General features: G+C 69.0%; 55 protein-coding genes and 1 pseudogene (2 of these 56 running past the window's edge). 33 read left to right on the top strand and 23 right to left on the bottom strand.

Going from position 1 to position 56,406, the window contains the following annotated elements; genetic code table 11:
* Positions 1-106 carry the end of an arginase family protein gene (locus ACWD0F_RS17545; RefSeq protein ID WP_449876525.1) on the top strand. The gene continues 782 nt to the left of window position 1, outside the view, so only the last 106 of its 888 coding nucleotides appear in the window; the start codon falls outside the window, past its left edge; it ends in the stop codon at positions 104-106.
* Here the strand turns inward: ACWD0F_RS17545 and ACWD0F_RS17540 are convergent.
* Positions 103-1,719 carry a hypothetical protein gene (locus ACWD0F_RS17540; protein WP_449876523.1) on the bottom strand — a complete coding sequence of 539 codons (1,617 nt, stop codon included), beginning with the start codon at positions 1,717-1,719 and terminating at the stop codon, positions 103-105. The two genes, ACWD0F_RS17545 and ACWD0F_RS17540, sit on opposite strands and share 4 nt — an antisense overlap.
* 109 nt (positions 1,720-1,828) lie before the next feature.
* Between ACWD0F_RS17540 and ACWD0F_RS17535 the strand changes: the two genes are divergently transcribed.
* Positions 1,829-2,746 carry an SDR family NAD(P)-dependent oxidoreductase gene (locus ACWD0F_RS17535; RefSeq protein WP_449876521.1) on the top strand — a complete coding sequence of 306 codons (918 nt, stop codon included), beginning with the start codon at positions 1,829-1,831 and terminating at the stop codon, positions 2,744-2,746.
* Positions 2,664-2,936, top strand: coding sequence for a GntR family transcriptional regulator (locus ACWD0F_RS17530; protein ID WP_449876834.1), 273 nt, complete (start codon positions 2,664-2,666; stop codon positions 2,934-2,936). The genes ACWD0F_RS17535 and ACWD0F_RS17530 overlap by 83 nt, the downstream gene beginning before the upstream one ends.
* Here ACWD0F_RS17530 and ACWD0F_RS17525 read toward each other — a convergent pair.
* A complete protein-coding gene (locus tag ACWD0F_RS17525) occupies positions 2,920-3,825 on the bottom strand; it encodes an alpha/beta fold hydrolase (RefSeq protein WP_449876519.1) in 906 nt (301 codons plus the stop codon). The two genes, ACWD0F_RS17530 and ACWD0F_RS17525, sit on opposite strands and share 17 nt — an antisense overlap.
* A gap of 230 nt (positions 3,826-4,055) precedes the next feature.
* On the opposite strand from ACWD0F_RS17525, the gene ACWD0F_RS17520 reads away from it, so the two are divergent.
* The 7 genes from ACWD0F_RS17520 (at position 4,056) to ACWD0F_RS17490 (ending at position 11,809) form a co-directional block, all read left to right on the top strand.
* A complete protein-coding gene (locus ACWD0F_RS17520; protein ID WP_449876517.1) occupies positions 4,056-5,600 on the top strand; it encodes an alpha/beta fold hydrolase in 1,545 nt (514 codons plus the stop codon).
* Between the two features lie 169 nt (positions 5,601-5,769).
* Positions 5,770-6,864, top strand: coding sequence for an ABC transporter ATP-binding protein (locus ACWD0F_RS17515; RefSeq protein WP_449876515.1), 1,095 nt, complete (start codon positions 5,770-5,772; stop codon positions 6,862-6,864).
* Entirely contained in the window at positions 6,857-7,966 is a 1,110-nt protein-coding gene (locus tag ACWD0F_RS17510) for an ABC transporter ATP-binding protein (RefSeq protein WP_449876513.1), read from the top strand. The genes ACWD0F_RS17515 and ACWD0F_RS17510 overlap by 8 nt, the downstream gene beginning before the upstream one ends.
* The gene (locus ACWD0F_RS17505; protein WP_449876512.1) at positions 7,963-8,916 is read left to right on the top strand and encodes a carbohydrate ABC transporter permease; all 954 of its coding nucleotides are present in this window, start codon (positions 7,963-7,965) and stop codon (positions 8,914-8,916) included. Before ACWD0F_RS17510 ends, ACWD0F_RS17505 begins: the two co-directional genes overlap by 4 nt.
* 73 nt (positions 8,917-8,989) lie before the next feature.
* Complete coding sequence (locus ACWD0F_RS17500) at positions 8,990-9,742, top strand: carbohydrate ABC transporter permease (protein ID WP_449876510.1); 753 nt, start codon at positions 8,990-8,992, stop codon at positions 9,740-9,742.
* 2 nt (positions 9,743-9,744) lie between these two features.
* Positions 9,745-10,020 (top strand): DUF2160 domain-containing protein, encoded by a 276-nt coding sequence (locus ACWD0F_RS17495; RefSeq protein ID WP_449876508.1) that lies wholly within the window; start codon positions 9,745-9,747, stop codon positions 10,018-10,020.
* A 19-nt stretch (positions 10,021-10,039) separates the two neighbouring features.
* A complete protein-coding gene (locus ACWD0F_RS17490) occupies positions 10,040-11,809 on the top strand; it encodes an ABC transporter substrate-binding protein (RefSeq protein WP_449876507.1) in 1,770 nt (589 codons plus the stop codon).
* Position 11,810: 1 nt separating this feature from the next.
* On the opposite strand, the gene ACWD0F_RS17485 is transcribed toward ACWD0F_RS17490, so the two are convergent.
* The 6 genes from ACWD0F_RS17485 to ACWD0F_RS17460 all read right to left on the bottom strand — a co-directional run bounded on the left by ACWD0F_RS17485 (position 11,811) and on the right by ACWD0F_RS17460 (position 18,513).
* On the bottom strand, positions 11,811-12,842 hold the full coding sequence (locus ACWD0F_RS17485; RefSeq protein ID WP_449876505.1) for an alpha/beta hydrolase family protein: 1,032 nt from the start codon (positions 12,840-12,842) through the stop codon (positions 11,811-11,813).
* A 69-nt stretch (positions 12,843-12,911) separates the two neighbouring features.
* Positions 12,912-14,192, bottom strand: coding sequence for a Gfo/Idh/MocA family protein (locus tag ACWD0F_RS17480; RefSeq protein WP_449876503.1), 1,281 nt, complete (start codon positions 14,190-14,192; stop codon positions 12,912-12,914).
* Between the two features lie 10 nt (positions 14,193-14,202).
* Positions 14,203-15,489: an extracellular solute-binding protein gene (locus ACWD0F_RS17475; protein WP_449876501.1), complete on the bottom strand. Its 1,287-nt coding sequence runs from the start codon at positions 15,487-15,489 to the stop codon at positions 14,203-14,205.
* A 44-nt stretch (positions 15,490-15,533) separates the two neighbouring features.
* Positions 15,534-16,400, bottom strand: a complete 867-nt coding sequence (locus ACWD0F_RS17470; protein WP_449876499.1) for a carbohydrate ABC transporter permease — start codon at positions 16,398-16,400, stop codon at positions 15,534-15,536.
* Positions 16,384-17,343: a carbohydrate ABC transporter permease gene (locus ACWD0F_RS17465; RefSeq protein WP_449876497.1), complete on the bottom strand. Its 960-nt coding sequence runs from the start codon at positions 17,341-17,343 to the stop codon at positions 16,384-16,386. The genes ACWD0F_RS17470 and ACWD0F_RS17465 overlap by 17 nt, the downstream gene beginning before the upstream one ends.
* 213 nt (positions 17,344-17,556) lie before the next feature.
* The gene (locus tag ACWD0F_RS17460; protein WP_449876495.1) at positions 17,557-18,513 is read right to left on the bottom strand and encodes a LacI family DNA-binding transcriptional regulator; all 957 of its coding nucleotides are present in this window, start codon (positions 18,511-18,513) and stop codon (positions 17,557-17,559) included.
* Positions 18,514-18,705: 192 nt separating this feature from the next.
* Here ACWD0F_RS17460 and ACWD0F_RS17455 point away from each other — a divergent pair, with 192 nt between their 5' ends.
* From ACWD0F_RS17455 to ACWD0F_RS17440, 4 genes are read left to right on the top strand one after another with little or no spacing between them, the layout of a single operon-like run.
* Positions 18,706-19,593 carry an NAD-dependent epimerase/dehydratase family protein gene (locus tag ACWD0F_RS17455; RefSeq protein ID WP_449876493.1) on the top strand — a complete coding sequence of 296 codons (888 nt, stop codon included), beginning with the start codon at positions 18,706-18,708 and terminating at the stop codon, positions 19,591-19,593.
* Positions 19,593-20,465: a 5-dehydro-4-deoxyglucarate dehydratase gene (locus tag ACWD0F_RS17450; protein ID WP_449876491.1), complete on the top strand. Its 873-nt coding sequence runs from the start codon at positions 19,593-19,595 to the stop codon at positions 20,463-20,465. The genes ACWD0F_RS17455 and ACWD0F_RS17450 overlap by 1 nt, the downstream gene beginning before the upstream one ends.
* Entirely contained in the window at positions 20,462-21,517 is a 1,056-nt protein-coding gene (locus ACWD0F_RS17445; protein ID WP_449876489.1) for a mandelate racemase/muconate lactonizing enzyme family protein, read from the top strand. The genes ACWD0F_RS17450 and ACWD0F_RS17445 overlap by 4 nt, the downstream gene beginning before the upstream one ends.
* Positions 21,514-23,439: a DUF6807 family protein gene (locus tag ACWD0F_RS17440; protein WP_449876487.1), complete on the top strand. Its 1,926-nt coding sequence runs from the start codon at positions 21,514-21,516 to the stop codon at positions 23,437-23,439. Before ACWD0F_RS17445 ends, ACWD0F_RS17440 begins: the two co-directional genes overlap by 4 nt.
* Before the next feature lie 94 nt (positions 23,440-23,533).
* On the opposite strand, the gene ACWD0F_RS17435 is transcribed toward ACWD0F_RS17440, so the two are convergent.
* On the bottom strand, positions 23,534-24,187 hold the full coding sequence (locus tag ACWD0F_RS17435) for a TetR family transcriptional regulator (protein WP_449876486.1): 654 nt from the start codon (positions 24,185-24,187) through the stop codon (positions 23,534-23,536).
* 86 nt (positions 24,188-24,273) lie between these two features.
* On the opposite strand from ACWD0F_RS17435, the gene ACWD0F_RS17430 reads away from it, so the two are divergent.
* From ACWD0F_RS17430 to ACWD0F_RS17390, 9 genes are all read left to right on the top strand, one after another.
* Entirely contained in the window at positions 24,274-25,899 is a 1,626-nt protein-coding gene (locus ACWD0F_RS17430; protein WP_449876484.1) for an ABC transporter substrate-binding protein, read from the top strand.
* Complete coding sequence (locus ACWD0F_RS17425) at positions 25,896-26,834, top strand: ABC transporter permease (RefSeq protein ID WP_449876482.1); 939 nt, start codon at positions 25,896-25,898, stop codon at positions 26,832-26,834. Before ACWD0F_RS17430 ends, ACWD0F_RS17425 begins: the two co-directional genes overlap by 4 nt.
* Complete coding sequence (locus ACWD0F_RS17420; protein ID WP_449876480.1) at positions 26,827-28,710, top strand: dipeptide/oligopeptide/nickel ABC transporter permease/ATP-binding protein; 1,884 nt, start codon at positions 26,827-26,829, stop codon at positions 28,708-28,710. Before ACWD0F_RS17425 ends, ACWD0F_RS17420 begins: the two co-directional genes overlap by 8 nt.
* Positions 28,700-29,671: an ABC transporter ATP-binding protein gene (locus ACWD0F_RS17415; protein ID WP_449876478.1), complete on the top strand. Its 972-nt coding sequence runs from the start codon at positions 28,700-28,702 to the stop codon at positions 29,669-29,671. The genes ACWD0F_RS17420 and ACWD0F_RS17415 overlap by 11 nt, the downstream gene beginning before the upstream one ends.
* A gap of 19 nt (positions 29,672-29,690) precedes the next feature.
* Positions 29,691-30,914, top strand: a complete 1,224-nt coding sequence (locus tag ACWD0F_RS17410) for an acyl-CoA dehydrogenase family protein (RefSeq protein WP_449876476.1) — start codon at positions 29,691-29,693, stop codon at positions 30,912-30,914.
* A gap of 123 nt (positions 30,915-31,037) precedes the next feature.
* Positions 31,038-31,565, top strand: coding sequence for a hypothetical protein (locus tag ACWD0F_RS17405; RefSeq protein ID WP_449876474.1), 528 nt, complete (start codon positions 31,038-31,040; stop codon positions 31,563-31,565).
* 168 nt (positions 31,566-31,733) lie between these two features.
* Positions 31,734-32,936 (top strand): sensor histidine kinase, encoded by a 1,203-nt coding sequence (locus ACWD0F_RS17400; protein ID WP_449876472.1) that lies wholly within the window; start codon positions 31,734-31,736, stop codon positions 32,934-32,936.
* A complete protein-coding gene (locus ACWD0F_RS17395) occupies positions 32,927-33,589 on the top strand; it encodes a response regulator (RefSeq protein WP_449876470.1) in 663 nt (220 codons plus the stop codon). The genes ACWD0F_RS17400 and ACWD0F_RS17395 overlap by 10 nt, the downstream gene beginning before the upstream one ends.
* Before the next feature lie 273 nt (positions 33,590-33,862).
* Positions 33,863-34,348: a hypothetical protein gene (locus ACWD0F_RS17390; RefSeq protein WP_449876468.1), complete on the top strand. Its 486-nt coding sequence runs from the start codon at positions 33,863-33,865 to the stop codon at positions 34,346-34,348.
* Positions 34,349-34,583: 235 nt separating this feature from the next.
* On the opposite strand, the gene ACWD0F_RS17385 is transcribed toward ACWD0F_RS17390, so the two are convergent.
* Positions 34,584-35,312 carry a MarR family transcriptional regulator gene (locus ACWD0F_RS17385; protein ID WP_449876466.1) on the bottom strand — a complete coding sequence of 243 codons (729 nt, stop codon included), beginning with the start codon at positions 35,310-35,312 and terminating at the stop codon, positions 34,584-34,586.
* Between the two features lie 326 nt (positions 35,313-35,638).
* Here ACWD0F_RS17385 and ACWD0F_RS17380 point away from each other — a divergent pair, with 326 nt between their 5' ends.
* Positions 35,639-36,805, top strand: coding sequence for a serine hydrolase domain-containing protein (locus tag ACWD0F_RS17380; protein WP_449876464.1), 1,167 nt, complete (start codon positions 35,639-35,641; stop codon positions 36,803-36,805).
* Between the two features lie 252 nt (positions 36,806-37,057).
* Here the strand turns inward: ACWD0F_RS17380 and ACWD0F_RS17375 are convergent, their stop codons facing one another.
* Positions 37,058-37,663 carry a DUF6879 family protein gene (locus ACWD0F_RS17375; protein ID WP_449876463.1) on the bottom strand — a complete coding sequence of 202 codons (606 nt, stop codon included), beginning with the start codon at positions 37,661-37,663 and terminating at the stop codon, positions 37,058-37,060.
* A 392-nt stretch (positions 37,664-38,055) separates the two neighbouring features.
* Here ACWD0F_RS17375 and ACWD0F_RS17370 point away from each other — a divergent pair, with 392 nt between their 5' ends.
* From ACWD0F_RS17370 to ACWD0F_RS17360, 3 genes are read left to right on the top strand one after another with little or no spacing between them, the layout of a single operon-like run.
* On the top strand, positions 38,056-38,448 hold the full coding sequence (locus ACWD0F_RS17370) for a PadR family transcriptional regulator (protein WP_449876462.1): 393 nt from the start codon (positions 38,056-38,058) through the stop codon (positions 38,446-38,448).
* Positions 38,445-39,161, top strand: a complete 717-nt coding sequence (locus ACWD0F_RS17365) for an RDD family protein (RefSeq protein ID WP_449876461.1) — start codon at positions 38,445-38,447, stop codon at positions 39,159-39,161. Before ACWD0F_RS17370 ends, ACWD0F_RS17365 begins: the two co-directional genes overlap by 4 nt.
* The gene (locus ACWD0F_RS17360) at positions 39,158-39,823 is read left to right on the top strand and encodes a CPBP family glutamic-type intramembrane protease (protein ID WP_449876459.1); all 666 of its coding nucleotides are present in this window, start codon (positions 39,158-39,160) and stop codon (positions 39,821-39,823) included. Before ACWD0F_RS17365 ends, ACWD0F_RS17360 begins: the two co-directional genes overlap by 4 nt.
* Positions 39,824-39,831: 8 nt before the next feature.
* Here the strand turns inward: ACWD0F_RS17360 and ACWD0F_RS17355 are convergent, their stop codons facing one another.
* The 5 genes from ACWD0F_RS17355 to ACWD0F_RS17335 all read right to left on the bottom strand — a co-directional run bounded on the left by ACWD0F_RS17355 (position 39,832) and on the right by ACWD0F_RS17335 (position 44,317).
* Positions 39,832-40,350, bottom strand: a complete 519-nt coding sequence (locus ACWD0F_RS17355) for a pyridoxamine 5'-phosphate oxidase family protein (protein WP_449876457.1) — start codon at positions 40,348-40,350, stop codon at positions 39,832-39,834.
* 272 nt (positions 40,351-40,622) lie between these two features.
* Positions 40,623-41,480: a polyphosphate polymerase domain-containing protein gene (locus ACWD0F_RS17350; RefSeq protein ID WP_449876455.1), complete on the bottom strand. Its 858-nt coding sequence runs from the start codon at positions 41,478-41,480 to the stop codon at positions 40,623-40,625.
* Between the two features lie 146 nt (positions 41,481-41,626).
* Positions 41,627-42,184, bottom strand: a complete 558-nt coding sequence (locus ACWD0F_RS17345) for a DUF4956 domain-containing protein (RefSeq protein ID WP_449876453.1) — start codon at positions 42,182-42,184, stop codon at positions 41,627-41,629.
* A gap of 70 nt (positions 42,185-42,254) precedes the next feature.
* Positions 42,255-42,917, bottom strand: a complete 663-nt coding sequence (locus ACWD0F_RS17340) for a response regulator transcription factor (RefSeq protein ID WP_449876451.1) — start codon at positions 42,915-42,917, stop codon at positions 42,255-42,257.
* Positions 42,914-44,317: an ATP-binding protein gene (locus ACWD0F_RS17335; protein ID WP_449876449.1), complete on the bottom strand. Its 1,404-nt coding sequence runs from the start codon at positions 44,315-44,317 to the stop codon at positions 42,914-42,916. The genes ACWD0F_RS17340 and ACWD0F_RS17335 overlap by 4 nt, the downstream gene beginning before the upstream one ends.
* 737 nt (positions 44,318-45,054) lie before the next feature.
* On the opposite strand from ACWD0F_RS17335, the gene ACWD0F_RS17330 reads away from it, so the two are divergent.
* Together ACWD0F_RS17330 and ACWD0F_RS17325 are read left to right on the top strand one after the other, a co-directional pair.
* On the top strand, positions 45,055-45,840 hold the full coding sequence (locus ACWD0F_RS17330; protein ID WP_449876447.1) for an SDR family oxidoreductase: 786 nt from the start codon (positions 45,055-45,057) through the stop codon (positions 45,838-45,840).
* 50 nt (positions 45,841-45,890) lie between these two features.
* Complete coding sequence (locus ACWD0F_RS17325) at positions 45,891-46,745, top strand: SCO6745 family protein (protein ID WP_449876445.1); 855 nt, start codon at positions 45,891-45,893, stop codon at positions 46,743-46,745.
* A gap of 45 nt (positions 46,746-46,790) precedes the next feature.
* Here the strand turns inward: ACWD0F_RS17325 and ACWD0F_RS17320 are convergent, their stop codons facing one another.
* The 4 genes from ACWD0F_RS17320 to ACWD0F_RS17305 form a co-directional block, all read right to left on the bottom strand.
* A complete protein-coding gene (locus ACWD0F_RS17320) occupies positions 46,791-47,249 on the bottom strand; it encodes a DUF4190 domain-containing protein (RefSeq protein ID WP_449876443.1) in 459 nt (152 codons plus the stop codon).
* 32 nt (positions 47,250-47,281) lie between these two features.
* Positions 47,282-48,316, bottom strand: coding sequence for an IS630 family transposase (locus ACWD0F_RS17315; RefSeq protein WP_449876441.1), 1,035 nt, complete (start codon positions 48,314-48,316; stop codon positions 47,282-47,284).
* A gap of 132 nt (positions 48,317-48,448) precedes the next feature.
* Positions 48,449-50,128: a protein kinase domain-containing protein gene (locus ACWD0F_RS17310; RefSeq protein ID WP_449876439.1), complete on the bottom strand. Its 1,680-nt coding sequence runs from the start codon at positions 50,126-50,128 to the stop codon at positions 48,449-48,451.
* A gap of 136 nt (positions 50,129-50,264) precedes the next feature.
* Positions 50,265-51,200, bottom strand: coding sequence for an NADP-dependent oxidoreductase (locus ACWD0F_RS17305; protein WP_449876438.1), 936 nt, complete (start codon positions 51,198-51,200; stop codon positions 50,265-50,267).
* Positions 51,201-51,249: 49 nt separating this feature from the next.
* Here ACWD0F_RS17305 and ACWD0F_RS17300 point away from each other — a divergent pair, with 49 nt between their 5' ends.
* The gene (locus ACWD0F_RS17300; protein WP_449876436.1) at positions 51,250-51,876 is read left to right on the top strand and encodes a TetR/AcrR family transcriptional regulator; all 627 of its coding nucleotides are present in this window, start codon (positions 51,250-51,252) and stop codon (positions 51,874-51,876) included.
* Positions 51,877-52,181: 305 nt separating this feature from the next.
* Here ACWD0F_RS17300 and ACWD0F_RS17295 read toward each other — a convergent pair whose 3' ends face one another.
* Positions 52,182-52,700 (bottom strand): ATP-binding protein, encoded by a 519-nt coding sequence (locus ACWD0F_RS17295; RefSeq protein WP_449876832.1) that lies wholly within the window; start codon positions 52,698-52,700, stop codon positions 52,182-52,184.
* Between the two features lie 195 nt (positions 52,701-52,895).
* On the opposite strand from ACWD0F_RS17295, the gene ACWD0F_RS17290 reads away from it, so the two are divergent.
* Both ACWD0F_RS17290 and ACWD0F_RS17285 read left to right on the top strand, forming a co-directional pair.
* Positions 52,896-53,753, top strand: a complete 858-nt coding sequence (locus tag ACWD0F_RS17290; protein WP_449876830.1) for a helix-turn-helix domain-containing protein — start codon at positions 52,896-52,898, stop codon at positions 53,751-53,753.
* A 19-nt stretch (positions 53,754-53,772) separates the two neighbouring features.
* The gene (locus ACWD0F_RS17285) at positions 53,773-53,982 is read left to right on the top strand and encodes a DUF397 domain-containing protein (protein ID WP_449876435.1); all 210 of its coding nucleotides are present in this window, start codon (positions 53,773-53,775) and stop codon (positions 53,980-53,982) included.
* 186 nt (positions 53,983-54,168) lie between these two features.
* Here ACWD0F_RS17285 and ACWD0F_RS17280 read toward each other — a convergent pair whose 3' ends face one another.
* Positions 54,169-54,468, bottom strand: a complete 300-nt coding sequence (locus tag ACWD0F_RS17280) for a hypothetical protein (RefSeq protein WP_449876433.1) — start codon at positions 54,466-54,468, stop codon at positions 54,169-54,171.
* A gap of 234 nt (positions 54,469-54,702) precedes the next feature.
* Here ACWD0F_RS17280 and ACWD0F_RS17275 point away from each other — a divergent pair.
* Positions 54,703-54,889 (top strand): annotated as a pseudogene (locus tag ACWD0F_RS17275) (DUF397 domain-containing protein); the annotation flags it as partial.
* A 91-nt stretch (positions 54,890-54,980) separates the two neighbouring features.
* Here the strand turns inward: ACWD0F_RS17275 and ACWD0F_RS17270 are convergent.
* Positions 54,981-56,406: the 3' portion of a caspase, EACC1-associated type gene (locus ACWD0F_RS17270; protein WP_449876431.1), read on the bottom strand. The gene runs 227 nt beyond the window's last position; the window shows 1,426 of its 1,653 coding nt (coding positions 228-1,653); its start codon lies beyond the right edge, outside the window — the gene reads right to left on this strand; its stop codon occupies positions 54,981-54,983.

Genomic DNA, 56,406 nt, shown 5'->3' with positions numbered 1-56,406 from the left:
AGCCGCCGGTCTGCAGGTGACGATCCTGGACCCGGACCTGGACGACGAGGACGGCAGCCAGGCGGAGCTGCTGGCCGACATCATCGTGTCGGCGCTGAAGGCTTAGCGCATCGCGTACGCGCTCGCGCTGGACTGGCCGGCGCCGTTCACGGCCGTGATGGAGGTCCAGGCGCCCGAGGGCACGTACGGAGCCCAGGCCGACTCCAGCCGCTCCTTCCCGTACCACTCCTGCGCCACGGAGACCTCCCCCGCACCCCCGGGAGCGAACCGCAACGTGCCACCGCGCAGGTTGTAGCCCTCGACGAGGATGCCCGCGCGCCCGTTCAGCTCCTTGCGGACGGCGTTGACGATGATCGGCTGCTGCCATCCGGCCGCGATGTCGTCGGCCAGCGAGGGCGTGTCATGACCAGCCTGACAGGTGAAAAACGGATCCCACCCATAAGAGATGATTTTTCCGGCATAGGGCCCAGTCGCCATCACCTGCCGATCAAGCCGCTCCTTCGTCGTACGCCCCCGCAACGGCATCGGCTCGACCCGCCCGCACTCCCCATCCGCCTGCGTCGGCTCGAACCCCTCCACGTTCACCCACATCTCCACCCCGTCAGGCACCCGCCGGCCCGCCGCCTCGATGTAGTCCCGGGTGGCCCCGTAATAGGCCTGCCCATAACTCACCTCCCCCACAACAGGCACTAACCGCTCATCAACCCGGGCATCCCCCTCCTGAACCCCGTACACCGGCACCTTCCCCGTCCCCCGCCCATCCTGAACGGCGATGGCCATCGGCGCCCCGGCCCGCGTGCCCGCGATGTCCGCCATCCCCTCCTCCACCTGCTCAGGCGGGAACCCGCGCCCTCTCCGCGCGTCGATGTACGGGCTGACCAGGATCTTCTTGCCCGGCAACGCGGCGGCGACCACCGCGTGCTGGGCCGCGTACAGCGCGATGATCGGATCCTGCTCCGATCGCGCCCGCATGGCCAGCTCGAACGACTGATACACCCCGCCGAACGCCGCCGACCCCCCGAACCGCGCCCGGTAGTCGGCGAGCACCCGCGAGGTGAAGGCGTTCAGCGCGGCGAGGTGCGCCAGATCGGGCTCCCACGACTTGCCGGCCAGTTGCGGCGCGGCCGGCAACCCGGGAAAGACCGTCATCCCGTACGCCGCCGCCTCCGTCATCAGGTTGCCCAGCCCGTCGCCGTCGGTGGCGACGAGGACGAGATCGTGCACCGGCGCGTCGCAGGACCGCGCCAGCGACACCCGGTAGAAGACGCGGCCCTCGCTCTCGATCCGCCGGTCGATCCCGGAACACCGCAGCAGCCCCGCCCCGAACTCCTCGCTGCTCGTGTAGCTGTAGACCTGCCGGATCCGCTTCCCGGCGACCTGCGCGCACGGGAGCCCGTCCTCCCGGCAGCCGGCCACGTCGGGATCCTCGCCCACGCTGAACCTCGGCCCGAACGTGACGAGCGTGTCCCCGCCGATCGCGTGGATCGCCTCGACCATCCGCCGCGACACGCACGGGTCCGCGCGCGGCATGACCCAGTAGCCGGTGACCGCGTACGGCGCGACGACCCGCTTGTCGCGTGCCTGGCACCCGTCGTGGTCCTCGGCCTTGTCCCCCGAACGGTCCGGCATGACACAACCCACCACGAAGGCGACCGCCACAACGATCCACAGGACCCGGTGCACCCACACCCCTTCCACCGCCACCCACACCCTACGCATCGATCCCTGCCCTGAGCCGGGCCGCGAAGGCGTACTTGAAGGGAGGACGACCCCGGTGTCACCCAGCGTGACCTGATCAACGACAATGGCGAACAAGGGGGAGAACATCGTGCGTATCGATCTCAGCGGCAAGACCGCGCTGGTCACCGGCTCGACCCAGGGCATCGGCGCGGCCATCGCCACCGGCCTGGCGCGGGCGGGGGCCCGCGTCGGCGTGAACGGCCGCAGCGAGAGCTCCGTGGCGGCGGCCATGGAACGCATCGAGAGCGAACGGCCGACCAGCGACCAGCCGGACGACGAGCGGACCGGCGGCAAGGGGACCGGCGGCGTGCGGGGCGGTGACGAGCGGACCGGCGGCAAGGGGACCGGCGGCGTGCGGGGTGGCGACGAGCGGCCGGTGAACGGCGGGCTGGTCGCGGTGCCCGGCGACCTCGCCACGGACGAGGGCTGCGCGCGGGTGCTGCGCGAGCTGCCCCACGTGGACATCCTCGTCAACAACCTGGGCATCTTCGGGGCCAAGCCCGCGCTGGAGATCGGCGACGACGAGTGGCGGCGCTACTTCGAGGTCAACGTGATGACCGGGATCCGCCTCACCCGCGCCTACCTGCCCGGCATGATCGAGCGCGGCTGGGGCCGGATCCAGTACATCGCCAGCGACTCCGCCATCGTCACCCCCGTCGAGATGATCCACTACGGCATGACGAAGACGGCGCTGCTCTCCGTCTCCAGGGGGTTCGCCAAGGAGGCGTCGGGCAGCGGGGTGACGGTCAACTCGGTGATCGCCGGCCCGACGCACACCGAGGGCGTCGAGGACTTCGTTTATCAGCTCGTGGACAAGAGCCTGCCGTGGGAGGAGGCGCAGCGGGCGTTCATGCGCGAGCACCGTCCCCAGTCGCTGCTCCAGCGTCTGATCGAGCCGGAGGAGATCGCGAACATGGTCGTCTATCTCAGCTCCCCCCTCGCCTCGGCGACGACGGGCGGCGCGCTCCGCGTGGACGGCGGCTACGTCGACGCGATCCTGCCCTGAACCCGAGAGCCTGGCCGAGCAGATCCGGAGCGGTGCGCTGCCGCCGAGGCAGGCGCTCCCGTCGCAGGCCAGGCCGGCTCGCGACTACGGCGTCAGCCGGGAGCGCGGCCGCAAGGTGATCCAGTTGCCGGAGGCGGGCATGGTGGAGACGGCACGCGGACGCGGCGCCTTCGTCAGGCCGGTTGTCTGAGGATCAGCTCGGCCACCCGGCGGGGCAGGCCGGGCGAGAAGAACGCGTGGCCCATCCCGGAGACCGTCTCCAGCCGCGCGTGTGGGATCGCGGCGGCGACCGCCTCGCCGTGGGCCGGCGGCAGGATCGGGTCCTCGGTGCCGTGCACGACCAGCGTCGGCGCCTTGATCGAGGACAGCGGCGCGCGCCGGTCCTCCGTCATCAGCCGTCCGGCCCTGTCGTGGTTGAGCGCCGCGGCGGGATCGGCGGCGCGGTCGTAGGACTCCGCGATGAACCACCGCGCGGCGTCCTCATCGAACGGCAGCACGTCGCCGTTCAGCTCGCGCCAGGTGTCCAGGTTGGCGGCGATGTGCTCCTCGCGCGTGGTGCGCGGCATGGCGGCCGAGCGGACCAGATGCTCCAGGAATCGGGGCACGGGCGGCGGCAGGTCATCGGGGTCGGGCTCCTGCCCGGCCAGCGCCCGCGCCCACGCGGGGCCCGCGTCGGCGCCCATCGGACCGGACATGATCACCGTCAGCGCGGTCACGCGCTCCGGGCGGTGCACCGCCAGCCACTGGCCGATCGCGCCGCCCAGCGACGCGCCCACGACGTGGGCGGCGGCGATGCCGTACCCGTCGAGTACGGCGAGCGCGTCGGCGGCCATGTCGGCCAGCGTGTACGGGTGGGCGGCGAAGTCCACGCAGCTCGACAGCCCGGTGTCGCGGTGGTCGAACCTGATGACCTGCCGCCCGCCGGCCACGAGCGTCTCCGCCAGTTCGTTCGGCCAGCCGATGCCCGGCGCGGAGGTGCCCATGACGAGCAGCACCGGGGGGTCCGCGGGATCGCCGAATCGCTCGGTCCACAAGTGTAATTCTCCGGAGAGGACGAATTTCTCCTCTGTCGCAGTCATGGCCGCCAATATAGCAATTAGCGCGCGTTTATCAATAAGTGCGGAATTCAATTATTCGTGGTATAATACTAATTACCAGGACCGAGTGGACACAGGCGAGTCGGCCGGATGAGCACGCGGTACGGCTTTGGCTCGCGTACCGCCATCAAGCCGATCCTCCCCTGAAAGAGAGCGTCCGCTCCCACGCTCGGGGGATGTGCCCGGCGAGGCCCCCGGCCAGCCTTGACCCCATGATCTTACAAACGCTGCTGGCGAGCGCCCTGGCGCTCGCCCCACTCAGCGCCCCCGCCCACCGCCCGCCGCCCATCACCTGGCACGACTGTCCCGAATACTCCGACGACGTGCTGCGCTCGCTGGGCCTCGGGGACGCGGACCTCCCGGCGTTCAGGAGCCTGTACGAGCGGACGGAGTGCGGCAGGCTCAGCGTCCCCCAGAACTACGGCGACCCGGACGGCAAGCAGATCACCATCGCCCTGACCAGGCTGAAGGCCACGAAGAAGCGGATCGGCAGCCTGGCGGTCAACCCGGGCGGCCCGGGCGGCAGCGGCTACCTGATGCCGATCGACCTTGTCATGTCCGGCGTGGCGCTGAACGACCACCACGACCTGATCGGTTTCGACCCCCGGGGAGTCGGCTACAGCACGAAGGCCCAGTGCCCGGGAGGCGGGCCGGAGCGACCGCCGCCGGGGCCCGTCACGGAGGAGGCCGCCAGGAAGGTCTACGACCAGGTGGTCGCGGGCAACCAGGCGTGCGGCAGCTCGGATCCGGGCTTCCTCGGGCAGCTCACCACGGCGAACACCGCCCGCGACCTCGACCGCGTCCGCGCCGCGCTGGGCGAGCAGCAGATCAGCTTCTTCGGCGTCTCCTGGGGCACCTGGCTGGGCACGGTGTACCGCGATGTGTTCCCCGCCAGGGTGCGCCGCATGTGGCTGGACAGCGTGGCGCTGCCCACGCCCCGGCTGGACGTCTTCACCGAGGGACGCGCCAAGGCCACCGATCACGTCTTCCAGCGGATGGCGGCGTGGATCGCGGAGCGGGACGGCACGTACGGGTTCGGCACGACCACGGCGCAGGTGGTGGCGGCGCTGACCGAGTTGCGCCGGTCGTACGACGCCCATCCGCTGACCTTCACCGACGTCGAGCTCACGGTGGACGGCGCGCTCATCGCCGACGCCGCCGGCCAGCCGAGCCCGGCCTGGCCCGAGGTGGCCGAGGTGCTGCACGAGCTGGTGGGCGCGACCGGCCCCACCGCCCCGCCGGCGATCAAGCGCATCTTCGACGAGGGCGAGCGCCCGCCGCCGCCCCCCGGCACGCCCGAGCGTAACAACCCCGTGGCCAACGCCGCCTACCACTGCAACGAGGACACCGGCTCGCGGACCTTCGAGGACGCCTGGAACGCCTACCAGCGGCGGCTGGAGAGCTATCCGGTGACGGGCGCGGCCTCGATCTTCTTCCCGAGGTGCGCCGGCTGGCCACTCCCGGCCCAGCCCGTCGCCCTGCGGCGCGGCGGCGGCTCGCTGATGTTGTCGGGGCATCTGCACGAGAGCCCGTCCCCGTATGAGTGGACGCTGCAGACCCGGGCGGCCGTCGGTGGCACGGTCGTGACCATCGACGACGACGTGCACGGCTCGGCGCTCCGGGTGCCGGGGTGCGCGGCGAAGGTGGTCGCCTACTTCGACACCGGCCGGTCCACCAGCACCTGCCCGGGAGTCCCGGTCCCGGCGGCCGCCACGGGAAAGGCCCTATCTCATTATTCACTGGTCCAGCCTGAATAGCTGTCAGGACCAGCGAATAGACCCTCATGGCGATAGGCCGGTCCATTCACGGTGCGCCCGATCTCAAATCGTGACGCACAACCGTCACCTAGATCACATGCACACCACGTGCCCTCTTTGCACACACATTCAGATCATGTTAGATGGGGGGTAAGCAGAGAGGACCAAAGTGACGCTGATTCTCGATGGCGTCTTCGTACGGCGGCGCGGGGAGACCTGGCTCGACGACATTCGCCTGGAATTACCGAATGGACTGACCACGCTGGTCGGCCCGATGGCCGCTGGGAAAACGACGTTGATGCGCGTCGCCGCCGGTCTGCTCCCGCCGGATTCGGGCCGTGTGCTGGTCGGCGGAAAAGACGTCACCACCATTTCCGTGCGAAAGCGATCGGTCGCCTTCGTCTATCAGCAATTCATTAACTATCCGTCGCTGACGGTCTACGAGAACATCGCCTCCCCGCTCCGCCTGGACCCCGAGTTCCGGGGCGGCGCGCAGGTCGACCGGCGGGTGCGGGAGGTCGCCGAGCTCATGGGCATCACGGGGCTGCTCGCCCGCCGGCCCGCCGAGTTGTCGGGAGGCCAGCAGCAGCGCACCGCCATCGCCCGGGCGCTGGCCCGGCCGGTGGACGTGCTGCTGCTCGACGAACCCCTCGCCAACCTCGACTTCAAGTTACGCGAGCAGCTCCGCGCCGATCTGAAGAGCATGTTCGCCGCCTCCGACGGCGTGGTCCTCTACTCCACGGCCGACCCCAACGAGGCGCTGACGTTCGCCGCGCCCACCGTGGTCCTCGGCGAGGGCCGGATCCAGCAGATCGGCGACGTCGCCGACATGTACGCGCACCCGCCGACGCTGGCGGTGGCGGCCACGCTCAGCGATCCGCCGCTCAACCTGCTCCCCGGCATCGTCCAGGACGGCCGGATCGAGTGCCTCGGCACCTCGTTCCCCGCGCCCCGCGCGCACGCCCCGGGCCAGCACGTCATCCTCGCCGTCCGCCCCCACCAGGTCACCATCGGCCGCGACGGCCCCGGTGCGCTGGAGCTGCCGGCCGAGATCAGGCTGGCGGAGGTGACGGGCAGCGCGACGTTCCTGCACCTGCTGCTGCAGGGCACCCGCCACCTGGTCGCCCACCTGCCGGGCACCCAGCTCTTCACGCCGGGCGAGTCCACGGTCGCCTACGTGGATCCCGCGCACATCTTCGTCTTCGACGAGACCGGGGGCCGCCTGCTCGCCACCAGCGCCGCGGAGGTCGACCTGCATGGCTGACATCCGGCTGGACGGCGTGGGCCACAGCTACGACGGGGGCGAGACGTGGGCGCTCAAGCCGATGACGTGGACATGGCAGAGCGCACGGGCGTACGCGCTGCTGGGTCCGAGCGGCTGCGGCAAGACGACGCTGCTGAACATCATCTCCGGGCTGCTCACGCCCACCGTGGGCCGGGTCTGGTTCGACGACCGCGACGTGACGGACGTGCCCCCGGCGGGCCGCAACATCGCGCAGGTCTTCCAGTTCCCGGTCCTGTACGAGGAAATGTCGGTGTACGACAACCTGGCCTTCCCCCTCCGAAACCGGAAATTTCCGAAAAAGGAGGTAGACCTGCGTGTCCGCCAGGTCTCCGAGCTCCTCGGCCTCGACCAGGTCCTCCGCCGCCGATCCCGCCGGCTCGACCCGGGCCGCCAGCAGATCGTCAGCCTGGGCCGCGGCCTGGTGCGCCCCGAGGTGGCGGCGGTCCTGCTGGACGAGCCGCTCACCGTGGTGGACCCGGCGCTGAAGTGGACCCTGCGCAGCAAGCTCAAGGAGATCCACCGCGACACCGGCCACACGCTGGTCTACGTCACGCACGACCAGACGGAGGCGCTGACGTTCGCCGACGAGGTGGTGGTGCTCAACGAGGGGGCGATCGTGCAGACCGGTGAGCCGGCGGAGTTGTTCCTGTCGCCCGCGCACGAGTTCGTCGGGCACTTCATCGGCTCGCCCGGCATGAACATGTTGCCCGCCGAGGTCGTCGGCGACGTCGTCCGCGTCGGCCAGGCGGACGTGGGCCTGGTCAGCGCGGACGACGTCGGCGGCGAGCTGCCGCCGGGGCCGGTGCGGATCGGGGTGCGCCCCGAGTTCGTGCGGATCTCCGGCGCGCACACCTCCCCCGGCGTGTCCGCCCAGGTCACGGGCGTGGACCGGATGGGCGCCTACGACCTCGTGCACGCCCGGGTCGGCGAGCACGCGATGATCGCCAAGACCGAGGCCGGCTCCTCCTACGTGCCGGACGCGGTCGCGTTCCTGCACTTCCCCGCCGAGCGCACGTTCCTGTTCAGGGACGCGGTCAGGTGCGGGTCCCTCGCCCCGCTCGGCGGAAGGGGGCAGCGGTGACCGACCAGCACACCGTCGCGGGCAGCCAGGTGAGCGGCGAGGTCGTCACCGCCGCGCCCGCCGAGGCCAGGGAGGAGGCCCGCCCGGAGCTGAAGCGCAAGGACAACCGGGCCTGGTGGCTGGTCCTGCCGGTGGTCGTGTCGGTGGCGTTCACGGCCGTGATCCCGCTGATGACCGTGGTCAACTTCAGCGTCCAGGACGTCTTCAGCCCCACCGACCGGGTCTTCGTCGGCCTGGACTGGTTCTACGAGGCCCTGCGCAACGAGGAGAACCGCGCCGCGTTCGTCCGGACGTTGTCGTTCTCGGCGCAGGTGCTGCTGGTGGAGATCCCGCTCGGGGTGGCCATCGCGGTGGCGATGCCGCGGCGCGGCTTCTGGGTGTCGGTGGCGCTGGTGCTGGTCGCGCTGCCGCTGCTCATCCCCTGGAACGTGGTGGGCACGATCTGGCAGATCTTCGCCCGCGCCGACATCGGGCTCGGCGGCTGGACGATCAACAACGTGCTCGGCGTCGGCTTCAACTACACCCTCGACTCCACCGACGCCTGGATCACGATCCTGCTCATGGACGTGTGGCACTGGACGCCGCTGGTGGCGCTGCTGGCCTACGCGGGGCTGCGCTCGATCCCCGAGCCGTACTTCCAGGCGGCGCAGATCGACGGCGCCTCGGGCTGGTCCACCTTCCGCCACATCCAGCTTCCCCGGCTGCGGGGGGTGCTGACGATCGCGATCCTGCTCCGGTTCATGGACAGCTTCATGATCTACACCGAGCCGTTCGTGGTGACGGGCGGCGGGCCGGGGAACGCGACCTCGTTCCTCAGCATCCTGCTGTCGAAGATCGCCGTCGGCCAGTTCGACGTGGGCCCGGCGGGCGCGTTCTCCCTCATCTACTTCCTGATCGTGCAGATCCTCTGCTACGTCTTCTTCACCGTGCTGACCAGGTCGGGGAGGTAACGCGATGGCCCGGCACACCGGACGGCGGCTCCCCTGGGCCCGTGCGGTCTTCTGGCTCTACGTGGCCACGCTCATGCTGCCCATCCTGTGGATGTTCGGCATGTCGATCCGGCCGAACGAGGACATCCTCGGCAGCTTCTCGCTCTTTCCGCAGCGCGTGACGTTCGACAACTACGCCACCTTCTTCACCGACGTGTCGTGGTATTCGAGCTATCTGAACTCGATTATCTACACCTCGCTGAACGCGGTGATGTCGCTCATCGTCGCGCTGCCCGCCGCGTACGCTTTCTCGCGGTTCCGGTTCGCCGGCGACAAGCATCTCTTCTTCTGGCTGCTGACGAATCGCATGGCGCCGCCCGCGGTCTTCCTGCTGCCGTTCTTCCAGATTTACCAGAGTGTCGGCCTCTTCGACACGCATCTCGGCGTGGCCATCGCGCACATGCTTTTCAACGTGCCGCTCGCGGTCTGGATACTCGAAGGATTCATGTCCGGAATTCCCCGGGAAATAGACGAGACCGCGGCGATCGACGGCTATTCGCTGCCCCGGTTCTTCGTCAAGATCTTCTTGCCGATGATCCGCTCGGCGATCGGCGTCACCGCGTTCTTCTGCTTCATGTTCAGCTGGGTGGAGTTGCTGATCGCCAGGACGATCACCTCGGTCGACGCCAAACCGATCGCCGCGACGATGACGCGGACGGTGAGCGCGGCCGGCGTGGACTGGGGGCTGCTGGCGACGGCGGGCGTGCTCACGATCGTCCCGGGCGCGATCGTCATCTGGTTCGTCAGGAACTACATCGCCAAAGGGTTCGCCTTGGGGAGGGTCTAGCCGTGCTGGACTGGATGGTCTGGACCCTGCCCACGGCGCTGGTGTTCGCGGGGCTCGCGCTGCTGCTGGTGGTCATGTCGATCTGGGGCCACCTCTCCCCTCCCGTGGCCAGGCGGGGCTGGCTGCGCATCGAGACCGATCGGGGCGACCGGCTGTACATCGGCCTGATCAGCGCCGCGGTCGTCCTGGCCGGATGGATCGCCGTCACCGACCTGTCCATGTGGCTCGCGCTCGGTTGCGCGGCGCTGGTGGCGGTCGTGATCGGGATATGGGGTTAACCAGAAGAGGAGCCAAGCGATGGAGCATCGGGCAGGCAGGTCAGCGGCGGTAGGTTTCGCCGTGCTCGTCCTGATAGCGGCCGGTTGCGCGCAGGGCACGGAGCAGCCCTCCAGCGACTTCAGGGAGGCCGACGGCAAGGCGGCGGCCCAGCGGTGGGTGACGCAGGAGTTCACTCCCAGCACGCTGCCGAAGGATCAGCAACTGGCGGAGATGGACTGGTTCACCAAGGCCGCGGCCCCCTATCGGGGCAGGCAGATCAACGTGGTCTCCGAGACGATCACCACCCACGAGTACGAGTCGCAGAAACTCGCCAAGGCGTTCACCGAGATCACCGGGATCAGGGTCAAGCACGACCTGATCCAGGAGGGTGACGTCATCGAGAAGCTCCAGACCCAGATCCAGGGCAACCAGAACATCTACGACGCCTACGTCAACGACTCCGACCTCATCGGCACCCACTCGCGCGGCGACTACGTCGTCCCGCTGTCGGACTACATGGCGGGAGAGGGCAAGAGCGTCACCTCGCCCACGCTGGACCTGAACGACTTCATCGGGATCAGCTTCACGACCGGCCCCGACAAGAAGGTCTACCAGCTTCCCGACCAGCAGTTCGCCAACCTCTACTGGTTCCGCTACGACTGGTTCACCGACCCGAAGATCAAGAAGCAGTTCAAGGACGCCTACGGCTACGACCTGGGCGTCCCGGTCAACTGGGCGGCCTACGAGGACATCGCCGACTTCTTCACCAACAAGGTCAACGGCAACGGGACCGTGGACGGCAAGAAGGTCTACGGCCACATGGACTACGGCCGCAAGGACCCGTCGCTGGGCTGGCGCTTCACCGACGCCTGGTTGTCCATGGCCGGCAACGGCGACCCCGGCATCCCCAACGGCCTGCCGGTGGACGAATGGGGCATCAGGGTGGAGGGCTGCCGCCCGGCCGGCTCGTCCGTCACCCGTGGCGGCGACACCAACGGCCCCGCCTCGGTCTACGCGCTCACCAAGTACGTGGACTGGCTGAAGAAGTACGCCCCCAAGGAGGCGGCGGGCATGAACTTCAGCGAGGCCGGCCCGGTCCCGGCGCAGGGCAACATCGCCCAGCAGATCTTCTGGTACACCACGTTCACGGCCGACATGACCAAGCCGGGGCTGCCGGTCGTCAACGGCGACGGCACGCCCAAGTGGCGCATCGCGCCGAGCCCGCACGGGTCGTACTGGAAGACCGGCAACAAGCTCGGCTACCAGGACGCCGGCTCGTGGACGCTGCTGAAGAACACGCCGAAGGAGAGCCGGGCGGCGGCCTGGTTGTACGCGCAGTTCGTCACGTCGAAGACGGTCTCGCTGAAGAAGTCGATCACCGGGTTGACGTTCATCCGCGACTCCGACATCAAGAGCGACTATTTCGCCGACAACGCGGCCAAGTACGGCGGCCTGATCGAGTTCTACGGCTCCCCGGCCCGCAAGCAGTGGACGCCGACCGGGACGAACGTGCCGGACTATCCGAAGCTGGCCCAGCTCTGGTGGCAGAACGTGGCCACCGCGGTGACCGGTGAGACGACGGCCCAGCAGTCGATGGACAACCTGGCCAAGCAGCAGGACGACATCCTGTCCCGGCTGGAGCGGCGCGGCTACGGCGGCGCCTGCGCGCCGAAGCTGAACCAGGAGCAGCCCGCGCAGCACTGGCTCGACCAGCCGGGCGCGCCCGCGCCGAAGCTGGCCGACGAGCGCGGCAAGCCGGAGACCCTCGACTACGACAAGCTGATCGCCCAGTGGAAGCAGGGCAACTGAGTCAGCCCGTCAGGTGGCGGGCCAGCCAGTCGAAGGCCCGCTCCTGCCGGGGCACGTCGAAGCTGTGCGGCACGTCGGCGAAGACCGCCTCGTAGGCGTCCGGGGCGTCCCGGTACCGCTCGCCGATCATGGTGTGGGCGCGGCGCATGCCCTGCTCGGGGAAGAGGCGGTCGCGCAGGGCGTACTGCACCATGAGCGGCTCGGGCGCGCGGGCGGCCACCAGGTCGGGCCAGTCGCCCAGCCGCGGCAGGCCGGGCGGGTAGAACATCCAGGTGTGCTTGGCGACGTATCCGTCGATCATGTCGCGGTAGGAGGAGACCATCGCGGCCACCACGACCGCGCGCATGCCGGGGTCGAACGCGCCGAGCAGCGCGGCCCGCAGCCCGCCGCCGGACAACCCGGCGCAGCCGACCGCCGCGACGTCGGGCCGGGAGCGCAGGTACGCCGCCGCCGCCAGGTCCTCGCCCGCGACCACGCCAGCGAACGAGGTGCCGAGCACGGCGCAGTGTTTGGCCACCACGTGCTCGTGCTCCTTGGCGGCCAGGTCGTAGCGGTCGGCCTCGCTGAGGGGCCCGTCCGCGATCTCCAGCGGGAACCGCCGGCTGCCCCAGGCGAAGGCGTCGTGCGCCAGGACCACGAAGCCGCGCCTGGCCAGCGCGTTCACGAAGGGCCGCCCGCCGTAGATGGCCTCCCGCGCCCGGACCACCTCGGGTGAGGGCGCTTCGGGACCGTCGGCGATCTTCTCCTTGCCGGCCCACTTCATGCCGCCGTGGCAGTGCAGCGCGACCACGCCGGGCAGCGGCCCGCGCGCGTCCTTGGGCCGCAGCAGGAAGGCGCGGGTACGCGGCCCGAACCCCACCGACCAGGAGAGCTCCTCGCCCGCCAGGTCGCCGTCGGTCCAGGCGCGCTCGACCCGCACGTCCCCGGCGGCCAGGTCGAGCACCCCCATGGCCTCCCGCGCCGCCACGCGCAGCTCAGGGCCCGCTTCGGCCCGGAGCTGCGCACCGGCGATCCGGTCCAGCTCAGCGAACACGCGGGCCGCCGCTGAGTCGCCGGTCCAGCTCAGCGAACACGCGTGCCGTCCCTGACGTGCCGGTCCAGCTCAGCGGACACGCGTGCCGCCGTCCGCCAGGAGCACGGGCACGCCGGTGGCGGCCGAGACGTTGGCCGCGTGGCCGGTCAGCACGCTGCGGATGCCGTCGCGGTAGCCGGCCTGCCGGGCCAGGGCGTCGTCGCCGGGGCCGCGGAAGACGTCGTTCAGCAGCAGGCGGTCGCCGCCGCCGTGCCCGCCGGCGCCCGACTCGATGGGCACCTCCTCGGGCTCGCTCCAGTGGCGGCGCAGCCTGAGCCGCTCCCACGAGCCGGTCGCGTGCTCCTTGGCCGCCGCGCTCGGATCGATGGCGGCGTGCGGCGGCGTCCACTCCCGCTCGACCACGTCCAGCTCCAGCCGGCCCTCCGTGCCGTTGAAGGCCACCCGGTAGCCCTCCCACGGCGCGTGGGCGTGCAGGGAGTAGGTCAGGATCGCGCGGTTGGCGTAGCGCACCAGCACGGACATGTTGTCGTCGATGGTGATGCCGTCGCCGAAGACGTCCTCGTCGCGGATGTAGCCGTCCTCGTGCTCGGCGTCCAGGTAGAGGCGCTGGAGCCGGGGGTCGGCCGAGATGTCCAGGATGAACGGGTCGGTGCCCAGCCCTGGGGCGCCCTGGCCGCGCTCGGGGCGGGGCGCCAGGCCGCGGGCGGCGGCGTTCTCGGCGCCGTAGAAGCGCAGGTCGGTCTGCGCGAAGACGAGCTCGGGAGCGGATCCGAGCCACCAGTTGACCAGGTCGAAGTGGTGGGTGGACTTGTGCACGAGCAGGCCGCCGGAGCTGTCCCGCCGGCGGTGCCAGCGGCGGAAGTAGTCGGCGCCGTGGATGGTGTCGAGCGTCCACTCGAAGTGCACGGAGGTGATCTCGCCGATCACGCCCTGCATGAGCAGGCGGCGCACGGCGGAGTTGCGCGGCGAGTAGCGGTAGTTGAACGTGACGATCAGCTTGCCGCTGCTGCGCTCGGCCGCGGCCGCGATGGCCGCGCACCCCTCGGCGTCGACCGTCAGCGGCTTCTCCACGATGACGTCACGTCCCGCGTCGAGCGCCGCGCACACGTATTGCGCGTGCGTGGCGTCGACCGTGGTGACGATGACCGCGTCGGCGAGCTCGAGCATCTTGCCGAACTCCTCAGGCGCGAAACGCGGCACCTCCTGACCGATCCGCTCGGCGTAATAATCCATGCGGGTCCGGTTGGTGTCGCACAGGGCGACGATGGTGCCGGCGTCGCGCCACTCTCCGAGCAGCGCGTCGACGTACATCTGCGCGCGGTGCCCGAGCCCGACGAACGCGTACTTCATGACTCTCCTTTTAGCCGGCGATCGAGGCGTTGGCCTCGGTGATGAACTTCTGCGCGGCGTCGTCCGGGGTCATCCGGCCGAACAGGACCTCCTCGGAGTACCGCTTGAGGATGTCCTCCATGGCGCTGGCGCCCTTCGGCGGGGCGGCGGGCGGGTCGGCCAGCTCGCTCTTCACCTTGTCGAGGAAGTCCAGCGTCTTCTTGTCCGCGTCGGGCAGCTTGTCCTTGACCGCCGCCAGCACCTTGGAGCTGGCCGGCAGGCCGCGGTCACTGAGGATGATCCCGCCCGCCTCGGCGTCGTTGATCAGGTAGTCGATGAACTTGGCCGCTTCGGCCGCGTGCTCCGACTTGGAGGAGGCGGTGTAGAACATGGCCGGCTGCAGGAACATGCCGCCGGTGGTGGAGCCCTCGATCTTGGGCATCCGCAGCAGGTCCATGTCCTGTCCCGACGCCTTGACGACCGCGCCGAGCTGGTTGCTCCACCACATGCCCATCGCACCGGTGTTGGTGGCGAGCAGCGACTGGTCGATGGCGGAGGCGCCGATCTCGGAGCTCTTGGCCGCGTCGGGCGAGCCCTTGCCCTTCACCAGGTTCTGCATGATCTCCCACCAGCCCTTGATGGTCTCGGGAGACATGCCGAGCTTGTTGCCCTGGTAGAACGGCTCACCCTTCTGGGCGGCGTAGATCTGCAGGTAGGCCGGGTTCCAGCTCAGCTGCGTGCCGGTGACCTTGCCGCCGCTCTTGGCGGAGACCTGCGAGGACAGCGTGACGTAGTCCTCCCACGTCCACGCGGTGTCGTCGGGCAGCTTCTGCCCGTTGCCGGTGATCAGGGCCGGGTTGACGACCAGGGAGAAGGCGTTGACGCCGGTGGGGACGGCGAACTGCTTGCCGTCGATGGCGCCGGTGCCGAGCACCTTGGCGTCGATGTCGGCGGTGTTGACCTTGCTCGCCAGGTCGGCCAGCGTGCCGCGGTCGGCGTACTCGCGCAGGCCGCGGATCTCCAGCGTGATGACGTCGGGCGCGTCACTGCCGGCGACCTTCGTGGACAGCGTCTCGTAGTAGCTCGCGAAGTCCGAGAACTCGCCCTCGATGTCGATGGTCGGGTTCTTGGCCTCGAACTTCTTGATGACCTCCTCGGTCATCTTCTGCCGCGCGTCGCTGCCCCAATAGGAGAAACGCAGCTTGATCTTGCCGTCGGCGCTCCCGCCGCCGTCGCCGCCGCTGCCGCAGGCCGCGGTGACCGCCAGCACAGCGGTGGCGAGCAAGGCCGCCGACCACATCTTCTTGCCAGAGCTCACGGCTCTACCTCCTAGGGGGTGTTCATCTGTTGGGGGGTGGAGGACTACTTCAGGCCCGTGGTGGCGACACCACGGATCAGATATTTCTGGCCGGCCAGAAAAAAGCCGAAGATGGGACCGAGCGCGACGATCGACATGGCGAACATCGGGCCCCACGACGAGTCGCTGCTGGAGTCCAGAAACGTGCGCAACGCTACCGGTACGGTGAAGTTGTCGGGGTTGTTGAGATAGAGGAGTTGGCTGAGGAAGTCGTTCCACGTCCAGATGAACGTGAAGATCGCGGTCGTGGCCAGCGCCGGCATGCAGAGCGGCATGACGACCCTGATGAAGATGCGCCAGTAACCCGCGCCGTCGATCTCCGCCGCCTCGTCCAGCTCCCTCGGCAACGTGCGGATGAACTGCACCATGAGGAAGATGAAGAACGCGTCGGTGGCCAGGATCTTCGGCATCACCAGCGGCCAGATCGTGTTGATCATGTCCAGCTTGGAGAACATGATGTACTGCGGCACCAGAACCACGTGGTGCGGCAGCATGATCGTGCCGAGCATGAGCGCGAACCAGAGCTTCTTCAGCGGGAAGTTCAGCCGGGCGAAGGCGTAGGCGGCCAGCGAGCAGGCCACCAGGTTCGCCACCACCGACAGCCCCGTGACGACCGCGGAGTTCCACAGGTAGTAGCCGAAGGGGTGCTTCAGCGCGAACCAGCCCTCGGTGTAATTCTTCAGCGTGACCTCGGTGGGCCACAACCCCGGCTCCCGGAAGATCAGCTCCTCCGGCTTGAGTGAGCTGGAGACCATCCAGAACAGCGGATAGAGCATGATCAGCCCGAAGCCGATCAGCAGGATGTGCTTGACCACCGGTCCGCCGTTGAGCGGGCGGAACAGCACCGGGGTCGGCCTACTTCGTGTCGCCATAGAAGACCCAATACTTGGAAGCGAGGAAGTTCACCCCGGTCAACCCGGCGATGATGATCAGCAGGACCCAGGCCATCGCGGCCGCGTAGCCCATGTCGTAGCTCTTGAACCCCTTCAGGTAGAGGTAGAGCGTGTAGAAGAGCGTCGAGTCGGCGGGACCGCCGCTGCCGCTGCTGACGATGAAGGACTGCGTGAACGACTGGAACGACTTGATGATCTCCAGCACGAGGTTGAAGAAGATGATCGGCGTCAGCAGCGGCAGCGTGATCGAGCGGAACTGCCGCAACATCCCGGCGCCGTCCACCGCGGCGGCCTCGTAGTAGCTGACGGGGATCTGGCGGAGCCCCGCCAGGAAAATGATCATGGGAGCGCCGAACGTCCACACGTGCAGGAGGATCAGCGTGCCCAGCGCGTAGTCGGGGTCGCCCACCCAGCCGGGCCCCTGGATGCCGAAGACCGCCAGCAGCGCGTTGACCAGGCCGTCGGCGCCGAAGACCTTGCGCCACAGGATGGCGATGGCGACGCTGCCGCCGAGCAGCGAGGGCAGGTAGAAGATCGAGCGATAGAACGACAGGCCGCGCAGTCCCCGGTCGAGCACCAGGGCCAGCGCGAGCGCGAAGGCGAGCTGTAAGGGGACCGAGACGACCACGTAGATCGTGGTCACCTGCAGCGAGGAGATGAACCTCGAGTCCTCGGTGAACATCTTGACGTAGTTGTCGAAGCCGACCCACTTGGCCTCCTCCAGGAGGCTGTAGTCGGTGAACGACAGGTACAACGAGGCGAGGATCGGGCCGATCGTGATGACGAGCAGGCCGGCGAACCACGGCGCCAGGAACAGATAGGCGGCCCGTGCCTCACGGCGGGAACGTTTGGTGGTGCGGTGGCCGCCGCGCGCGGGTTCGGTCACCACGCCCCGGGACTTCACCGCCACCGAGTCAGCCATGACGGAACTCGTTCGTCATCACGGACCTTCCGGCAGGATGTGAATGGATAGCGCTTTCCTATAGCTGATGGGAAAGTTCCGTCAACCCTTTGCAGGCGTTACATAGCCGTTACCGATATATCGCGACGATGTTTCCGCAGCTAGGACGCGTCCCCGCCAAATAAGTCAGATGATTTCGTTGCCCAGTTAGTACAACCGTTTGCAGTACCTGGGCTATCGCGGCGGCGGCGCGGTGGAGTCCCTGATCACCAGCCGCGTCTCCAGCGAGGTGGTGGCGGTCACCTCCTGGATCAGCAGATCGACCGCGAGCCGGCCGGCCGCGGCGGTGGGCATGGCCACGGTGGTGAGTTTGGGACGGTTGAGGCGCCCGGAAACGATATCGTCGATCCCCACCACGCTGACGTCCCCGGGCACGCTCAGCCCGAGGTCGTCGAGCCCTTCGATGAGCCCGATCGCCACGAGGTCGTTGTAGGCGAGCACGCCCGTCGCGCCGGACTCGCGCACCCGCCCGGCCGCGGCGTAGCCGCCCCGCTCGGTGGGCGCGTTGGGGCCGAGCACGACGAGCTCGACGCCCGCCACCTCCTCGGCGGCCGTCCGGATCTCCGCGCTCGTCCACGAGCCGGACGGGCCCGTCACCAGCGCCACGCGGCGGTGCCCGAGCCCGGTCAGGTGCTCGACCGCCAGCTTGGCCCCGTGCCCGACGTCCATCAGAACGGTGGCCGCGCCGCGCAGCCGCCGGTTGATCACCACGAACGGCACCCGCTCGGCCAGCCGTTCGAGCGCCTTGTTGGAGGAGCGCGGGCTGCACAGCACCACGCCGTCGACCTGTTTGGAGAACGCCTGCACCAGCTCCTCCTCGGCGGCCGGCTCCTCGTCGGTGTCGGCCACGAACAGGTGGTAGTCGCGCTGCCTGGCGGCCGCGTGGGCGGCCTTGATCAGCGGCGGGAAGAACGGGTTGGCGATGTCGGCCACGATCAGCCCGAGGTTGTGGGTGCGCCCGGTCGTGAGCGCCCGCGCCGCCCGGTTGGGGCGGTATCCCAGCTCCTCGGCCACCGACAGCACCCTGGTGCGCGTGGCGGCGTTGACCATGTGGGGCGCGGAGAAGGTCCGCGACACGGTCGATACATGCACACCGGACGCCCGGGCCACATCACGAATCGTCACTGTCACAGTCGCCCACCCTAACGCAACCGCTTGCAGAAGCCTCGTCGATCCTGAAAGCGCTTGCCGAGCCACCCGGCCCTCGTTGTCCCCGGGGAACCCCAGCTAGAGAGCTGGTCCGGAAATCACCTCTTGACGCCCTGCCCTCCGTGACACAAAGGTTTAGTGCAACTGTTTGCAGTCTTGAAGGAGCCCCCCACGGTGAGCAGAGTCCTCGTCACGGGAAGCGCAGGACGCCTCGGCCGCAGCGTGGTCACCACGCTCGCGGCACATGGACACGAGGTCATCGGCGTCGACCGTGCCCCCGGCACCCCGGCCGAAGCCGCCGTCGCCTTACCCGCCGACCTCACGGACACGGGTGAGGCGTTCGAGGTGATCGCCAGGTTCCGCCCCGAGTCGGTGATCCACCTGGCCGCCATCGCCACGCCGTTCAGCTACCCGGAATCGGTGATCTACAAGGTCAACACCCAGTTGGCGTTCAACGTCTGCGAGGCGTCGGTCGCCCTGGGGGTGGCGGGCGTGGTGGTGGCCAGCAGCCCCACCGTCATGGGGTACGGCGCCCCCGGCGGCTGGGCGCCGGCGTACCTGCCGATCGACGAGGAGCACCCGGTGCGCCCGTGGAACGCCTACAACCTGTCCAAGGTGGTGGCCGAGCAGACCATGAAGGCGTTCGCGGTGGCCGGGACGACGAAGCTGGCCGCGGTCCGGCCGTGCTTCGTCATCCCGCCCGAGGAGTGGGCCGGCGCGCCCACACAGTCGGGCCACACCGTGCGCGAGCGGCTGGACCGGCCGGAGCTCGGCGGGGTGTCGCTGTTCAACTACATCGACTCCCGCGACGCGGCCGACATGATCACCGTGCTCGCCGAGGCGCTGCCCGAGCTGCCGAACGGCGAGGTGTTCTTCGCCGGCGCGGCGGACGCGCTGGCCAGGAAGCCGCTGGCCGACCTGCTTCCCACGGTCGTGCCCGGCACCGAGGCGTTCGCCGGCGAGCTCACCGGCTCCACCCCGGCCTTCTCGACCACCAAGGCGACGCGCCTGCTCGGCTGGCGGCCCAAGCGGAGCTGGCGAACCGAACTCAAGGAATCCTGATGAATCTGAGCGGTGTGCTGTTCTTTCCCGTGACGCCCTTCGACACCGACGGGGGGCTCGCCGAGGAGGTCCTGGCCGAGCACGTCCGCCAGGGCATGGCGCACGGGCCCGGCGGCGTGTTCGTGGCCTGCGGCACGGGCGAGTTCTCCGCGTTGTCGGAGGCCGAGCACTCGCGCGCGGTGCGGGTGGCGGCCGAGGTCGTGGGCGGCCGGGTGCCGGTGCTGGCGGGCGCGGGCGGCCCGATCGGCACCGCGCTGAACCAGGCCAGGGCGGCGCGGGAGGCGGGCGCGGACGGGCTGCTGCTCATGCCGCCGTACCTGGCGCAGGGCCCGGGGCACGGTTTCGAGGCCTATGTGCGGGCGGTCGCCGCCGAGCTGCCGGTGATCATCTACCAGCGCGGCTCGGTGGTGCTGGAGCCCGAGGCGGTGGTGGCGCTGGCCGCGATCCCCGGCGTGATCGGGCTCAAGGACGGCGTGGGCGACATCGACCGGATGCAGCGGATCGTGCTGGCGGTGCGCGAGGTGTATCCGGACTTCCTGTTCTTCAACGGGCTGCCGACGGCCGAGCTCACCATGCCCGCCTACCGGGGCATCGGCGTGCGGCTCTACTCCAGCGCGGTGTTCGCGTTCGCGCCGGAGATCGCCCTGGCCTACCTGAACGGCGACGAGGGGCTGCTCACCGAGTTCTACCTCCCCCTCGTCCGCCTGCGCGGCAAGGTCCCCGGCTATCCGGTCGCCCTGGTCAAGGCCGGGGTCCGCCTGCGCGGCCTGGACGTGGGCGCGGTCCGCCCGCCGCTGGTCGAGGTGACCGACGAGCACCTGGCGGAGCTGGACGCGCTGATCAAGACCGGGCTGGAACGGGTGGTGTCATGACGATCGCCGACCTGCGTACCGAGCTGCGCACCGCCCCGCTGCCCCGGCCCTGGGGCCCGGACGTCGCCCATAACCACGTGATCGTCTGCCACGTCACGCTGAAGGACGGGCGCACCGGGACCGGCTTCTCGTGGACGCCGCAGATCGGCGCGCACGCCGTCAAGGCGCTGCTGGACCACGACCTGCGGGAGGCGCTGATCGGGCTGCCCGCCCACCCCGAGGTGGTGTGGGACCGGCTCTGGCGGCACCTGCGCGAGGCGGGCCCCGGCGGGATCACCACGGTCGCGCTGGCCGGGATCGACCTGGCGCTGTGGGACCTGCGCTGCGGCGACGACGGCCTGGCCGACGTGCTGGGCCGGCGGCGCGAAGAGGTGCCCGTCTACGGCAGCGGCGTCAACCTGCACTACTCCCTGGAGGAGCTGGTCGCGCAGACCCGGCGCTGGGTGGCGGCCGGCTACCACGGGGTCAAGATCAAGGTGGGCCGCCCCGACCTGGCCGAGGACGTCGCCCGGGTGGCCGCGGTCCGCGAGGTGATCGGGCCCGACCGGCTGCTGATGATCGACGCGAACCAGCGGTGGGACCTGCACCGGGCGCGGCGGGCGCTGGCCGCGCTCCGCGACTTCGGGCTGCACTGGATCGAGGAGCCGCTGCCCGCCGACGACGTGGCCGCGCACGTGGCGCTGCGCCGCTCCATCGACGTGCCGATCGCCGTCGGCGAGAACGTCTACACCACCTACGGCTTCCGCGACCTGCTGGCGGCCGGCGCGTGCGACGTCGTCCAGCCGAACGTGGTCCGGGTCGGCGGGATCACGCCGTTCCTGCGGATCGTGGAGCTGGCCAGGACGTATGACGTGCCGGTCTATCCGCATCTGCTGAGCGACGTCTCCGGGCAGCTCGCGCTGGCCCTGCCGCTGCCGGCCATGGCGGAGGACGTGGAGGACGCCTCGTTCGCCGCCCTGGGGCTGCTGGCGGAGCCGTACCCGGTGGAGATCTCCGGCGGCGTGCTGCGCGCGGGCGAGCACGCGGGACTCGGGCTGAGGTGGTCACGATGAAGGTCGTTCTGGCCGGCGCCCAGGGACACGGGCGCCACCACCTGGGCAACCTGCGCAGGCTGGCGAACGCGGGCCGGATCGAGCTGGCCGGGATCTGCGACGTACGCCCGGTCGCGGTCGAGTTCGGCACGCCGCTGCAGTCGTCCGACCTGGGCGAGCTGATCCGCAAGACCGGCGCCGAGATCACCATCATCTGCACGCCGATCCAGACGCACGCCGACCTCGCGGTGGCCGCGCTGCGGGCCGGATCGCACGTGCTGCTGGAGAAGCCGCCCGCGCCGAGCCCCGCCGAGCAGCACCGGATCGCCGCCGCGGTGGCGGAGACCGGGCTGGCCTGCCAGGTCGGGTTCCAGTCGCTCGGCTCGACGGCGATCCCCGCGCTGCGCGAGCTGATCGCGGCCGGGACCCTCGGGCAGGTGCGCGGCATCGGCGGCGCGGGCGCCTGGGACCGGGCCACGGCCTACTTCACCCGGTCGGCCTGGGCGGGCAGACGCCGCCTGAACGGCGTGGACGTGGTGGACGGCGCGCTGACGAACCCGTTCGCGCACGCCGTGGCCACCGCCCTGGCCCTGGCGGACGGCCCGATCGCGGAGATCGGCACCGAGCTCTACCACGCCTATCCGATCGAGTCCGACGACACCTCCTGCGTGCGGATCCGGATGGCCGACGGCCTGGTGATCACGATCGCGGTGTCGTTGTGCTCGCCGGAGCGGCACGAGCCGTACCTGGTCGTGCACGGCGACGCGGGCCGGGCCACGCTGACCTACACCCAGGACCGGCTCAAGGTGGAGCTCGCCGACGGCTCGGTCACGACGACCATCCACGAGCGCACCGACCTGCTGGAGAACCTGATCGACCACGTCCGCACGGGCGCCCGGTTGCTGGTGCCGCTGTCGGCCACGCAGTCGTTCACGCAGGTCCTGGACGCCGTACGGCTCGCGCCCGAACCGCTGCCGATCCCCGACCGGCACCAGATCGTGCACCGCGACGACGCGGGCCAGGCGGTGAGCCGGGTGCTGCCCGGCATCGCGGACCTGACCGCGCGCAGCGCCGAGGAGCTGGCGCTCTACTCGGAGCTGGACGCCCCATGGTCCCGGGTCGAGCTCCAGGTCCAGGGGCAGGCGGTGGCCGCCTACGAGCTCCGGCCCGACCTGCCGGCCACCGACTCGCCCCGGCCGTACCTGCACAGTGTGCGCACCCTCGGCGGCGTCGAGGTCACGGAGGTGCGCCCGGAGGACCACGTGCACCACCTCGGTGCCGGCGTGGCCATCTCCGACCTGGGCGGCGCGAACTTCTGGGGCGGCCGCACGTTCGTCAGGGACCAGGGGCCGACCTGGCTGGACGATCACGGCACGCAGCGGCACCTGGCCTTCTCCCGGCTCGACGACGACGGGTTCGCCGAGCGGCTGAAGTGGACCGGGCCCGGCGGACGGCTGGTGGCGACGGAGGAGCGGACGGTCACGGCGCTGCCCGTCGAGGGCGGCTGGGCGCTGGACTTCACGTTCACGCTGACCAACCGCACCGGCGCGCCGGTGGAGATCAACAGCTCCGCCACCAAGGGCCGCGCGGGCGCCGGTTACGGCGGCTTCTTCTGGCGCGCGCCCGGCTCCGCCACCGCCAGGACCACCCTGCCGGGCGACGAGCGGGCCGTGCACGGCAGCCGGAGCCCGTGGATCGCCATGTCCGGCACCGCGCCGGACGGGCGGGACTGGACGCTGGTGTTCGCGCAGACGGACGAGGACCCGTGGTTCGTGCGGGTCGAGGAGTATCCGGGCATCGGGCAGGCGCTGGCGTGGGACCGGCCGCTGGTCGTCGAGGAGACGCTGACCAGGCGGGTGGTCACCGCGGTGCTGGACGGGCGGCTGGACGAGAGCGCCGCGGCGGCGGTGGCGGCCGAGCTCAGGCGCCACTGCGAACGGTGACCCCGCACCCGGCCGCTGTGGCGGCCGGGCTCAGCGGTGCACCCCTCACCCGGCCGGGCTCCGGCTCCGCCGCGAGTGCCGCGGATGCCGCGAGTCACTCGGGGCGGCTGCCGGGGCCGCCTGAGGTGGACCTGAGCAGGCGCAGCGCGCCGCGCGAGAGCGCCACGAGGATGTCGGCGGCCTCCTCCAGGTCGGGGTAACGGCCCTCCAGGTGCCCGATCGCCAGGGCGTCGGTCGCGGCGTTGATCCCGTCGGCGATCATCTCCAGGCGCCGCCGGTCGTGCTCGTTGTCGGCCGTGTAGCCGAGCGCGGCCAGGTCGGCGGCGTGGTGCTCGCGGTAGGCCGCCGCCGTCTCGGTGGCGAAGTCGCGCAGCGAGGACGAGGGGTCGTGCCGGGCCCTGAGCTGGATGCGCAGGAACTCCGGATGGCGGCAGATGGCCTCCAGCGGGATGCGGAACGTGTCGCGGTGCCGTTCGAGATCGTCGGGAGCCTCGCGGGCCCGGCGCCGCGCCTCCCGCATCGACCCGCGCAGCCGCTCGCCGCCCTCCTCAGCGAGCACCCGCAGCAGCTCCTGCATGTCCTTGAAGTGCACGTAGAAGCTCGACTGGGCGATGCCGGCGGCCTTGGCGACCTTGACCGTGCTGAGCCCGGCCTCACCCTCCTCGTCGAGGATCGCCAGCGCGGCGCGGATCAGCCTGCGCCGGGTCAGGTCCTTGGCCTGGCTCCTGCTGAGCGGTGTGCTCGTCACGATTGCCTCTTGGGTCTTGTGCGCTTTTTCACCGATAGTACTATCGGTGAAATTGCTCTCGGGGGGCTAACCGGGAGGAGGCGTGGATGAAACGCTGGAGAACACCGGCCACGCTGTTGCTGGCCTCGGTGGTGATGCTGGCGTGCAGTGGCCAGCGACCTGTCGCCACCCCGCAGGCCGGCGCGTCATCGAACACGTCGGGACCCACCCAGGGCGGGCGGCTGATCTACGGACTCAGCGCGGACGCCAACGGGTTCAACCCGGTCACCGACCAGTTCGCCGCGCAGAGTTACAGCATGGCGGGGTCGATCATCGAGCCGCTGGTGAGCGTGGACGTCAACGGTGACTGGAAGCCGTATCTGGCGGAGTCGCTCACCCCTAACGAGAAATACGACGAATGGGCCATCAAGGTCAGGACGGGGGTCTCCTTCTCCGACGGTGTCGCGCTGACCGGTGACATCGTCAAGGCCAACCTGGACGCCCAGAAGGCGTCGCCGCTGAACGCGGCGGTGTTCGTGCCGGTCAAGTCGTTCGAGCTGGCCGATCCCATGACGGTCACGGTGAAGCTCCACCAGCCTTGGGTGGCCTTCCCGTATTATCTGGCCGCGCAGATCGGCATGGTGGTGCCGCCCGCCTCGCTGACCGACCCCAAGGCGGCCAGCCTGAAGCCGGTGGGCACCGGGCCGTTCATCTTCAAGGAGTACGTGCCGGACAACCGCATGGTCGTCACCCGCAACCCGCGTTACTGGCGCTCCGGCCTGCCCTACCTGGACGAGGTCGAGTTCCGGATCCTGCCCGACAGTCAGACCCGGTCGCAGACGCTGGAGGCCGGCGGGGTCGACGCCATCGGCACCTCCCGCGACGAGGACCTGACCAAGTTCGGCGCGCAGAAGGACGCCTACAGCGTCCACCGGGCGCAGGGCATGTCCGTTCCCGAGTACATGTTCATGCTGAACACCGCCGTCGCGCCGCTCGACGACGTACGCGTCCGCAAGGCGCTCGCCTACGCCACCGACCGCGAGACCGTCATCAAGACCCTGCGCGGCGGGCTCACCGAGCCGGCCGACGGGCCCTGGTCCAAGGACTCCAAGTGGTACGCCGAAGGCGGCTACCCCGCCTATGACGCGGCCAAGGCCGCCGCCCTGGTCAAGGAGGTGGAGGCGGAGAAGGGCCCGATCCGCTTCGAGCTGATCTCCACCCCCGACCCCAACACCATGCAGGGCGTCGAGCTGGCCCAGGACATGTGGCGCAAGGCCGGCATCGAGGTGTCGATCAAGCAGGCCGACCAGGCCGACCTGATCAACCGCGCCGTCACCGGCAACTACGCCGCCACCGTCTGGACCCAGTTCTCCACCCCCGACCCCGACGGCGAGTACATCTGGATGCACCAGGGCTACGCCAAGCCCGTCGGCGCCGTCTCGCTCAACTTCGCCCGGCTCAAGGACGCCAAGCTGAGCGCCGCCCTCGACGTCGGCAGGAGCAACCCGGACGAGGCCGCGCGCAAGAAGGCGTACGGCACCGTGCAGGAACGCCTGCGCGAGCTGGTGCCGTACGTGTTCATCGACCACCTCAACACCGGCGCCATCATCGCCAAGACCAAGGTGCACGGCATCGGCGAGCACGTGCTGCCCGACGGCGAGAAGGGCCTGCCGCTGACCGGATCCCCGATCCCCTACCACCCGTTCGCGCACCTCTGGGTCAGCCAGCAGTGATCATCCTGCACCGGCTGCTCCGGCTCCTGGTGGTGCTGCTCGTGGTGACCTTCCTGTCGTACGCCCTGCTCAACCTGCTGCCCGGCGACCCGGTCACGCAGATCCTGGGCCTGTCGGCGACCGAGGAGGCCCGCGCGCAGCTCCGCCAGGAGCTCGGGCTGGACCAGCCGCTGATCGTGCGCTACCTCGACTGGGTCGGCGGGCTCGTCACCGGCGACTTCGGCGAGTCCTACATCACCCGGATGTCGGTGGCCTCCGAGCTGGCCGGGCGGCTGCCCGTGACGCTGGAGCTGCTCGTCGTGGCGCAGGTGATCGCGCTCGGGCTGGCCGTCCCGGTGGGCGTGGCCGCCGCCCGCCGCGCGGGCCGGGCCCTGGACCAGGCGCTCACCGCGCTGAGCTTCGCGCTGCTGTCCACCCCGGTCTTCGTGCTGGGCGTGCTGCTGATCCTGGTGTTCGCGGTCACCTGGCAGGTGGTGCCCGCGACCGGCTGGACCCCCATCTCCCTCGACCTGGGCTGGAACCTCACCTCCGTGATCCTGCCCGCCGTCACCCTCGGCTGCGGGCAGCTCGCCGTGTACGCGCGGCTGCTGCGTACCGACCTGATCGCCACGCTGCAGGAGGACTACATCACGCTGGCCCGCGCGCGCGGCCTGTCGCCGCGCCGCATCCTGTGGCGGCACGCGCTGCGCCCGTCCGCGATCACCCTGATCACCGCCATCGGCCTCAACCTGGGCGCGCTCATCGGCGGGACCGTGATCATCGAGACCCTCTTCGGCCTGCCCGGCGTCGGGCGGCTGCTCGTCGACTCCATCTTTTCCCGCGACTACCTGACGGTGCAGGGAGGCGTCGTGCTCATCTCGGTCGGCTATGTGGCGGTCAACTTCGCGGTGGACCTGGTCTACGCCGCCGTCGATCCCAGGATCCGGCGTGCGTAGGCGCTTCGGCCCCGGCTTCTGGATCGCGATCGGCTGGATCGGCCTGATCCTCGCGGCCGCGCTGCTGGCCGACCTGCTGCCGTTCGCCCGCTACGACGAGACGCTGGCCGGGCCGCCGCAGTCGGGTCCCAGCGCCGCCCACCCGCTCGGCACCGACGGCCTCGGCCGCGACGTGCTCAGCAGGGTCGTGTACGGCGCCCGCGTCTCGCTCGGCGTGGGCGTCGGCGCCGTGCTGCTCGGCCTGGGCGTCGGCGCGCCGCTCGGCATCCTGGCCGGCTACCGCAGGAAGGCCACGGACGCCGTCATCATGGCGGTCAACGACGTGGCCCAGGCCTTCCCCGCGCTCGTCTTCGCCCTGGCCGTCGTCGCGTTCGCCGGCGCGAACCTGCGCAACGTGCTCATCGTCCTCGGCGTGCTCGGCATCCCGTCCTGGACCCGGCTCATCAGGGGCGCCACCCTCACCTTCGCCGAGCGCGAGTTCGTGCTGGCCGCCCGGGTGCTCGGCGCCCGCGACCGGCGCATCCTGTGGCGGGAGATCGTGCCGAACGTGGCCGTGCCGGCGGCGTCGTACGCGTTCATCGGCATGGCCGTGGTCGTGGTGGCCGAAGGCAGCCTCGCCTTCCTCGGCCTGTCCGTCCAGGCGCCCACCCCGACCTGGGGCGGCCTCATCAACGAGGGCCGCACGCTCATGGAGACCGCGCCGCACGTGGTGCTCGCGCCCTCGGTGGTCATGTTCCTGACCGTGCTCTCGTTCAACCTGGTGGGCGACCGGCTGCGGTCCCTGAGCGACGTGCGCGAGAGCGGCCTGGAGCCGGTACGGCAGCCGCTCGACCTCCCGATGCCCACCGCCACCCACCCGATCCGCGACTCCCTGCTGCAGGTGCAGGACCTGCACACGCACTTCGTCACCCCGCGCGGCGTCGTCAAGGCCGTCGACGGGGTCTCCTTCACCCTCGAACGCGGCAGGACCCTGGCCATCGTGGGCGAGTCGGGGTCGGGCAAGTCCATGCTGATCCGGTCGGTGCTGGGGCTGCTGCCCGGCAACTCCGTCCGGGGCGGCAAGGTCTACCTGTCCGGCGACGACCTGACCACCTACACCGCGACGGAGATGCGCTCCGTCCTCGGGCCCCGGCTCGGGACCGTCTTCCAGGATCCGATGACCGCGCTCAACCCCGTGCGCACGATCGGCACCCAGGTCATGGAGCCGCTGCGGGTGCACCTGGGCATGGGACGCCGGCAGGCGCGGGCGGAGGCCGGGCGGCTGCTCGCCTCCGTGGGCATCCCCGACCCCGAACGCATGTTGCGCCGCTACCCGCACCAGCTCTCGGGCGGGATGCGGCAGCGGGTGACGATCGCGATGGCGTTGTCGTGCTCGCCCGGCGTGCTCTTCGCCGACGAGCCGACGACGGCCCTCGACGTGACCATCCAGGACCAGGTGCTGCGGCTGCTCTACCGGCTGCGGGAGGAGCGGGACATGGCCGTGGTGCTGGTCAGTCACGACCTGTCCGTGGTGGCCCGGTGGGCCGACGAGGTCATCGTGATGTACGCGGGCAAGGTGGTCGAGCGGGGGCCGGCGGCCACGGTGTTCGAGCGGGCGCGGATGCCGTACACGGAGGCGTTGCTGGAGGCCGCGCCCAAGCTGACGGACCCCGTGCACCATCGGCTGCGGGTCATCCCCGGGCGGCCGCCGGATCTGGTGGACCTGCCCGCGGGGTGCTCGTTCCAGGCCCGGTGCCGGTACGTCCAGGACCGGTGCACCCAGGAGGCGCCGCCGCTGTTCGAGGACGGCGGCCATCAGTACGCCTGCTGGTTCCCGCGCACCCCCCTGCCGGCCACCGCCGAAACCGCAGAAGGAGCTGAGCGCAGTGGCCGGTAGCGGAAATGCCCACCTTCGCCCCCGTGACGAGGTGCTGCTCCGGGTGGAGGATCTGGTCGTGGAGTTTCCCGCAGGCCGTGGCCGCACGGTGCGGGCCGTCTCCGGGGTCAGCTTCGACCTGGCCAAGGGCGAGACGCTCGGCATCGTGGGCGAGTCCGGCTGCGGCAAGTCGAGCGCGGCCCGCGCCCTCGTGCAGCTCCCGCCGCCCCGCTCGGGCTCCGTGCGCCTGGACGGCCAGGAGCTGACCGCGCTGCGCGGCGAGGCGCTGCGTAAAACCCGCCGGCGCCTCCAGATGATCTTCCAGGACCCGATCTCCTCCCTGAACCCCCGCCGCCGCGTCCGCGACATCGTCGGCGAGGGCCCCCGCGTCTGGGGCCTGCCCGGCGACCGGGTGGACGAGGTCCTGGAGGCGGTCGGGCTCGATCCGGGGGCGGCGGCGGAGCGGCGGCCGCACGAGTTCTCCGGCGGGCAGTGCCAGCGCATCTCGATCGCCAGGGCGCTGATCCTGGACCCGGAGGTGGTGATCTGCGACGAGCCCGTGTCCGCGCTGGACGTCTCGGTGCAGGCGCAGATCCTCGGCCTGCTGGAGGACCTGAAGGAGCGCTACCGGCTGACGCTCGTCTTCATCGCCCACGACCTGGCCGTGGTGAAGAACGTCAGTGACCGGATCCTGGTGATGTACCTGGGCAAGGTGTGCGAGATCGCGCCCGGGGCCGAGCTGATCTCTCATCCCGCGCATCCGTACACGCGGGCCCTGATCGCCGCCATCCCCGGCGGCGGCCACGACCTTCCACCGGCCGACCAGCTCATCAGCGGCGAGCCGCCGTCGCCGGTCGACCCGCCTGCGGGGTGCCGGTTCCGTACGCGGTGCCCGCGTGCGGCGGCGCGGTGCGCCGACGAGGAGCCCCAGATCAGGCAGGTGGGCGCGGACCACTGGCTCGCCTGCCACTTTCCCGATTGATCCACCGTTAAGGAGCAACATGGCCATCGACTTCACCCTCGCCCCTGAGCACGAGGAGATCCGCAAGCGGGTGCGCGCCTTCATCCAGGGCACGGTCATCCCCGCGATGGAGGAGGTCAAGGAGAGCGACCGCGACGCGTACCTGCGGACGATCTTCCACCTCCGCTCCCAGGCCAAGGCCGAGGGTCTGTGGCTGCCGCACATGCCGAAAGAGTGGGGTGGCATGGGGCTGGGCCACGTGGAGCTGGCCATGGTGCAGTCGGAGGCCGCCAAGACCCGCATCGGCCCCTGGGTGCTCAACTGCAGCGCCCCTGACGAGGGCAACATGCACACCCTCCTGCACTGGGCGACCGACGAGCAGAAGGAGAAGTATCTGCGGCCGCTGCTGGACGGCTTGCAGATGTCGTGCTTCGCCATGACGGAGCCGGAGGTGGCCGGCTCCGACCCCACCCTCATCCGCACCGAAGCCGTCCGCGACGGCGACGAATGGCTCATCAACGGCCACAAATGGTTCATCTCCAACGCCCGCCGCGCCAACTTCGCCATCCTCATCGCCAGGACCGAGCCGGACGTGCCGGCCGGCTCGCGCGGCGCGAACACCGCGTTCCTCGTCGACCTGCCCACCTCCGGCTGGAACGACGTGCGCGAGGTCGAGACGATGCACGGCTCCACCGGCCACAGCGAGATCGTCATCGAGGACCTGCGCCTGCCCGACAGCCAGATCCTCGGCGGTCGCGGCAACGGCCACCGCCTCGGCCAGTACCGCCTGGGCCCCGCCCGCCTCGCCCACTGCATGCGCTGGATCTCGCAGGCGGAGACGGCCCTGGACATGATGGTCGACCGCGCGCTGCACCGCTACAGCCACGGCTCCCTGCTGGCCGAGAAGCAGGGCATCCAGTGGCTGATCGCCGACTCGGCCATGGAGCTCTACCAGTGCAAGCTGATGGTGCTGCACGCCGCCTCGAAGATCGACAAGGGCGAGGACTTCCGTACGGAGGTGTCGATGGCCAAACACTTCGTCGCCAACAGCCTCAACCGGATCGTGGACCGCGCGATCCAGGTCCACGGCGCCCTGGGCTACTCGACGGACACGCCCCTGGCCAACATGTTCCAGCACGCCCGCTGGGCCCGCTTCGCCGACGGAGCCGACGAGATCCACCAGATGCGCATCGCCGAGCGCACCATCGCCGCCTACCAGGCCACCGGCTCCACCAGCTCCGCCACCGGCGGCCTCCCGCTTTAGCGCTGAAACTTTCAGACGCTGACATGCGCGGACGTGGGCGGGCGGGCGCGATGCTGGCCCGCCCGCCCGGCCGCCCCTAAGGTGACGGGTGCCGCCCCACCCACGTACGTGAGAGGGACCCCCATGGCACCCCGCCACCTCCTCCGCCCGCTGCTGGTGCTCGCGCTCGCCACCGCCACGGCTCTGATCGTGGCCCCCGCGCGAGCGGACACCTATCGCACCGCGACGGCGTCAGGCTCGGGCCCCACCTGGTACGCAGGAGCGGCCAACGCCGAGGCCAACGCCCGCGCGGCGCTGAACCAGCAGGCGGCCCAGGCAGGCGAGACCTGCCCGAGCGTGTCGGCCTCCGCCACCCACGTCTACACGGCGCCGGACGGCTCGGCCTACGTCTTCCAGGCGACGGCGTCGGGCACCTGCGTGCCCCAGCCCCCGCCGCCGTCGTACACGGTCCCCCGCTCGGAGACCCGCCAGGCCGGCGGCGCGAACTCCACCATCGCCATCCAGAACGGCTCCCAGGCCGCCCGCGCGGCGATCCTCGCGGCCGGCGTCGCGTGCACCGGCTGGACCACCACGGCGGCGCTGGTCTGGTCGGCTCCCGGCAGCGTCTGGTACATCTACGACGTCACCGTCTCAGCCACCTGCACGAACTAGCCACCCTCGGTCAGAGGCCCGCCTCCACCGGCAAGAGTGGAAGATCGGCGGGTGAACCCGCGTCTGCCTGACCGCTGATCGTGTCGTCCGCGCCGACGCGTACACGGCGTGCCACGCGTGCGCGGCAGGGATGAGGCGGTGCAGAGGCCGAGGCCGTAGCGTCGTGGCATGCCCCGGCGCGTTCTCGAATGGTGGAACAGTCATCAGCGTCTGGCGGACGCCCTCCTCGCGGCGGCCGCCTGCGCGTACCTGCTGATCGAGGTGCCCTATCACGATCAGAGCATCGCGGAGCTCGACCGCGTCTCCGTCTGGTTCTGGGTGGATCTGCTGGCCTACGCGAGCGTCGCGTGGCGGCGGGCGCACCCGGTCGCGGTCTTCGCGCTGGTGTGGACACTCTGGCTGCTCTCCGGGCGCTGGGACGTCTGGACGGAGTGGAACGCCTCCTGGGCGGAGCTGAGCACGCCCACCGTGCTGATGTTCATGTCCTACACGGCGGGCCGGTGGTCGGCCTCCCGCCGGCCCGGGCTGTTCGTCGCCGGGACGCTGCTGCCGGCGGTGCTGGTGCTGATCCGCGACATCTTCGGCCCGTCCGCCCTGCCGCTCGCCCTGCCCGACATGTCCGTCGGTCTGCTGGTGACGTCGTTCGCCCTGTGCGCCGGGGCGTGGGGGCTGGGCAGGCTGCGCCGTTCGGAGGCCGAGGCGATCCGGCGGGGCGAGGAGAGCCGCGTGGAGGCCATGCTGGCGCAGGAGCGCGTGAGCATCGCGCGCGAGGTGCACGACATCGTGGCGCACAACGTGAGCGCAATGGTGATCCAGGCGGACGGCGCGTCCGCCGCGCTGCTCGATCGGGACCTGGACGCGACCGGCGAGGCCGTGGACGCCATCGGCGAGTCGGGCCGGGCCGCGCTGCGGGAGCTGCGCCTGCTGCTGGGCATCCTGCGGCAGGCGCCCATGGCGCCGCACCCCGGCATCGCTGCGATCAAGGATCTGGTTGAACGGCTGCCGATGGAGGTACGGTTACGCGTCGAAGGACAAGTCCGCGAGGTGCCGCCACCCGTGGGCCTGGCCGCCTACCGCATCGTGCAAGAAGCTCTGACCAACACGCTGAAGCATGCCGGAAAGGACGCCAGAGCCACCGTGTCACTTCACTACACAGCAAGCGGGCTGCACATCAGGCTGGTCGACGACGGAGGACCTCGCCGGACCGGCTCCACCACCCCGTTCGGCTCCACGGAAGGGTCCGCCACGCCGGATGGGCCCGGTCACGGGCTGGCCGGGATCCGCGAGCGGGCCACCGCTCTGGGCGGCACGGTGCGGATCACTCCGTCGGCGAACGGGTTCCAGATCGAGGCGACCTTACCGTGGACCTGATCCGCGTGCTGCTGGCCGACGACCAGCAACTGGTCCGCACGGGGGTGCGGCTCGTGCTCCGCCGTGAGCAGGGGATCGAAGTGGTCGGGGAGGCCGCGGACGGCGCGGAGATCGTGGCCCTGGCGGAGCAGGTGCCCGCCGACGTCGTGGTCATGGACGTGCGGATGCCGGGCATGGACGGCATCGAGGCGACCCGGCTCATCTGTGAGCGGGCCGCGCGGCCCCGGGTCCTCATCCTCACCACCTTCGACCTCGACGAGTACGTCTTCGCCGCGATCAAGGCCGGCGCGAGCGGATTCCTGCTCAAGGACAGCGGCCCGCGCTTCTTCACCGAGGCCGTCCGGGTCGTGCACAGCGGCGAAGTGATCATCGCGCCGTCCACCACCACACGGCTCATCTCCCATTTCCTGGCCCGCATGCCCGACGCGGGCAAGACGCCCGACCAGCGGGCCGCCCGGCTCAGCCGCCGTGAGAGAGAGGTGCTCGCCGCGATCGCCACCGGGTTGTCCAACATGGAGATCGCGACGCGCCTGTATCTGTCGGAGGGGACCGTGCGCACGCACGTGAGCCACATCCTCGCCAAACTCGGCCTGCGCGACCGGGTACAGGCGGTGGTCTTCGCCTACGAGAACGGACTCGTCGACGCCGGCTGACCCGGCATATGCGCCATTTTCCGCCGACAAGAATGGCCGGTCAGCAAAAACTCATGCATCATCCGACCGGCCCAGGGGAATAGCGAAAGAAAACATTCCTGCACCGCACCCGATCCGCTCTTGATGCGTTAGGGGCGCGTATCGGGAGGGATCCCCCATGACCAGCGGGCAGAACGCCTTGCCGACAAAAATTCAGCCGAGCAATATGAGCGTCATGTCGGAGGAACTCCCGAAAAAAAGCGGGCGGTCTTCGAAAAGCTCGCCCGCGACCTCATGCGAGTCCAGCTGAGGATCAGCGGCGCCGCCGGGATCGACCGCACCTTCCACGCCAAGGCGATCCTCGGCGTCGACAACGCCCGGCTGACCTTCCGCCCGGACCTGCCCGACGACCTGCGGACCGGCTTCGCCCAGCCCGGTGCCGACTACCCGGTCACCGTCCGGCTGTCCAACGCCGGCGGCGTCCGCCGGCCGGACTTCGTCCCCGACCGGCGCGGTGCGGCACTGCGCGTCCAGGTGGGGCCGGACCAGGCGCACGACCTGCTCATGGTGAACCATCCGGTGTCCCGCGCCAGGAACGCACGCGAGTACGTCAAGTTCGCCCAGGTCATGGCCGGTGCGAACACGCCCCTGCGCAGGAAGATCGCCCTGTACGTCAGGCTGCCGCTGGAGGTGGGCCGGTCCACCGCCGCGCGCATGCGGCGGATCTGCCGAGCGGAGACCGCCCGCGAGGTGAACAGCCTCGCCGTCGAAACGTACTGAAGCCAGGGTGCGATCCTGTGGGGTCCGGCCGGGCCGGTTCGTTACCGGCTCCGCCCGGCCGCGACCGCGCCTCCCGCGTACAAGCGCGATCCCGATCACCTCCGGCACGAGCTCGTCGCGCGGCTGGCCAGGGCGGACGTCGTCTTCGACCTGTGCGTGCAGCGCTACGCCGACGCCGAGCGCACCCCCATCGAGAACGGCAGCGCCGACTGGCGCGAGGAGGACGCGCCCGTGGTCACGGTGGCCACGCTGACGATCCCGCGCCAGTCGGGGGGCGTTCCCGCAGGGAACGCCCGTAAGCCTGGCGCCACTGTTCGGCTGCCTCCAGCATGGCGTGGCTGATGTGGTCGAAGAAGTCGCTGATGTCCCGGAGCCGGATTCCGGCGGGCGAGGTGGCGCCGAGCGTCGCTGCTCCTTGCTTGGCGAAGGTGGCCAGCAGCGTGTTCTGGCGGGCGCTGGCCATCCAGCCGCGGAACCAGGCATCGGCATCGATGACGTAGCGATCGCGCCGCCGGCGGGGATCTCGTTCGCGGCGGATCAGCTCTTGCCGTTCGAGTTCGCCGATGGCCTTGGAGATGGAGGCGGGGCTGACCTGCAGCTTGCGGGCGAGTTCGGCCGCGGTGAGGCTGCCGCTGTCGGTGAGGTAGAGGCTGGTGAGGACGCGGGCGGTCATCCGCGACAGCCCAGTGTTGATCATGACAGTGGTGAACTGCTCCTCCAGTGCGCCGACCGCCTTGGGGTCGCGTTGCCCCGGGGTCGGCGGACGCCTGCGGGCGCGGTCCCGGGTGGCCTGGTGCGCCTGGTCGGCCTGGTAACCGTCGGGGCCGCCGTTGCGGGCGACTTCGCGCGTGATGGTGGACAGCGGCCGGTTCAGACGAGCGGCGATCTCGGTCGGAGATAGCCCTTGGGTCAGTCCGTCGGCGATCTGCCGGCGGTCTTGGTGGGTCAGCCTGCCTCCGGGCATGGGCGACGCCTTCCTGGTCATACGCGGTCCGACAGGGCATTCTTGCATTCGCACCCACCTCATTGCAAGTTGCCTTGCTTGCATTCACCATCATCTTCATTGCAAGTTTCGCGAGAATTAGCAGTATGAAGGCATTTTTTGAATTGACACTTTAGTAAATGCAAGTTAGCTTTTCGACTATCGTGAACACAAGTCAGCGCCACCCGACGTGTGAGCCGGCAGAACGGGCACGCGCGGGCTGCGGGACGAACGGGTCCGAAGTCGCCTCCTAGGCCGTCGCCCCCAGGACGGCACCTCTCCAACCTCACCTCTCGAAGGGAATCGACGTGATCGCATCGAAGTCCGCCATGGCGGCGCTGCTCGTCACCGCGGCCCTGGCCGCCACCGCCCTGCCCGCCGCCGCATCGTCCGCTCCCGTACATCCCAAGGTGCAGCGAGTGCTCAACCAGACCGTGGCCGCCAAGCTCGCCCCTGGGATGGTCGCCGAGATCCGGGACGGCGGCCGCTCCTGGTTCGGCTCAGCGGGCGTGTCCGACACCGGAACCGGACGCCAGCGCCGGCAGAACGAGCGGTTCCGCATCGGCAGCGCCTCCAAGGCCTTCACCGCCACCGTGGTGCTCAAGCTCGCGGCCGAGGGAAAGCTGAGCCTCGACGACACCCTGGACAAGTGGCTGCCAGGCCTGTTCGACGGCAGCGCCTACCAGCCCGGCAAGATCACCATAAGGCAGCTGCTCAACCAGACCAGCGGCGTCTACGCCTACTCCGACGATGAGGAGTTCTTCGCCACGGGCGTCGGCGCCGAGTGGTTCAAGCACCGCTACGACACCTACACCCCGCAGCAACTGGTGAAGATCGCCCTGGCGCACCCGCCCACCGGCGAGCCGGGTCAGCGCTTCAAATACTCCAACACCAACTACATCCTCGCCGCGATGATCGTCGAGAAGGCGACAGGCAGGACGTTCGAACAGGAACTCATCCGGACCGTCATCCGCCCGCTGCGCCTGACCGGCACCTCCCTGCCCGGCACCGACTCCAAGATCCGCGGTCCGCACCCGGTGCACTACTCCACCCTGTTCTCCCGCGACCCCCAGCCCACGATCCACGACGCCACCCAGATGAACCAGTCCTTCGCCTGGGCCGCCGGCGGCGTCATCTCCACCACCACCGACCTCAACCGGTTCTTCAGCGCCCTGTTCGGCGGGCGCGTCCTGCCGGCCGCGCAGCTGCGCGAGATGCTCACCACCGTCTCCACCGAGGGGGCGAACTGGATCCCGGAAACGCGGTACGGCCTGGGCATCTTCGAACAGAAACTCCCCTGCGGAACCAGCGTCTGGGGCAACGCCGGTGCCACTTACGGCTCCTGGAGCTACTCCATGGGCACCCGCGACGGCAAGCACCGCCTCACCACCCAGGCCAACGGCGACTGGGCACCCCTGAGCGTCTTCACCGACGTGCTCGCCGCCGAGTTCTGCCCGGCCGCAAACGCCGGCTGAACTCGTCGGCATAACCACGAACACGGATCCGCCCACATCCACCACATGTCCTGACCGAGGCAGGCAGTGCGGAGCCATAGCTTCAACCGGCCCCTCACCACAGACAACACCCCGATCGGCGTAGGCGGCGCCTCACCACAGACAACACCTCGATCGGCGTAGGCGGCGCCGCACCGCAGGCAGAACCTCGGCCGGTGCAGGCGGCGCCGCACCGCAGGCAGAACCTCGGCCGGTGCAGGCGGCGCCTACGCCTCAGACGGTGACCCGGGGCGCAGGCAGCGGCACGATCTCCCGCTCGTAGTACGACTGGAAGTCCTCACCGGCGGAGTACAGCTTGTCCAGCTCACCACGGCAGGCCGCGATCACCTCGGGGTCATCGATCCGCCGGGCACCGCTGTGGGTCCCGAAGGCGTCGTACGTCACCTCGTACATCACCACCGAGCCGAGAATGACGAGCTCCGGCAGCCGCCGGCCGATCTCAAGGTCGGCCACCGCCTGCGCGTCGACGACCCGCACCTGCTCGGCCGCCGCGACGCGCAGCGCCAGGACGTGCATCTCCCACTGCAGGTAGGGCGTGATCGGCTGCTCGACGACGCGGATGCGCCGGCGCGTGAAGCTCTCGGCACGGCGTTCGCGCTCGCGCAGCGGACCCCGCTTGTCGTCGATCAGCCGCAACGAGCGAGCCCAGTCACCCTCCATCATCGCGACCCAGCTCGGCTCCCCGGCCTCACGGAAGCTCTGGATGCGTTCGAGCTTCCAGAACACGTCATCGATTTTCCGAAAGTTCGGCCAGAAATCGTCGAGATACCCGTCCGCACTCAGAGTTTCGCCCGAAATTTCATGAATGCGCTCAAGCATCTGAAATATCCTTTTTGGCCACGAGCAGCCTGCTCCGCGAAAAACGATTAGCGTTCATCGTGGCCGATGGATACATCCGACGGCAGTCGCTGCTCATACTCGCAGGTGAGTTCCCTGCCTATCACCGCGAAGTCCCGCTGTCGAGCCCCACCGGCAAAGGCACGCAGAATCGGCCTTCATGTCGCCGCACCCAAAGGCATATTTCCCCAATAACGGCACATTACCGCAGACTTATTCGCTCTCGGCAGCCATACCCAAGCGTCAGCAGGCTCCGCGCAAGCATCCGCTTCCCACAGCCGGCCCCTGCGTGCTCTGCCACCACTCGCAGCGACCGGCATCCTCGTTCGACCTGATACCTTGTCATGCAAGGTATCGGGTCGTACTGTGGTCACATGGCTGAGGACGCTGAGACGACGCCGGCATCGGCTTCGATCACCATCGCCCGCCTGCGTCGCGAGCTCGCGCGTGGCACGACCGAGCTGGCTGTGCTGTCCGTCCTCAGCAGTCGCCGCCGGTACGGCTATGAGCTGCTGAAAGTGCTGCGGCATACGGGAGAGGGCGTCCTGGAAGTGAAGGAGGGCACGCTCTATCCGCTGCTGCACCGGCTGGAGGATTCCGGGCACATCCTCGCGACCTGGGAGGCGGAAGGGCGTTCCAGGCCGCGCAAGTACTACGTCATCACGCCGGACGGCCGCACGTACCTCGCCCTGCTGCGTACCGAGTGGAGTGGGCTGGTCGATGCGATGCGACGGCTACTCGACACCCTTGGCGAGGTACAGGAATGAGCCATGAGCGACAGACCATCGACGACTACACGGAAAGGGTCGCGCGCCACCTGAGCGGCCCGGCCCGCGACAGGGCCAAAGCCGAGCTCGGCGAGCACTTGTCCGACGCCGCGGAAGCGGGAGAGTTAGCCGAGGCCTTGAGCCGCCTCGGCACTCCGCAAGCGGCTGCGGCCACCTTCGCCGAACTGGGCGCGGCACCACCCGCGCCCATGGGGGCGCGGTTCGCTGCCGCGCTGATCGACAACCTCCCGCTCGTCGGTGTCACGATCGCGCTGCTCGTGCAGGGGATCACTCGCACGGCCACGGGGGGAGGCGGGTTCACGCTGGCGTTCCCGCCTTTCGTGTACGCCAAGGTAGGCGACGGCTGCGTGTCCCTTGCCCCCCTGCAGTGCGCCACCGGCGCCTACGACCACGCCGGGCTGTTGTACGGCCTGGGCGTTCCGCTCGCTCTGACCTGGTCGATCGTCGGGCTGGGGTTGCTGGAGGCATGGACCGGCGTGACTCCGGGCAAACGCCTCATGCACTTACGCGTCGTGACCGAAGCCGGGCTGCGTATCCACCCGGCCGTCGGCGTGGTGCGGCGGCTCAGCCTGCTGGTGGGACCGTTCGCCTGGCTGGACTGGGCGCCGGTCCTGTGGGGTGACCGGCGGCGGGTGCTCGACCGCTTGACCGAGACCAAGGTCGTGAGCGCGAACCCGACTGGAGCGAGATGAACACGACCGCTGCCGTCCGCGTTCCGCCTCTCGTAGCGCTGGCCGTCGGCGTGGTGTTGTGGTTCGTCCCCACCTTCGTGCAGCGTGCCGTCTGGCTGCTCAGTGGCGATGACACGCTGAACTTCGACCTCGTCCTGGTCTCACGCTGGCTCGCCGCCGCGCTGCTGCTGGGCTTCGTGCTGGTGGTGGAGAAGCAGCCGCTGTCGTCCGTGGGGATATGCGCCCCTCGCTGGAAGGATGTCCTGGTCACCATCGGGCTGGCCGTTCTGGCACTGGTGGCCGGCGTCGTCCTGTACACCGTTCTCGTCAGCGGAGCCCCTGACCAGCAGTCACAGTCGACGCAGATCATGTCGAGGCTGTCGGTCGCCGAGAGCGTGCATCTGATCGTCAACGCGGCGGTCGTCGAGGAGCTCTTCTTTCGCGGTTTCCTCATCGAACGGGTCATCTCCCTCACTCAGCGGCCCTGGCTGGCCGCTCTGGTGTCCTACGTGATGTTCGTCGGCTCCCATGTGCCCGGCTCAGGTTGGGCCACGACGCTGAGCATGGTCGCCGTAGGGTCGGTGCTCTTCGTCGGTCTCTACTACCTGCGCCGCAACCTCCTGTTGTGCGTCGGCGCGCACGCCATCACCAACCTCCTCATCCTGGCCAACGCCATCGCCTGAGCCTGGGGTCACTTGGCGGTGAGCTTGTCGACGTCGGGGGCGTAGACGGTCATCCAGTGCGGGCGCAGCCGGTAGTAGACCACATCGTTGTCCCAGTCGAAGGCGGCGCTGCCGTAGAAGTCCTTGAAGTAGGCCAGCAGGTCTGGCCAGTCCGCCGCAGGCTCGCCGTCTTGGGGGTTGAGGATCTCCACAGTGCCGTGCGTGAACACGCCCAAGTCCTCGCCGCGCATGTGCGCGACGCTGGCGGCCGGGCGGGCGGCGAGGTGGCGGGCCTTGGCAGCGCTGCGCGCCGTGCCGAAGTGCCACTTGCCGTGCAGAAAATGCCCGTCCACGCCGCTGATCCGCGGCTCACCCTTCGCCGTCACCGTTGACACGGCGAGAGTGCACATGCCGGTGAGGACCTGGGTGAGCTGCTCCGCGGTCAGGGTGCGCTCGGTGAAGATCGAGCGGAGGTGCGAGGTGGAGCGGGAGAGGGAGGAGCTGAGGAGGCCCTGGAGCTCTTTGAGATCTTCTGGCGTTTCGCGCATTGAGGTCCTTATCTAGGCGTAGGTCCGGTTCACGTCCGCCATCGACGCCGGCCGGTGAGATCATGCTCGATCAAAAACCTGACACCTTATGTCGTATTTCTTCGCTCGGCCGTCATCAACCACGCAGGATGTATCAACGCCGGCCGCCGAGGCCCCAGCTCCATCCCGACCAGCCCCACCTCAGCCGCCGACCGCCGAGGCCCCCAGCTTCATCCTGACCAGCCCCACGGCCTCCTCCACAGCTGCCACGCCTTCCACGCCGAATGTTCCTTTCACGGCCCGGTTCGGCTTTCGTTCCTGCCGAACAGCGGCGGCCGCTCTACGGATCTCCTTGCCGCCGATTTCCGGGGAGTGGCCGGCCCCCGGTTGAGGAGATAGCTGCGCAACACCGGCTGCCACCGGTTGGCCGGCACCTCGTGCAGCGCGGCGACCGCGAGACAGTACTTGCTCACGCTCACAGGCCGCACCCCCATCCCACGCAGGACCTTGTCCACCACGGCCTTCCCATCGGCCGACTTCGACTCCAGCAGAATGCGATCGTGCCGGGCGAGCACGCTCGCTCTCCCGTCGCGGCACAGCAGTCCGGTGTCGCAGGTCAGCCGGGCCGCGCCGGAGCCGTCGATGAGCGTCACCCGTTTGTAGTCGGTCGCCAGCACCGGCCCCAGCGTCTCCGGCGCGATGAGGCGCAACTCGCCGAGCAGGGTGTCCCGCACGAAGTCCAGAGCCTCCCGAGTGAGCTGCCGCTCGGACGCGCCGTCGTACGGAATGCGGTGTTTGTCCGTGCAGCCCCGCGCACCGTTGAGTTTCAACTCCAGCCACCGCCCGCCACCGTCCAGATAGGTACGTGTGCGCACCTTGAACCTGCGCCGCCGATCCTGCCGATGCTGCCGGAAGGTGAGCAGGTCAGGTGTGTCGAAGTAAGTGGAGGTATAACGGAACTGCCGCCGCGCCCCGATCTGCAGCACGGAGAACCGCTCCCCCAACTCGGCCGCGAGCCGCGCCATGACCCCGGTCGTCACGATGTATTTGCTGTCGACCCGGCTCATCAACTCCGGCACCTCCTCCAGCCCGATCGGCGGCACCATCGCGGCGATCCCCGCAAGCAGCACCCCCGCATCCCTCCCCGCCATCACCACCCCTCACCCAACGCCCCCGCACCCCACCGACCCCGCGTAACCGCACCCCACCCACCCCGCGTAACCGCATCCCACTCGCTCAAAGCCCTCACACCCCAACCGCCCCGCATCTCACCCACCCGACGCCCTCGCACCCCGCATCACCGCACCCCGACCCGGGGATTGGGTGCCACGTAGCGGACATCCACCACGGTCACGTCGCGGACGTAGTCGACCTGGGTGACCACGCAATGCAGCACCCGCGCCCGCAACCGGCTCTCCAGATCCACCCGCAGCAGGTCAGGATCCGCGTGCACGACGTCCAGCGTGATGAGCTGGTGCCGGGTGCGACCGAGCAAACCCGGATGGTCGGCCACGTACATCACCGCCAGCAGCACCCCGTCCAGCAACAACGCGCTCAGCGGCCACGATCCGGCGATGCCGTTGACCAGCCCCAGGACGAGCGCGATGAAGTAGTAGGCGATCTCCTCCTGGGTGATCTCGCTGGACCGCAGCCGGATGATCGACAACACGCCGAACAGGCCGAAGCCGACGGCGATGTCCACCCGCTGGACCAGCAGCAGCGACACCACCGCGAAGATCCCCACGTTGAGCGCGACGTAGGCGAACAGCAGGTCGCGCCGATGGTGGCGCCGATAGTAGAGGCAGTAGGCGAGCATGACGATCGCCCCGAGGTCCATCACCAGTCCGGTTAGCACAACCACTCCCTCCGTGGTGCCGTCGATGACCAGCCTGAAGGCCGGCGGTGAGGCGACCGTGAGCTGATGATTAGGCGACTCTCATGCGATAACCGGTGCCCCGGACGGTCTCGATCCGGTCCGCGCCGATCTTGCGTCGCAGGTAGCGCACGTAGACGTCCACCACGTTGGACCCGGGGTCGAAGTCGAACCCCCACACGTGGCTGAGCAGTTGCTCCCGCGTCAGCACCTGGTCGGGATGCCGGCAGAAGATCTCCGCCAGCGCGAACTCCCTGGTCGACAGATCCACCGCCCGCTCGCCGACGTAAGCCCGCCTGGTGCGCAGGTCGAGCGAGAGATCCGACACCCGCAACATGGTCACCTCGGGTGTGCGGTCGGCCCGCAGCCGCAGCCGCACCCGCGCCAGCAGCTCCTCGAACGCGAAGGGCTTGGCGATGTAATCGTCGGCCCCGCCCTCCAGCCCCGCCACGGTGTCGGTGACGCTGTCGCGGGCGGTCAGGATGATGACCGGCATGGTGACCATGGACTCGCGCAGCCGCCGCAACACGGTGAACCCGTCGCTCAGCGGCAACCCGATGTCCAGGATGAGCAGGTCGAACCCGCCCGCCGAGGCCACGTCGTAAGCCGCGGCCCCGTCCCCGACCACGGCGGTCACGAAGCCGTTGGCCCGCAACCCCTTCTCCACGAAGGAGGCGATCCGGGCTTCGTCCTCGGCGATGAGAATGCGGTTCACCGCAGCCTCCACATCTCCCAGAACGGCAGGGTCATGACAAAGCGGGCCCCACCGCCCGCCGCCTCCGTCACTTTCACATTGCCCCCATGAGCCTCGGCGATGGATTTGACGATGGCCAATCCCAGACCGGCCCCGTCATGGGTCCCGGTACGGCCCGCGCCACGCACGAACCGCCCGAAGATGCGTTCTCGTTCGGCGGGCGCCACTCCGGGGCCGTTGTCGCGTACCCAGAACTCGACCCACCCGTCGCGCATGGACGAGCCGACGGCGATCAGGTCGTCGTCGTCGGTGTGGCGCACGGCGTTCGCGATGAGCTGCATGAGCGCCTGCGTGAGCCGGTGGCGGTCGGCCGGCAGCCGGGCCTCGGCCACCTCGTCGACCCGCCACCGCCGGTTGCCGAGCGCGCGCGCCTTGGCGACCACGCTCACCGTGAGGTCGGCCAGCTCGATGTTGTCGATCGTCAGGAAGCCCGGCTGCTCGGACTTGGCGAGGGTGAGGAGGTCGTCGACGATGCGGTTCATCCGGTCGAGCTCGTCGGTGACCAGGTCGAGGGTCTCCGCGCGGTCGATCGGATCGTCGCCCATGAGCTCCAGATGCCCGCGGATGACGGTGATCGGCGTGCGCAGCTCGTGGCCGGCGTCGTCCATGAAGTGCCGTTGCACGACGAAGGCCTGCTCCAGCCGGTCGAGCATGTGGTTGAACGTCGCGGCGAGCGTGGCCACGTCGTCGTCGCCGGGCACCTGGAGCCTGCGGGTCAGGTCGGTGGAGTCGCTGATCTGCTCCGCGGTCTGACTGATCAGCCGGACCGGCGCGAGCACCCGCCCCGCCACGAACCATCCGGCCGCCCCCGCCAGCGCCATCGCCGCCAGCGCGGACAGCCCGAGAATCCCCACCGCGTCCACGATCTCGCCGCGATGCAGGTCGTAGAAGATGGCCACGACCAGGTGACCTCTGCGCATATCACCTGCCACAGTGACCGGGATGACCGCATAATGGAACGTTCCAGACGTGCTCTCTCCGGCGCCGTGCGTCGGTGTGACGACCGTGGCCAGCCGCGCGACCAGCTCGTCGTCGGTGTCGAGCCGCGTCGGAGGCGGGATCGCGGTCCGCTTGTTGGCATGGCCGTCAACGATGCTGAAGAAGGTCTCCCACCGGTCAGGCGAGTTGACCGCCAGGTATCCAGTGAGTAACTCCTCCACATCGGTCACCATGCGCCCGGTATGCGGATCAAGCGCGGTCGCGGCGTACAGCCGCAACTTCTCCGCCTCGTTGCTGAGCTCCAGGCCCACCCGGTCGTCGAGCCGGGCGAGCAGAACCGTCCAGGTGGCGAAGACCGAGACCGACAGGGCGAGGCCGACGACGGCGAGCATCCAGCCCACGATCCGGGCACGGGCGCTCACGCGCCCGTGGCCGTCTGGTCAGTCATCGCCCTCACCGGCACCATCGTCGTCGTGCTCGCCATCGTCGCTGCCGCCCGGTCTGGGGGCCGGCGGTTTCACCGGCTCGGCCTTCGTCCTGCGCGGCGGCGGCGCCACGGTCTGCGCACGACCGGCAGGCGTGGCCCTGGGACTCTTCGCCGGCGTCTGCCGAGGGGTCTTCGGCGGCGTGGCCCGTGGCGCCGCCGCGCCCGTATCGCCCTCCCCCTCATCCGACGGGGGCCCGCCACCCCCGGACGGTCCGGCGTCAGACCCACCCGGCCCCGATGCCGGGGACAGGCTCGGCGCCGGCGCCGGCGTCGGTGTGGGAGACGCGGACCCGCCGACCATCAACGCGGGAGACGCGGACTCACCGCCCGTCGGCGCGACGACGACAGGTCCGCCCAGATCAGGCCCGTCATCGGAGGCCCGCACGAGCTCCATCGACATGCACCCCGCCGCGCCCGTCCCCAAGGCCAGGAGGAGGATCACCGCTGCCTGACGTTTCATGTGCTCGATCTTGACGCCCTTCGAGGAGACCATCCTGAAGCCCAGATGAGAAACCTTTCATCCGATCGAGCCCCGGCGCAGTAGAATCATGTTCGGTTTACCACTCGACCACCTCAGTTACCGGCCGACACCGCACACCGGCTGCTCAGCCCGGAGGTCACCAGCCACCCGGCTCACCACCGGCGGACCGGCCTCGACCAGGAGGGACACTCATGCGAGTGCGAGACAAGGTCGTCGTCGTCACGGGCGCAGCCAGCGGAATCGGCCGCGCGATGGCTCTCAGATTCGCCGCGGAAGGAGCGGCCGGGGTGGTCGTGGCCGACCTCGACGAGGCCGGAGCATCGGCCGTGGCCAAGGAGATCGGCGACCGCGCGGTCCCCGTACGGGTGGACGTGTCCGAAGCGCCACAGGTCGCGGCCCTGGCGGACACCCCGTTCGGCCCGGTGGACCTGTTCTGCTCGAACGCCGGCATCATCGGCGGCCACGGCCTGGACGCCTCCGACGAGGAGTGGAGCAGGTTGTACGCGGTCAACGTCCAGGCCCACGTGTACGCCGCCCGCGCCGTCATACCCTCCATGCTCTCCCGAGGCGGCGGCTACCTCCTCAACACCTGCTCCGCCGCCGGCCTGATCAGTTGCCCCGGTGACGCCCCCTATGCCGTCACCAAGGCGGCGGCGGTCGCGTTCGCCGAGTGGCTGGCCATCCACTACGCCTCCCAGGGCATCAAGGTGAGCGTGTTGTGCCCGCAGGGCGTACGGACGGCGATGCTGAAGCACGGCGAGGAGGAGCACAATCTCACGGCCCGCGCGGTGAGCGTCTCGGGCGCCATCCTCGATCCGGCCGACGTGGCCACCAAGGTCATAGAAGGTCTCGAAGCAGAGCGTTTCCACATCTTCCCCCACCCGGAGGTAGCGGAGTACGTACGCCGGAAGGCCGAGGACCCGGACCGCTGGCTAAGCGGAATGTCCAGCTTCGTCGACTCCCTCAGAGAAGCCTGACCAAGACAAAAGCACCAGCCTCGCCACCCCCGCCATCGGAGGCCGAAGTAATGACCACAGCACCAGCCCCAGCATCGTCAGCAGTCTCAGCAGCCCGCCGCGCCTGGCGTCGCCTGGAGCCGATCCACGGCATGATCTACTTCGTCCCCGAAGCCTCCCGCCGCTACACCGAGCTGGGCCTGGTCGGCATGTCCGGCTATTTCACCTCGCGCAGCGCCGCCTTCGGCCCCGCCTCCGCCGACTTGGTCATCGCCACGTTCTACAACTTCTGCCCGGCCCTCGTACGCGACTCACTCAAGGACGCCTGGACCACCGTCACCCCGGACCAGGTCCTCCAGGCCCGCTATGCGGCAGCCGACGAAGCCCTGCGCAGAGCGGCCATCCACGAGCTCCCCACCCTCGAAGAGACCCTGACCCTGGCCCGCCGCGCCGCCGAGTCAGCCTGCGAACACCCGCAGGGCCGCCCCCTCTTCGCCGCCCACGCCGCACTCCCCTGGCCGGACGACCCACTCCTCCAGCTCTGGCACGCCCAAACCCTACTCCGCGAGTTCCGCGGCGACGGCCACGTGGCCACCCTGCTCGCCGAGGGCGTAACCGGCCTCGAAGCCCTCATCCTCCACGCCGCCACCGGCGCGGTCCCCACCCCCTTCCTCAAGATCAGCCGCGCCTGGCCCGCAGCCGACTGGGCCACCGCCGAAGCCGGCCTCCAGGACCGCGGCCTCCTCGACGGCGACACCTTCACCCCGGAGGGCCAGGCCATGCGCCAGCACATCGAGGAACGCACCGACGCCCTGGCGATGCCGGCGTACACGGCACTGGGCGAGGACGGATGCGAGCGACTCGCCGACCTCGCCCGCCCGTTCGGCCGCCGGGTCGTCGACGCCGGCCTCCTCAACCTCAGCTAGTGCTGTATCGCGTCAGGTCGACCATCGTGCGCCACCGACCTGGTCCTAAGGCACCACCGCGAACAACCATGTGAAGAAGGTGTTGATCCAGTCGGCGATCGACTCAGGGGGCGCGTAGCCGAGGACGAGAACAGAGACGATGAGAACCGGAACGACGACGACGTAGCCGAGGATGAGCCCGGCCACCGCCATGCCATGCCCAGGCTTGAGGCCACGTTTGGTAGTCCGGCTGGCCACATGGCCGAAGACGATGGCCAGGATGGACGGGATGCCGAACAGGCACCAGCTGAGGAAGAGTCCGATGAGCCCGAAGATGAGGCTGGCGACGGCGGCGCCTGACGTCGGCTGCGGAGGCGGTTGCCGGCCATACTGCGGAGGCGGCTGGACAGGCTGCGAAGGGGTCAGAGGACGCTGCTCCTCGCCCCCGTAGGGAGAGTACATGCCGGCTCCGTCCCTGAATGAGCATCCAGCCGCCACGATCCCCCATTCCTCTTCGCCGATCAAGAGACCTGCCACGCCCGGCATCGGTCACCGCACTAAGCGGCATTCCAGAAGTTCCGCTTGTAACCGGCAGGTAGCCAGGGGCTGGTCCAGGGCGCCGCTGCGGTCAGCAACTGGCTCGGTGAGCGAGCCCGGAAGAAGGCGTGGATCTGTCTGAGACGGCCGGGCCAGCTGACGGCGGTATTGGCGATGAACGCCTTGAGCGCGGCCCAGATGCGCTCCACCGGGTTGTCGTGCGGGCTATAGCGCGCGCCGAACAGCACCTCCATGGTGGGGTGCTCGGCCAGGTAGGCGGTGACGGCTTTGGCATGGTGGATGCTGTCGTTGTCGCAGATCACCACGATCGCCGGAGCCGCCGGGGCGGCCAGGCGGATCTGTTCCAGCAGGGCGATGAAGTCGGCGGCGCAGCGGCGGCCCAGTCGATATACCCACTGGCCGCTGGTCATCTCCAGCGCGCCGAGCACCGTCACCTGCCGGTTCTTGCCGGGCGTGCCGATCTCGGGCCGGTGCGAGCGCAGGGTCCAGGTGGCGCGTACGTGCGGCAGCAGGTTGACATGGGTCTCATCGGTGGCCCACACCAGCGCGCCGCGCGGTAACTCCCGCAGCCGGGCGGTGATGGCGGCCACCGCTCGCCAGCGGTCCGGATCGCCGCGCGCCACCAGCCTGGGGCGCCGCCACACGGCCACGATGCGCAGCCGCCGGTACAGCGTGCGCGGGCTCAGCTTCGGCCGGCCCAGGTACTGCCACAACCGGGGCACCGTCCACGGCCCGGCCTGCTGGAGCAGCGCGGCGATCCGGGCGAGCAGGCGTGGCCCGCCGATCCGCGGCCGCCCGCAGCGGGGCCGATCGGCCAGACCCGCCGGCCCTTGCTGGTTGTACCGGCTGATCCACCGCCGCACCGTGCTCGCATCGCACTCCAGCAGCTCAGCGATCTGGGCCGCAGACAGTCCGTGCACCGACAACAAGACCATCGTCGCCCGCAGGGCCTGCCGCCACCGACCGCGCAGTTCCACGCGCAACTGCTCGATCGAGCCTTCGGGACCGTTGGCGAACACGCTGACCGGGCGCATACTGACCACGACCTCGCCGGGTGGGTGGGCGTTGTAGGCAACTTCGATCCAACCCCCGGCGAGGCCCCTGTCAATGCCCGTCCGCGCCCGCGATCTCACACCCCGTTACGCGCAGGATTTCTGGAATCCCGCTTAGCCGGCGGCGGCGCCTACCTCGGCATCCGACAGTGCCCGGTCCCAGACCGCCACGTCGGCGATGGTGCCCGGCCAGAAGTCCACGGGGCTGACGTAGGTGGCGCGTCCCAGGTAAAAGGGGCCGGACGCGGGACGTACCGGCTCGGTCAGGGTCTGGGCGCCGCCCAGGCGCCCGTCGACGTAGATCCGGATCTCGCCGGCCCGGCTCGGCGGGCGGTCATAGACCGCTGTGACCTGCGCCCACGTCTGGAGTCGCGCCTCGGTGCGGGCGACGACCCGTTCCGCGTCCACGCTGTTGGTCCCGTGTACGGAGAACGCCCAGAACGAGCCCTGAGCCGGGCAGAAGCGGTCCGGTTCCTTGGCCGCGGTGCACCGCAGGTGCTGAAGGGTGTAGGAGAACACGTCGTCGGTCGAGTCCTGGCTCAGCACGGCGGCGAAGTCGGACGTCTCCGGAAGCCGGTCGATGCGGGCACGGGCCGCGACGGTGAAGCTCCGCGTCGGGTCGACGACCGTCGCACCCTCGGTCGCGGCGTAGCCCTTGACCCCGTCGAAGAGCAGCGCGCCCTCCTCCCACCGGACGCCGGGCCGCAGCAGCAGCTTCGAGTCGCCGGCGGAGTCGGCCGCCTGCGCACCGGAGCCCTCGCCGAGCCGCCAGCGACTGCTCGGATCGAGCTCCGCCGCCACGTCGCCCGTAGCGGCGTACCGCATGATCACCACGGTGGAGGCGCCGAACACGACCAGCACGGCGGCGATGACCGCGATCAGCGGGCCCTTGCGCGCGCCGCGCGTCCTGGCCGGCGCGGTGGGCGGGGCGGCGGGCTGCTGGAGGGCGAGCCGCTGGATCTCCGGCTCGACCACGGTGCCGTGGCCGATCAGCAGTTGCAGCACCTGGAAGGAAGTCGGCCGCTCGGCGGGGTCCTTGACCAGACAACGTGCGAGTACGTCGCGCAGTGGGGGCGGCAACTCGCCCAGGTTCGGCTGCTCGCGCAGGATGCGATGGGCCACGGCGGCGAACGGCCCCTTGCCGAAGGGCGGCCGACCGGTCGCGGCGAAGACCACCGTCGCCGCCCAGGCGAACACGTCGGTGTAGGGGCCGGTGGGCTGCTCGTTGAACTGCTCGGGAGTCATGTACGGCGGCGTGCCGACGAGGGAGCTCGTCAGCTGGCCGTCGGACTCCAGCGCGCGGGCGATGCCGAAGTCGACCACGCGCGGCCCGTCCGGCCCGATCATGACGTTGGCCGGCTTGAAGTCCCGGTGCACCACCCGGGCGCTGTGGATGGCGGCCAGCGCGGTGATCGTGTAGGTGGCCAGCCGCTCCAGCGCGGTGCCGGTGAAGACGCCGTTGCGTTCGACCGCCGCCTGCAGCGACAGGCCGGGGACGTACTCGCTGACGATGTACGGGCGCTCGCCCAGGACGTCGGAGTCCAGGATCGCGGCGGTGTGGGCTTGGGGGACGCGGCGGGCGGCGTTCACCTCCCGCGCGAAGCGGGCGCGGGCCTGCGGCGTCGGCAACTCGCCGCCCCTGAGCACCTTGATCGCGACCGCCCGCCCGCCGGGGTCGCGGCCGAGGTAGACGACGCCCTGGCCGCCCATGCCGAGCCGTCCTTGGACGGCGTACTGGGCGATCTGCCGAGGGTCGTCGTGGTCAAGCGGACTGATGATGGTTTGGTCGATCATGGCACCTTTACTCGGGTCGCTGCGGGGGGTACCCGGATTGCCACTTCGGTGCCATTTTCGCAAACTGTGCCACTCGTGCGGGGCTGGATGGGAAAAGAGTCGAACGCGTTCAATCGGCGGTCGCCGTGGCCCCCGATCAGTGCACCAGCACGATCTTTCCGCGAGCGTGGCGGCTCTCGCTCAGCTCGTGCGCGGCCGCGGCCTCGGCGAGCGGGAACGCCGCCGCGACCGGCACCCGCAACCGGCCCTGCCCGGCAAGCTCGATCGCGATGCCGAGGCCGTGCAACGCCAGCGGGTCGGCGGCTCCCACCTTGTCGGCGGGCGCTCCATGCGACATATGTACACCGTGCGCCGCCGCGGCGAAGTCGGCGATCGTCACCACGCGCGCCGTGCCCCCGGCGATGGCGATCAGGTCCGGCAACGCCCCTCCGGCGCAGTCGAACACCGCGTCCACCCCGGCCGGCGCCAGCGCGCGGACCCGTTCGACCAGCCCCGTCCCGTACGTCGTCGGCTCCGCGCCCAGTGAACGCAGGAAGTCGTGGTTGCGCTCACTGGCCGTGCCGATGACGGTGGCACCACGGGCGGCCGCGAGCTGGACGGCGACCGTACCCACCCCACCGGCCGCGCCCTGCACCAGCACGGTGTGCCCGGCGCCGACCGCGAGCCGGTCGAGAACCCTGGTGGCCGTCTCGACGCTGCCGGCCGCGCCGCCCGCCTCCGCCCAGCTCCATGCGGCCGGTTTGGGCGCCCAGGCGGCCAGGACCGCGTAGTCGGCGTTGGCGCCGCGCGCGGTGGTGGCCGTCATGCCGAACACCTCGTCACCGACGCCGACGCCCGTCACCCCGTCGCCGACCTCGTCCACCACTCCGGCGGCATCGAACCCCGTCCGGTACGGGAACGTCGTGCGCACCACATCACGCAGCATCCCGGAGCGGATGTACGTCTCCCCCGCCGAGAACCCGGACGCCCGCACGGCGATGCGGATCTCCCCCGGTCCGGCGTGTGGCTCCTCGACCTCAGCGACATGCACCACGCTGGGCGGTCCGTACTCGGAAAACTGAACAGCTCTCATGCGTCGCACGGTAACGGAACACCCCGTCCGCTTGACTAAAGTGAGAGTGGTGACGGCCCAAGTGAGTCAGAAGCTGCGCTCGGACGCCCGTGACAACCGCGCGCGCATCCTCGCGGTCGCCCGCGTGGCCTTCGCCGCCGAGGGCCTCGACGTGCCGATGCGGGAGATCGCCCGGCGCGCGCAGGTGGGCGCCGCGACCGTCTACCGGCACTTCCCGACCAAGGAAGCACTGTTCGCCGAGGTCTTCGCCGAGCCGATGGCCACCTGCTCGGCGGTCGTGGAGGAGGGCCTGGCGGTGGCCGATCCGTGGCGCGGGTTCTGCCTGGTGGTCGAGAAGCTCATGGAGGTGCACGCCCTCGACCGGGGCTTCTCCCGCGCCTTCACCTCGCGCCTTCCCCCGGCGATCGACTACTTGACCGCCGACCGCGACCGCACGCTGCGCCTGCTGCTTCAGCTCGTACGACGGGCGAAGGAGACGGGCGACCTGCGGGCGGACTTCGTTCTGGAGGACTTCATCCTGGCGATGATGGCGAACGAGGGCATCCGCGCCGAGTCACCTGAGATGAGAGTGGCGGCCTCACGCCGCTTCGCAGCCCTGATGATCCAATCCTTCCGGGCGAACCCCGTCCCGGCACCACTCCCACCAGCCGTCCGACTCCCGCTCTCCGCTCGCTAGAACTACGGCGTCGGCCTTGGGAGGACTATCCAGCAAACCCCTCAAGAAGAAGGTCCCAGAGCCGCTTCGTATGAGCGTGTGGGAGCCATGCGGTCTCGTGCTGAGTCTCGTCTCCACTCGCCGAACGTACGGTCCGCCGAATGAACATGAGCCCACCAGCCAGGCAGAGCTCGAACACCACCGACTCACACTCGCACGTGTGAGCGCGTACCCGTACCCCGTGAGTGCGAGGAGTCGGAAGCCGCCAGACAAGGCGCTCGTACCCGTCCCGAAGCGGTACGGCATGGAGCCCATGCCAACCCAGGTCACCCACGCGAAGGCACCCCCGCAGGCAGAATCGAGGACTGGGCGCTCGTACTCCAGCACCATTCGCAGACCTTCTCCGACCACAGCGGAACGTCGCCTCTCGGCGCAGGATGGACCGCATCCACAGCCCCTGCCTCGCTGCCGTCGCAGGACAAGTCAGCCCACACGACGCGACCGCTTTCACCTCCCGCGACGCCCAATCGGCCGCAGAGAGCCGCCACGATGGCGAGCCCACGGCCTCCCTCAGACATCTCCTCTTGCTGCCCCACCCGCAGCACGGGCTCACCCGATCCTCCGGCGTCCTTCACCGCGACCCGAGCAGCGTCCCGGAACTGCCAGATTCCGACTGTGAAGTAGTCACCGGCTGACTTGGTGTGGAGGATCGCGTTGCTGGCCAACTCGGCAACACACGAGATCGCATCATCACGAACCGGACAGTCGGCCAGCAGAGCCGCAGCGAGCCGCCGGACGGCACGTAGCTGAGCTCGTTCGCCGGGGAATTCACAGCGCCATGCCATGCAGTTCAATCGCCCCACCCCTCAGTCACGGATGGCACCCGTCGCCACCCCACTGGCCGCTTCCGTTGTCACGCTGCGCAGCCGTTCCGATACTGACATGCAGCTTGCAAATCTGCATAGTGGAAGACTGAATAATTCCGATGTGTGCCTCGCAGGTGTAACCTGCCTGCGGATCAACTGAGCAAGGTGGTGATCATGAGCGGGAAGCGTGGCGTGACACTTCGAGCCCAATGGCTCGGCAAGCATCTCCGCGAGCTGCGCGAGAGCGCGAGCCTCACCCTCAAGGAGGCCGGCGACTACCTCCAGCGGGACGGCTCCACGGTGAGTCGCTTCGAGGCCGGGCTCTATCCGGCCCGCACCGCCGACGTCCTCGCCTTGCTCGATCTGTACGGCGTCACAGCCGTGAACCAGCGAGACGGTCTCATCCGCCTGAGCCGCGATGTCTGGCAGAACGGCTGGTGGGATGCCTACTCCGGCGACGTTTCACTCGGCATCGTGGACTACGCCTGGCTGGAGACCCGCGCAACGAAGATCAGCTCCTTCGACGCCTTGGTGATCCCCGGCCTCCTCCAGACCCGCGACTACATGGAAGCCGTCATCCGAGCCGAAGACGTGGACGCGTCCGACGAGCAGGTCGGCCGCTGGGTCGACTTCCGCCTCACCAGGCAGGCGATCCTGACCGACGACGGCCCCAACATCCTCACGATCATCGACGAGTACGCCCTGCGCCGGCCAACCGGTGGCCCAGAGATCATGCGTACTCAACTGGCCCGACTCGCGGAGTACGCCTCCTCGCCCACCATCGAAGTGCGCGTACTCCCGCTCTCCACAGGCACCCTCGCCAGCCCGGACGGCGCCTTCTGCATCTTCGAGTTGCCCGATCCCTACCCCGCCATCGCCTACGTGCCGACACCCGCAGGCTCGATCTACGTAGAAGATCAGGCTGCTGAGAGGCTTAAACTGAAGTACGACCGCATTCGCCACGATTCGCTCAGCTCGGAGAACTCGCTGAAACTGATCGAGGCGATCGCGGACAGTCTCCCCAGCACCTAGGGATGGAGCCGTCCCGGCCATGTCTGAGCCAAAGATCACCTGGCACATCAGCAGCTTCAGCGCCAATGGCGGCGGCAACTGCGTAGAAGCCGGCCCCCTCAACGACGGAACGGACCGCGTAGCCGTCCGGCACAGCAAGCTGCAAGGCGACGCGATCATCTACACAAAGGCAGAATGGCAGGCATTCCTCGCCGGAGTACGCACCGGAGAGTTCGACTTCTTCGACTGAAGTGCTGTCGATCAGATGTCGCAGGCCGCGCCTGGCCATGACGGATCCGCCGGTTTCCTCTGGCATCACAAAGCCCTCCAGTTAGGAAGTGACTGGAGGGCTTTGGTGAGTCACTTCCTTGTCCTGACTTCCCTTGGGAACGTGTTCCCTAATAATAGTTTCATACGGTGCCCAGAATAATATTCATCACAATAAGGCGATGACTATAGCCCACTTGGCTCCAGGCGGCGCCTGCACTGTGAGCCGATGCGTTTCCGATGCTTTCACGGGATAGTTATCGAGAGTCACCGTAGTGTAGCCAGCAGTACATTGGCGGGCGATATTCAGCCCATTAGTGGCCAGAATACTCAGTGTTCCCTGAGCGCCCACACAGTCCACGGCAACCTTGTAGGCGTTACCAATCCTCACCTCTTCGGTCCAGTAAGTTCGCTCTGCCCTCTTTTCTGCGTGCGAAAGGACAACCTTTCCCTTGACTTTCTTCTTCAAGTTCACCAAAGGTCGCGGCGTGAATAGAGGGCTGATGAAAGACGAAGGCGGTCGGTCGGTCTCTGCAACAGGGGGAGCCTCCCGCTCCGCCTGCCGTGCTGCCGAGCAGCCCATTGAGAGCGTTGCAACCACAATGGCACTGATTAATCTGCGCATCACACGCCTTACCTCAGTGGAACATGGTCTTCTCGATGGCCTGAGCCGCGACGTCTAGCGGAGCGGCCCGATCCCTACCTCAACGACGGATCGGATCGTGTAGCAGTCCGGCACAGCAAGCTCCAAGGCGACGAAATCGTCTACACCAAGGCGGAGTGGCAGGCGTTCCTAGCCGGGAGTACGTGCAGGCGAGTTCGACTTTTCGACTGAACTCCGCGCCTTTCGCTATAGCGCTGCTACACCAGAGAGCGGCCGGGCATGTTAATTCTCCACTGCGCTGACTCCCGTCGCGGCGCACTTCGATCCATCATCAACTATAGCGGACACTTTAGGTCCGCGGTTGTCGGCGTCACTTGTTAGTGGTGCCGTTGGTGACCGAGCGTATGATGCTGACGGTGATACTGGATATGGTCGCGATCAATATCATGCTTCACGATAAGCATGCCGATGGGCTCGCCGTTCGTCCGATCTATTACGCTGAAATCGTCCTCAACGACGATCGCTCCATACTTGAACAAGTCTCGATGATTGGGGCACAGGCACAACATGTTGGCCTTGTTGTCGGGTCCCAAATGAGGCTGTTCTAGCCCGCGAATGTGCACAGTGGCGGCAAAACGCAGGCCGCCTGGCACGGCAAGCACGGTGCCACACACCTGACAGGCATGTTCGTACACTTGCTTGAGTTCGGTCGCAAGCATTCTGTCCGCATAGACTCCGGGAGCGACCTCTTCTCGACGCCCGGGGGGAAGCTTGCGACTCAGACGGTACGCTGCGTCCTTCTTAGGCGAGCCATCATCTATCTGCTCTAGCCGGAACTGGAGCACCGTAGGCCCGTCGGCACCGCGCTTGGTCCAGTATTCGGCAACAGTAAAGAGTCCGTCGTAGCTATAGCCAGCCGGTGGCGAATATCTCTCGCTACCGCCAGATCCACGAATAACCCGTATTGGCAGACCAGTCATAATGCTCTTGATGAGAGCAGCGTTGCCCGAATCGTTCGCCGACTGATCCTTGACCTGCACGCCAGTATTAGGATCACGTCCACCATGGCCGGTGTAGATGATCACATCTCCGTAATCTTCATCATCCTTGTAGCCACCGGAAACGACGATGGACTCTGCGCCACCTCGCTCAACCGTGCCACAGATTCCCGCCTGAAGTGGTCGGTGCACGCCCGCATCGTGCAACGCCCGACGATTTTCGAAGATAGTGCCTGGCCGAATGCCCTCGATAGGTCCATAGAACTCTTTGACCTCGATGTGTTTCTGATTCTTATGTGCGCTATTACGCACCAATGCAATGTGGGCGGCAAAGTTCGACTCCCGCTTTTGCGGAATGGGGAGACCTTGTTCTTGGAGCGATGCGCGAGCATGCTTAAAGATCGTATCTATGTCCAGGAATTCAGGCTGTTCTGGAATTCCCTTACTAATGAGATGGATCAGCTCGCCAGTAAAAGCGGTATAAACGTTCAGACCGCCGAGCGCGGTCTTGTTCTCGGCCGTCGCCGTCATCACGTATGTGCCTGTGACGCGGGCACTGGCACTGTTAGCGAGACGCTCCGTTGGATCCTCGCCACCCATCAGCCCAAGCGCGAGCCCGCTGTAGCAGCAGTCAAGGATCACGATTTTACGTCGCGCACGACTTGCCCGAAGCTCATTTCGTAGGGCGTCATAAGCCACCGCGGTGTACATACGTTCTTTGTGTGAGTCGACCAGAGTGAGGTACAGGTCGCTCTCCACGGAATGCATCAATCCATGACCAGCGAAGTACACTAGAAGGGTGTCT

The organism is Nonomuraea sp. NPDC002799, assembly GCF_053592075.1.
This window is presented reverse-complemented; position numbering and strand designations above follow the sequence as displayed.

Coding starts and splice junctions, on each gene's coding strand:
- ACWD0F_RS17540 (WP_449876523.1), bottom strand. CDS start 1,719: ATGCGTAGGGTGTGGGTGGCGGTGGAAGGGGTGTGGGTGCACCGGGTC.
- ACWD0F_RS17525 (WP_449876519.1), bottom strand. CDS start 3,825: ATGACTGCGACAGAGGAGAAATTCGTCCTCTCCGGAGAATTACACTTG.
- ACWD0F_RS17520 (WP_449876517.1), top strand. CDS start 4,056: ATGATCTTACAAACGCTGCTGGCGAGCGCCCTGGCGCTCGCCCCACTC.
- ACWD0F_RS17510 (WP_449876513.1), top strand. CDS start 6,857: ATGGCTGACATCCGGCTGGACGGCGTGGGCCACAGCTACGACGGGGGC.
- ACWD0F_RS17500 (WP_449876510.1), top strand. CDS start 8,990: ATGCTGCCCATCCTGTGGATGTTCGGCATGTCGATCCGGCCGAACGAG.
- ACWD0F_RS17490 (WP_449876507.1), top strand. CDS start 10,040: ATGGAGCATCGGGCAGGCAGGTCAGCGGCGGTAGGTTTCGCCGTGCTC.
- ACWD0F_RS17480 (WP_449876503.1), bottom strand. CDS start 14,192: ATGAAGTACGCGTTCGTCGGGCTCGGGCACCGCGCGCAGATGTACGTC.
- ACWD0F_RS17470 (WP_449876499.1), bottom strand. CDS start 16,400: ATGGCGACACGAAGTAGGCCGACCCCGGTGCTGTTCCGCCCGCTCAAC.
- ACWD0F_RS17465 (WP_449876497.1), bottom strand. CDS start 17,343: ATGGCTGACTCGGTGGCGGTGAAGTCCCGGGGCGTGGTGACCGAACCC.
- ACWD0F_RS17450 (WP_449876491.1), top strand. CDS start 19,593: ATGAATCTGAGCGGTGTGCTGTTCTTTCCCGTGACGCCCTTCGACACC.
- ACWD0F_RS17445 (WP_449876489.1), top strand. CDS start 20,462: ATGACGATCGCCGACCTGCGTACCGAGCTGCGCACCGCCCCGCTGCCC.
- ACWD0F_RS17440 (WP_449876487.1), top strand. CDS start 21,514: ATGAAGGTCGTTCTGGCCGGCGCCCAGGGACACGGGCGCCACCACCTG.
- ACWD0F_RS17430 (WP_449876484.1), top strand. CDS start 24,274: ATGAAACGCTGGAGAACACCGGCCACGCTGTTGCTGGCCTCGGTGGTG.
- ACWD0F_RS17410 (WP_449876476.1), top strand. CDS start 29,691: ATGGCCATCGACTTCACCCTCGCCCCTGAGCACGAGGAGATCCGCAAG.
- ACWD0F_RS17405 (WP_449876474.1), top strand. CDS start 31,038: ATGGCACCCCGCCACCTCCTCCGCCCGCTGCTGGTGCTCGCGCTCGCC.
- ACWD0F_RS17400 (WP_449876472.1), top strand. CDS start 31,734: ATGCCCCGGCGCGTTCTCGAATGGTGGAACAGTCATCAGCGTCTGGCG.
- ACWD0F_RS17390 (WP_449876468.1), top strand. CDS start 33,863: ATGCGAGTCCAGCTGAGGATCAGCGGCGCCGCCGGGATCGACCGCACC.
- ACWD0F_RS17385 (WP_449876466.1), bottom strand. CDS start 35,312: ATGCCCGGAGGCAGGCTGACCCACCAAGACCGCCGGCAGATCGCCGAC.
- ACWD0F_RS17375 (WP_449876463.1), bottom strand. CDS start 37,663: ATGCTTGAGCGCATTCATGAAATTTCGGGCGAAACTCTGAGTGCGGAC.
- ACWD0F_RS17370 (WP_449876462.1), top strand. CDS start 38,056: ATGGCTGAGGACGCTGAGACGACGCCGGCATCGGCTTCGATCACCATC.
- ACWD0F_RS17365 (WP_449876461.1), top strand. CDS start 38,445: ATGAGCCATGAGCGACAGACCATCGACGACTACACGGAAAGGGTCGCG.
- ACWD0F_RS17360 (WP_449876459.1), top strand. CDS start 39,158: ATGAACACGACCGCTGCCGTCCGCGTTCCGCCTCTCGTAGCGCTGGCC.
- ACWD0F_RS17355 (WP_449876457.1), bottom strand. CDS start 40,350: ATGCGCGAAACGCCAGAAGATCTCAAAGAGCTCCAGGGCCTCCTCAGC.
- ACWD0F_RS17350 (WP_449876455.1), bottom strand. CDS start 41,480: ATGGCGGGGAGGGATGCGGGGGTGCTGCTTGCGGGGATCGCCGCGATG.
- ACWD0F_RS17330 (WP_449876447.1), top strand. CDS start 45,055: ATGCGAGTGCGAGACAAGGTCGTCGTCGTCACGGGCGCAGCCAGCGGA.
- ACWD0F_RS17325 (WP_449876445.1), top strand. CDS start 45,891: ATGACCACAGCACCAGCCCCAGCATCGTCAGCAGTCTCAGCAGCCCGC.
- ACWD0F_RS17315 (WP_449876441.1), bottom strand. CDS start 48,316: ATGCGCCCGGTCAGCGTGTTCGCCAACGGTCCCGAAGGCTCGATCGAG.
- ACWD0F_RS17310 (WP_449876439.1), bottom strand. CDS start 50,128: ATGATCGACCAAACCATCATCAGTCCGCTTGACCACGACGACCCTCGG.
- ACWD0F_RS17305 (WP_449876438.1), bottom strand. CDS start 51,200: ATGAGAGCTGTTCAGTTTTCCGAGTACGGACCGCCCAGCGTGGTGCAT.
- ACWD0F_RS17295 (WP_449876832.1), bottom strand. CDS start 52,700: ATGGCATGGCGCTGTGAATTCCCCGGCGAACGAGCTCAGCTACGTGCC.
- ACWD0F_RS17290 (WP_449876830.1), top strand. CDS start 52,896: ATGAGCGGGAAGCGTGGCGTGACACTTCGAGCCCAATGGCTCGGCAAG.
- ACWD0F_RS17285 (WP_449876435.1), top strand. CDS start 53,773: ATGTCTGAGCCAAAGATCACCTGGCACATCAGCAGCTTCAGCGCCAAT.